Consider the following 42,172-nt stretch of genomic DNA (forward strand, 5'->3'; position numbering starts at 1 on the left):
AATAGCCTGGGCGCGCCGGCGGCGCTGGGCGACGCGGGCGTGAAGCGCGTGATCGCGGTAGCCGACTGGCATCCGAACGTGAACGGCGCCGCCTCCGACGCGTGGTACAAGGCGTTCCGCGCGCGCTATCCGGCCGCGAAGGACGACTACCCGGTGCTGCGCATGTCGATGATGGTGGAGATGCTCGCGCAGGCCATGACGAAGGCAGGCACGGCCGACCCCGCTACGGTCGCGAAGGCGCTGGAAGGCATGCGCTTCGACAATGGCTTTCACCCCATGTGGATGCGCGCCGACGACCACCAGGTGATTCAGCCCCTTTACGTCATGGAGATGGACGAGCAGGGTACGGCCGGCGTGCGCAACGACAACGAGGGTTCCGGCTTTGGCTTTCGCACGGTGCAGACGCTGGCCGCGGCGCGCACTGTGCCCGCCACGGTCTGCCAGATGAAGCGGCCTTGACAGCGTGCCTTACAAGCGGTTTCGCGGCAAATCGGGGCTGTGCTACAATACGCCCCTTGTCGCGAACCTGCGGCAAGACAATCACGCAGTCAGAACCAAGCCACGGCACGGCCTTTCTTCCGTGACCGCTCGTTTGTTTTAAAGGAAAAGCAAAATGTCCGTAGCAGATATCAAGAAGTCCGACGTCGTCGCGCAATTCGCGCGCGGCACCAATGACACGGGTTCGCCCGAAGTCCAGGTTGCGCTCCTGACGTCGCGTATCAACGAACTGACCTCGCACTTCAAGTCGCACGCGAAGGATCACCACAGCCGCCGCGGTCTGCTGCGCATGGTGAGCCGCCGCCGCAAGCTGCTCGACTACCTGAAGGGCAAGGACGCTGACCGTTACCGCGCGCTGATCGAGAAGCTGGGTCTGCGTAAGTAATCGGAAGGTCTTCCGCAAAGATGCCTGTGTCAGTTCCACTGATGCAGGCATTTTGTTTTTGAACGGTGCGCTTCATGCGGCTTTTCAAGCTGTTTTGATGCGATAAACACCGGTCCGTAACACAAGGCAACACCACGTAGCACCAGCAGTACAAGCAGCAGGGCCGGGCCTCGGGGCAGAGCTTTGTGTCATTCCAGCAGATCGTACGCGGCGATGCGTCACAGCCGCATTGCAACCGTTTTGCAACCTCGCGATCCGCTGGAATGGCATAACACTCCTCTTCCTGCGCGGTGTCGGAGCCTGTCTTGCCGCATCGTCCGCGTGTGCGGGCGGCGCATAACAAATGAGTAAGGAGTGAGTGACCATGACCATGTTCAATAAAGTCGTGAAAGAGTTCAAATGGGGCCAGCACAACGTGCGCCTCGAAACGGGTGAGATCGCCCGTCAGGCAAGCGGCGCCGTCATCGTCGACGTCGAAGACACCGTCGTGCTCGCGACCGTCGTCGGCGCGAAGACCGCCAAGCCGGGTCAGGACTTCTTCCCGCTCACCGTCGACTACATCGAAAAGACCTATTCGGCCGGCAAGATCCCGGGCGGCTTCTTCCGCCGCGAAGGCCGTCCGTCGGAAGGCGAAACGCTGATCTCGCGCCTGATCGACCGTCCGCTGCGCCCGCTTTTCCCGGAAGGCTATTACAACGAAGTCCAGGTCGTGATCCACGTCCTGTCGATCAACCCGGAAGTCCCGGCTGACATCCCCGCGCTGATCGGCGCGTCGGCTGCACTGGCGATCTCGGGTCTGCCGTTCAACGGCCCGGTGGGCGCAGCACGCGTGGCCTACATCAACAACGAGTACGTGCTCAACCCGACGCGCGCCCAGATCAAGGAATCGCGCCTCGACCTCGTCGTGGCCGGTACCGAGCGCGCCGTGCTGATGGTGGAATCGGAAGCCGACCAGCTGCCGGAAGACGTGATGCTCGGCGCGGTCGTGTTCGGCCACGAGCAGATGCAAACGGCCATCGACGCGATCCACGAACTGGTGCGCGACGGCGGCAAGCCCGAGTGGGACTGGACGCCGGCGCCGAAGGACGAAGCGCTCATCGCACGCGTCACGGCCATCGCCAACGACAACCTGCTCGCCGCGTACCAACTGCGCGACAAGCAGCAGCGTTCGGCCAAGCTGAAGGAAGTCTACGCAGCGACGTCGGCCAAGCTCGAAGAAGAAGCGGCTGCGGCCGGCACGACGGCGGCCGACAAGGCCACGGTCGGCAACATCGTGTTCGACCTCGAAGCGAAGATCGTCCGCTCGCAGATCCTGAACGGCGAGCCGCGTATCGACGGCCGCGACACGCGCACGGTGCGCCCGATCGAAATCCGCACGGGCGTGCTGCCGCGCACCCACGGTTCGGCGCTCTTCACGCGCGGCGAAACGCAGGCGCTGGTCGTCGCGACGCTCGGCACCAAGGGCGACGAGCAGATCATCGACGCGCTCGAAGGCGAGTACCGCGACCGCTTCATGCTCCACTACAACATGCCCCCGTTCGCGACCGGCGAGACGGGCCGTGTCGGCTCGCCCAAGCGCCGTGAAATCGGCCACGGCCGTCTCGCCAAGCGCGCGCTGGTCGCGTGCCTGCCGAGCGCCGAAGAGTTCGGCTACTCGATCCGCGTCGTTTCGGAAATCACCGAGTCGAACGGTTCGTCGTCGATGGCTTCGGTGTGCGGCGGCTGCCTCGCGCTGATGGACGCCGGCGTGCCGATGAAGGCGCACGTCGCCGGCATCGCGATGGGCCTGATCCTCGAAGGCAACAAGTTCGCCGTGCTGACCGACATCCTCGGCGACGAAGATCACCTCGGCGACATGGACTTCAAGGTGGCGGGAACGGAAGCTGGCGTGACCGCGCTGCAAATGGACATCAAGATCCAGGGCATCACCAAGGAAATCATGCAGGTCGCCCTCGCGCAGGCGAAGGAAGGCCGCATGCACATCCTCGGCAAGATGACCTCGGCCGTGTCGGGTGTGAACACCGAACTGTCGGCGTACGCTCCGCGCATGATCACGATCAAGATCAACCCGGAAAAGATCCGCGACGTGATCGGCAAGGGCGGTTCGGTGATCCGCGCGCTGACGGAAGAAACGGGCACGACCATCGATATCTCCGACGACGGCGTCGTGACCATCGCTTCGACGTCGAGCGAAGGCATGGCCGAAGCGAAGAAGCGCATCGAAAACATCACGGCCGAAATCGAAGTGGGCCAGGTGTACGAAGGCGCGGTCCTCAAGCTGCTGGACTTTGGCGCGATCGTGAACCTGCTGCCCGGCAAGGATGGTCTGCTGCATATCTCCGAGATCGCCAACGAGCGTATCAAGGACATCAACGACTATCTGAAGGAAGGCCAGGTCGTGAAGGTCAAGGTCATCCAGACGGACGAGAAGGGCCGCGTGCGCCTGTCCGCCAAGGCGCTGCTCAACGAGCAAGCGAATGGCGGCGCACCGCAAGGCGAGCCGCAGCAGTAAAGCGGTAAGCTCCAACGGCCGGCAGCGTGCAAAACGCGCCGGCCGTTTTTTATGACAATGAGGGTGAATGGCAGTGCGCATGCGTCAATCCTGTCGCGTGCGCAGCGCCATCCAGACGGGGCGCGAAGCGCTGAGGAGACGCGAGATGAAGGCAGTCGAGATTACGGAATTCGGTGCGCCGGACGTGCTCAAGCTGGCGGAACGGCCAACTCCCGAGCCGAAGGCCGGCGAAGTGCTGATCAAGGTGAGCGCCTCGGGCGTGAACCGTCCCGACGTGTTCCAGCGCAAGGGCTCGTATGCGCCGCCGCCGGGCATTTCCGATCTGCCGGGACTCGAGGTGGCGGGCGAGATCGTCGATGGCTCGATCGACGAGAAGACCAATCCGTTCGGCCTGAAGATCGGTGATCGCGTGTGCGCGCTGATCGCGGGCGGCGGTTACGCCGAATATGCGGTCGCGCCGCTCGGGCAATGCCTGCCGGTGCCGCAGGGGCTCACCGATGTCGAGGCGGCTTCGCTGCCCGAAACGTTCTTCACAGTCTGGAGCAACGTATTCCAGCGCGCCTACCTGGGCCAGGGCGAGGGCGGCGAGAACGAGACGCTGCTCGTGCAGGGCGGCTCGAGCGGCATCGGCGTTACGGCGATCCAGATCGCGCATGCCCTCGGCTTTCGCGTGTTCGCCACCGCGGGCTCGGACGACAAGTGCCGCGCTTGTGAAGCGCTCGGCGCCGACCGCGCCATCAACTACCGCAGCAGCGATTTCGTGGAGGTCGTGAAGGCGCTCACGAACGACCGCGGCGTGGACGTGATTCTCGACATGGTGGCCGGCGGCTACGTGGCGCGCGAGCTGTCCGCGCTGGCGACTGGCGGACGCATCGTGCTCATCGCGACGCTCGGCGGCTCCAAGGCCGAACTCAACATGGGCGAGATCCTGCGCCGCCGGCTCACGGTGACCGGTTCGACGCTGCGTGCGCGCTCCGTCGAGTTCAAGGCCCGGATCGCTCAGGAGCTCAAGGCGAAGGTCTGGCCCCTCATCGAAGAGGGGCGCATCAAACCCGTCGTGTTTCGCGTATTTCCCGCCGCACAGGCCGCTGAGGCCCATGCGTTGATGGAAAGCAGCGAGCATATCGGCAAGATCATGCTCGACTGGAGTAGCGCGGCGTGAGCGCGCGTCGGCAGGAGCGATCCGCTCCTGCTTGATTTTTCGGGATTTTTTTTCGCGTATTTTTTGTGCATCCCGGGCGGGGCGGTTTGACCCGTCTGGTTTTCACGCAGTAAAATTATGTGTTTTGCGTCCGCTTTTAACCGCAACCGGAACAATGACGAAACAACGATCGAAGCTCGTAGTCGGTAACTGGAAGATGCATGGCCGCCTCGCGGCCAACGCGGCACTGCTGGAAGGCGTTGCGCGCGGCGCGCAGGCGCTGCCCCAGGACGTGCACGTGGGTGTGTGCGTGCCGTTCGCGTATCTCGCGCAGGCGCAGGCACTGCTCGGCGGCAGCCGGGTTCAGTGGGGCGCACAGGACGTTTCGGCGCACGAGCAGGGCGCCTATACGGGCGAAGTCGCGGCAGGCATGGTTGCCGACTTCGAGGCCACGTTTGCGATCGTTGGTCACTCGGAACGCCGCGCTTACCACGGCGAAAGTTCCGAATGCGTCGCTGTGAAGGCGCAGCGCGCGCTTGCGGCGGGCCTCACGCCCATCGTCTGCGTGGGTGAAACGCTCGAAGAACGCGAGTCGGGCGCGACCGAGCGCGTGGTCGGCGCACAGATCGACGCCGTGCTGGCCGCGCTGTCGGTCGAAGAGGCCGCGCGTATCGTCGTCGCTTACGAGCCGGTCTGGGCGATCGGCACGGGCAAGAGCGCGAGCTCGGAGCAGGCTCAGCAGGTGCATGCGTTCCTGCGTGCCCGCCTCGCGGCCAAGGGCGCGCAAGTCGCGGACGTGCCGCTGCTCTACGGCGGCAGCGTGAAGCCGGAAAATGCGGCGGAGCTATTCCGTCAGGCCGACATCGACGGCGGCCTGATCGGCGGTGCGTCGCTGAAAGAGGGTGATTTCCTCGCGATCTGCGTGGCCGCTGCGGCGGGCGCCAGCATCGCGAGCTAAAGGCTTGCGCACGAAGCATTCGAACTAAAACGCGTCGTGCGGGCTGCTTATGCGTCTGCTCCGGGAGGGGTGGACGTTCAACCAGGACTCAGGTGAGTGTGATGCTGTATTTGAAAACGTTGATTATCGTCGTCCAGCTTCTGTCGGCGCTCGGGGTGATCGGCCTCGTCTTGCTGCAGCACGGCAAAGGCGCGGACATGGGCGCCGCATTCGGCAGCGGCGCGTCGGGCAGCCTGTTCGGCGCGAGCGGTTCCGCGAACTTCCTTTCGCGTACTACGGCAGTTCTCGCAACGGTGTTTTTCTGCTCCACCCTTGCGTTAACTTACCTGGGGTCGTATCATGCGAAGCCTTCGGCGGGCGTGCTTGGCGCTTCGGTTCCAGCCCCGGTCGTAGCCTCGGCGCCGGCTGCTTCGGCGCCGGTTGCACCTGCTCCTGGCGCATCCGCTCCGGCGGCGGCTTCGCCGGCTGCGGCAGCCTCGCAACCCGGCAACGACGTTCCGAAATAAGTTCGAAAAACCTGTTTTGTGCGTTGAACAACGAACGGAAACAAGTTAGAATCTAAGTCTTGAAGCGATTCGCGGGTTGCAAGATTTTGTTGTCCCGGATTGCATGTAGTGCCGACGTGGTGAAATTGGTAGACACGCTATCTTGAGGGGGTAGTGGCGAAAGCTGTGCGAGTTCGAGTCTCGCCGTCGGCACCAATGTTATCTAAAAAATGCCAGCCGCTTGCTTCAGCTTCGGCTGGCATTTTTGCTTCTTACGTCGTGTTCGTCTTCTGTTCGCAGCGCGAAGTACGTGAAGTGATTCCCGCGGAGCGATGCAAGTTCCAGCGGAACCTCAGAACCAACCGATATAGAGGATAGCCTTGAACCTCGCTGCCTATTTCCCCGTCCTTCTGTTCCTCCTCGTGGGTGTTGGTCTGGGCATAGCGCTAGTGACAATCGGCAAGGTCCTCGGTCCCAACCGGCCAGACAGCGAAAAAAATTCGCCGTACGAGTGCGGCTTCGAAGCCTTCGAAGACGCCCGCATGAAGTTCGACGTACGCTACTACCTGGTCGCCATCCTTTTCATCATCTTCGACCTCGAAACGGCGTTCCTGTTTCCGTGGGGTGTGGCCCTGCGCGACATCGGCTGGCCGGGCTTCCTGTCGATGATGCTGTTTCTGCTCGAATTCCTGCTGGGCTTTGCCTACATCTGGAAGAAGGGTGGTCTCGACTGGGAATAATGGGTTAATCGCCGGATTGCATGGGCGGCACTGCGGGGAAACTGTGGGCTGTCCGTCTGGAGTGGAAAGCACATGAGTATCGAAGGGGTCTTGAAGGAAGGGTTTGTCACCACTACGGCTGACAAGCTGATCAACTGGACGCGCACTGGCTCGCTGTGGCCGATGACGTTCGGTCTGGCGTGTTGCGCGGTCGAGATGATGCACGCGGGCGCGGCCCGTTATGACCTTGACCGTTTCGGCGTAGTGTTTCGTCCGAGCCCGCGTCAGTCGGACGTCATGATCGTCGCCGGCACGCTCTGCAACAAGATGGCGCCGGCGCTGCGCAAGGTCTACGACCAGATGGCCGAGCCGCGCTGGGTCATTTCGATGGGGTCGTGCGCCAACGGCGGCGGCTACTACCACTATTCGTATTCGGTCGTGCGCGGCTGTGATCGCATCGTGCCGGTCGACGTCTATGTGCCGGGATGCCCGCCGACAGCGGAAGCCCTGGTCTACGGGGTGATCCAGTTGCAGGCGAAGATTCGCCGCACCAGCACCATCGCCCGTCAATAAAGGCCGCGAGCCTCCCCACAATATGGCAAGCAAACTCGAGACCCTGAAAGCGAACCTCGAAGCGGCCCTCGGCGCGCGCATCGTCAGCCTCACCGAGGCGCTCGGCGAGCTGACGCTGGTCGTCAAGGCGGGCGAGTCCCTCGCGGTGGCCAAGGAGCTGCGCGACAATCCCTCGCTGCGCTTCGAGCAACTGGTCGACCTGTGCGGCGTCGACTACCAGACCTTCGGCGACGGCGCCTGGGAAGGCCCGCGCTTCGCCGCGGTGTCGCATCTGCTGTCGCTCGCGAACAACTGGCGCGTGCGCCTGCGCGTGTTCGCGCCGGACGACGAAGTGCCTATCGTGCCCTCGCTCGTCGAGATCTGGAATTCGGCCAACTGGTACGAGCGCGAGGCGTTCGACCTGTTCGGCATCGTCTTCGAAGGCCACCCCGACCTGCGCCGCATCCTGACCGACTACGGTTTCATCGGCCATCCGTTCCGCAAGGACTTCCCGGTTTCGGGCTATGTCGAAATGCGTTACGACCCGGAGCAGAAGCGCGTGGTCTATCAGCCCGTCACGATCGAGCCGCGCGAGATCACGCCGCGTGTGATCCGCGAAGATCGCTACGGCGGTCTGAAGAAACACTAAGAGGGTCGCATGTCAGAGATCAAGAACTACACGCTCAACTTCGGCCCGCAGCACCCGGCAGCGCACGGTGTGCTGCGCCTCGTGCTCGAGCTCGACGGCGAAGTGATCCAGCGCGCCGATCCGCACATCGGCCTGCTGCATCGCGCGACCGAAAAACTCGCCGAGAGCAAGACGTTCATTCAGTCGGTGCCGTACATGGACCGTCTCGACTACGTGTCGATGATGGTCAACGAGCACGGCTATGTGCTCGCCATCGAAAAGCTGCTCGGCATTGAAGTGCCGATCCGCGCGAAGTACATCCGCGTGCTGTTCGACGAAGTCACGCGCGTGCTGAACCACCTCATGTGGATCGGCTCGCACGCGCTCGACGTCGGCGCGATGGCGGTGTTCCTCTACGCGTTCCGCGAGCGCGAAGACCTGATGGACGTCTACGAGGCGGTCTCGGGTGCGCGCATGCACGCCGCTTACTACCGTCCGGGCGGCGTGTATCGCGATCTGCCTGACGCAATGCCGCAATACAAGGCGTCGAAGATCCACAACGAGAAGGCGCTCGCCCGCATGAACGAGGCGCGCCAGGGCTCGGTGCTGGACTTCATCGACGACTTCTTCACGCGTTTCCCCGGTTGCGTCGACGAGTACGAAACGCTCCTCACCGACAACCGTATCTGGAAGCAGCGTCTGGTCGGCATCGGCGTGGTGAGCCCCGAGCGCGCCATGCAGCTTGGTCTCACGGGCGCGATGCTGCGCGGTTCGGGCATCGAATGGGATCTGCGCAAGAAGCAGCCGTACGAAGTCTACGACCAGATGGACTTCGACATTCCGGTGGGCGTGAACGGCGACTGCTACGACCGCTATCTCGTGCGCGTCGAGGAAATGCGTCAGTCCACCCGCATTGCGAAACAGTGCATTGAGTGGCTGCGCAAGAATCCCGGCCCCGTGATGATCGACAATCACAAGGTTGCGCCGCCCTCGCGCGTGAACATGAAGTCGAACATGGAAGAGCTGATTCACCACTTCAAGCTCTTCACGGAAGGCTTCCACGTGCCCGAAGGCGAGGCGTACGCTGCCGTCGAACATCCGAAGGGTGAATTCGGCATCTACCTGGTGTCAGATGGCGCGAACAAGCCGTATCGTCTGAAGATCCGTGCGCCGGGCTATGCCCACCTGTCCGCGCTCGATGAAATGGCGCGCGGCCACATGATTGCCGACGCGGTCACGATCATCGGCACGCAGGACATCGTGTTCGGTGAAATCGACCGCTAGGGCGGCGCGCAGTAAGGTGCGCCCGGTCCCGGGCGCACGCAGCATGGAACGCCACGTCTGTCGCAGCGAATGTATGAGAACGCGCGGCAGGTTTTCGTTCGGTAGGAATTGAAAGAGTCGTGTCTGAAAATGATCTCAGCTGAAGGCCTGAAAGAAATCGATCGCGCGTTGACGAAGTACCCCGCCGATCAACGACAGTCCGCCGTGATGGCGGCTTTGGCCGTTGCTCAGGAAGAGCATGGCTGGCTGTCTCCCGAAATCATGCAGTTCGTGGCCGACTACATCGGCATGCCGCCTGTCGCGGTCCAGGAAGTGGCCACGTTCTACACGATGTTCGAGACCACGCCGGTCGGCAAGCACAAGATCACGCTCTGCACGAATCTGCCGTGCCAGCTCGGCCCGGAAGGCGGCTCGGAGAGCGCCGCCGAATACCTGAAGCAGAAGCTCGGAATCGACTTCGGCGAAACCACGCCCGACGGCAAGTTCACCTTGAAAGAAGGTGAATGCATGGGCGCGTGCGGCGATGCACCGGTGATGCTCGTGAACAATCACCGCATGTGCAGCTTCATGAGCCGCGAGAAGATCGACCAGCTGCTCGAGGAGCTTTCGAAATGACTTCGTTGCACGACCGTCACATCAAACCGCTGATTCTCGCGGGCCTCAACGGCGAGAACTGGCATCTCGAAGACTACGTCGCGCGCGGCGGCTACAAGCAGCTGCGCCGTATTCTCGAAGAAAAGATTCCGCCCGAGCAGGTGATCGCCGACGTGAAGGCGAGCGGTCTGCGCGGCCGCGGCGGCGCGGGCTTCCCGACCGGCCTGAAATGGAGCTTCATGCCGCGTCAGTTCCCGGGGCAGAAGTATCTCGTCTGCAACTCGGACGAGGGCGAGCCTGGCACGTTCAAGGACCGCGACATCCTGCGCTGGAATCCGCATAGCGTGATCGAAGGCATGGCCATCGGCGCGTACGCGATGGGCATCACCGTCGGCTACAACTACATCCATGGCGAGATTTTCGAGGTGTATCGCCGCTTCGAGGCTGCGCTGGAAGAAGCGCGCCAGGCGGGCTACCTCGGCGACAACATTCTCGGCACGGACTTCTCGTTCCAGCTGCACGCGCACCATGGCTACGGCGCGTACATCTGCGGCGAGGAAACCGCGCTGCTCGAGTCGCTCGAAGGCAAGAAGGGCCAGCCGCGCTTCAAGCCGCCGTTCCCGGCGAGCTTCGGCGTGTACGGCAAGCCGACCACGATCAACAACACCGAGACCTTCGCAGCCGTCCCGTTCCTGTTGACCGTCGGTCCGCAGACGTACATGGAACTCGGCAAGCCGAACAACGGCGGCACGAAGATCTTCTCGATCTCGGGCGACGTGGAGCGTCCGGGCAACTACGAGATCCCGCTCGGCACCCCGTTCGCGAAGCTCATGGAACTGGCCGGCGGCGTGCGCGGCGGCAAGAAGCTGAAGGCCGTGATTCCGGGCGGCTCGTCGGCGCCGGTCATTCCGGGCGACCTGATGATGCAGACGGACATGGACTATGACTCCATCGCCAAGCAGGGCTCGATGCTCGGCTCGGGCGCCGTCATCGTCATGGACGAAACGCGCTGCATGGTGCGCTCGCTGCTGCGCCTCTCGTACTTCTATTACGAAGAGTCGTGCGGCCAGTGCACGCCGTGCCGCGAAGGCACGGGCTGGCTGTATCGCGTGGTGAACCGTATCGAGCACGGCGAAGGCCGCCAGGAAGACCTGGATCTGCTGAACTCGGTGGCGGGCAACATCATGGGCCGCACGATCTGCGCGCTCGGCGACGCGGCGGCCATGCCGGTGCGCGGCATGCTCAAGCATTACTGGGACGAATTCGAATATCACGTGCACAACAAGCGTTGTCTGGTCGGCGGTCATGCCGGCTCGCACGCGGCCTCGGAGACGGTGGCCGCCTGACAGGCGAAGAGACAGCATGTTGTGCGCGAACCGCGTAGCACGACGCAACGACGCAACGGCGCAGTGACGGGGAATGCTGCTGTGAAATTGAGCGGTAACAGGTTAGGGACGATTAACCATCATGGTTGAACTTGAAATAGACGGCAAGAAGGTGCAGGTGCCCGAGGGCAGCATGGTGATCCAGGCTGCTCAGCGCGTGGACACGTACATCCCGCACTTCTGCTATCACAAGAAGCTCTCCATCGCGGCCAACTGCCGGATGTGTCTCGTCGATGTCGAGAAGATGCCGAAGGCCGTGCCCGCATGCGCGACGCCGGTGTCGCAAGGCATGGTCGTGCGCACCATGTCGGACAAGGCCGTGCAGGGTCAGCAAGCCGTGATGGAATTCCTGCTGATCAACCACCCGCTCGACTGCCCGATCTGCGATCAGGGCGGCGAATGCCAGCTTCAGGATCTGGCCGTCGGTTACGGCAAGTCCGCGTCGCGCTACAGCGAAGAAAAGCGCGTGGTGTTCCACAAGAACGTCGGTCCGCTCATCTCGATGGAAGAGATGTCGCGCTGCATTCACTGCACGCGCTGCGTGCGCTTCGGCGACGAAATCGCCGGCGTGATGGAGCTCGGCATGCTCGGCCGCGGCGAGCATTCGGAAATCACCTCATTCGTCGGCAAGACGGTCGACTCCGAACTCTCGGGCAACATGATCGACCTGTGCCCGGTCGGCGCGCTCACGAGCAAGCCGTTCCGCTTCTCGGCGCGGACGTGGGAACTGTCGCGCCGCAAGTCGGTGAGCCCGCACGACGCAACGGGTGCGAACCTCGTCGTGCAGGTGAAGAACAACCGCGTGATGCGCGTGCTGCCGTTCGAGAACGAATCCATCAACGAATGCTGGATCTCGGACAAGGACCGCTTCTCGTACGAAGGCCTGAACAGCGAAGACCGCCTCACGCGCCCGATGATCAAGCAGGGCGGCGAGTGGATCGAGACCGACTGGCAGACCGCGCTCGAATACGTCGTGAAGGGCATCAAGGGCATATGCGACGAGCATGGCGAGAACCAGCTCGCGCTGCTCGCGAGCCCGCACAGCACCCTCGAAGAACTCTATCTCGCGAAGCAGTTCGCGGACGCGATCGGCACGCCGAACGTCGACTTCCGTCTGCGCCAGAGCGACTTCTCGGCGCCGCTCGAAGGCGCGCCGTGGCTCGGCACGAAGATCGCCGAACTCTCGTATGCCGACTCGGCATTCGTGATCGGTTCGTTCCTGCGCCGCGACCACGCGCTGTTCGCAGCGCGTCTGCGCCAGGCAGCGAAGGGCGGTGCACAGGTCAGCTTCCTGCAGGCCACCGCTGACGGCTCGCTGATCCCGAACGCGCAGCGCATTGTCGCCGCGCCCTCGGCATGGCTGGACGAACTCGCTTCGATCGCAGCGGCTGTCGCCGAAGCGAAGGGCGTTGCGGTGCCGGAAGGTTTCGCGGGCGCACAGGCCACGCACGCCGCGAAGCAGGTTGCCGCGTCGCTTGCGAATGGCGAGCGACGCTACGTGCTGCTCGGCAACGCCGCGGTCCAGCACCCGGAATTCTCGCGCCTGCACGCCGCCGCGCAGTTCATCGCCGAAACGACGGGCGCGACGCTTGGCTTCCTCACGGAAGCGGCCAACACGGTCGGCGCGCATATCGCCGGCGCACTGCCGGGCCGCGACGGCCTGAACGCACGCGAAGCGTTCGAGCAGCCGCGCAAGGGCTATCTGCTCCTGAACGTCGAGCCGGAATTCGATACGGCCAACCCGGCCGCCGCGCGCGCCGCGCTTGCGCAGGCCGAAATGGTCGCCGTGTTCTCGCCGTACAAGACGGGCCTCGACTACGCGGACGTACTGCTGCCCATCGCGCCGTACACGGAAACGTCGGGCACCTTCATCAACGCAGAAGGGACGTCGCAGACCTTCAACGGCGTCGTGCGCCCGCTCGGCGACACGCGTCCGGCATGGAAGGTCCTGCGCGTGCTCGGCACGCTGCTGGGCGCCAAGGGTTTCGAATACGACACCGCCGAAGAAGTGCGCCGCAAGGCGATGGGCGACGGCAGCTTCGAAGGCCGTCTGTCGAACAAGGCCGGCGCCACGATTGCACGCGGCAGCCTCGCGAAGGCCGCGGAAGGCCGCTTCGAGCGTATCGCCGACGTGCCGATCTACCACGCCGATCAAATCGTGCGCCGCGGCGAAGCGCTGCAGCTCACCATGGCTGCCCGCGTGGCGAACGCGATCGGCCTGCCGGCGGCATACTTCGACCAGCTCGGCCTGAAGGAAGGCGACGCCGTGCGCGTGCGCCAGGGCGAGCTGTCGGTGACGGCGCCTGCAACGCGCGATGCGAATCTTGCGCCGACAGTCGTGCGTGTGTCGGCGGCGACGCCGGCCGGAGCGCAACTCGGCAGCCTGTTCGGTGAACTGCTGGTGGAGAAGGCGTAAATGAGCTTGTTCGATACGATCAATGCAGGCGGCAGCCAGCTGCTCGGCGTGGCATGGCCCACCGTCTGGGCGCTGGTGCGCATTCTCGTCGTCGCGGTGGTGATCCTGCTGTGCGTGGCGTACCTGATCCTCTGGGAGCGCAAGCTGATCGGCTGGATGCACGTGCGTCTCGGCCCGAACCGCGTGGGCCCCGCAGGTCTCTTGCAGCCGATCGCCGACGTGCTGAAGCTGCTGCTCAAGGAAGTGATTCAGCCTGCGCAGGCAAGCCGCTGGATCTACATGGTCGCGCCGATCATGGTGGTGGTGCCGGCCTTCGCGGTCTGGGCGGTGATTCCGTTCCAGGCGGGCGCGGTGCTCGGCGATATCAACGCGGGCCTGCTCTACGCGATGGCGATCTCGTCGATCGGCGTGTACGGCGTGATTCTGGCGGGCTGGGCGTCGAACTCGAAGTACGCGTTCCTCGGCGCCATGCGCGCCGCGGCGCAGATGGTTTCATACGAGATTTCGATGGGCTTCGCGCTCGTCGTCGTACTGATGGTGTCGGGCAGCCTGAACCTCTCGGTGATCGTCGAAGGCCAGATGCGCGGCATGTTCGCAAACTGGGGCATTACGTTCCTCTCGTGGAACTGGCTGCCGCTGCTGCCGATGTTCGTCGTCTACTTCATCTCGGGCATTGCCGAAACGAACCGTCACCCGTTCGACGTGGTGGAAGGGGAGTCGGAAATCGTCGCGGGTCACATGATCGATTACTCGGGTATGGCGTTCGCGCTGTTCTTCCTCGCCGAGTACATCAACATGATCGTGATCTCGGCGCTCGCCTCGGTGCTGTTCCTCGGCGGCTGGAGCGCCCCGTTCGCGTTCCTCGACTTCATCCCGGGCGTGTTCTGGCTGGTGCTGAAGGTCTTCTGCCTGCTGTCGGTCTTCATCTGGGCCCGCGCGACGTTCCCGCGCTATCGCTATGACCAGATCATGCGTCTCGGCTGGAAGGTGTTCATTCCGGTGTGCATCGTGTGGCTGATCGTGGTCGGCTTCTGGTACATGTCGCCGTTGAGCATCTGGAAATAAGGGGCGAACACAACCATGAACGCTATCCAAAACTTCTTCAAGACGTTTTTCCTGACCGAGCTGCTCAAGGGGCTCGCGCTGACGGGTCGTTACACCTTCAAGCGCAAGTTCACCGTGCAGTTCCCGGAAGAAAAGACGCCTATCTCGCCGCGTTTTCGGGGTTTGCACGCGCTGCGCCGCTATGAAAATGGCGAAGAGCGCTGCATCGCGTGCAAGCTGTGCGAGGCCGTGTGCCCTGCGCTCGCGATCACGATCGAATCGGAAGTGCGCGAGGACAACACGCGCCGCACGACGCGTTACGACATCGATCTGACCAAGTGCATCTTCTGCGGTTTCTGCGAAGAGAGCTGCCCGGTCGACTCGATCGTCGAAACGCACATTCTCGAGTATCACGGCGAGAAGCGCGGCGATCTGTATTTCACGAAGGATATGCTGCTGGCCGTTGGCGATCGCTATGAAGCGCAGATCGCGGCGAACAAGGCAGCGGATGCACCGTACCGTTGATCTTTCAGTTTGACGCTGCATCGGCCCGCGGTTCGGGCCGGCTGCGGGGAACGCGTGTGCCGAACGCCCGCGCGATACCGCAGCCTGACCGCCGCGGCGCGACGCTCACTGGTCTGGCCGCCAGTCTGCGCCGCGCAATCCGCTTCACGAAGGCCTCAACGATGAACCAGTAATCATGGAATTCACGACCGTCCTGTTCTACATCTTCGCGCTGCTGCTCACGCTGTCAGGGCTGAAGGTGATCACTTCGCGCAATCCTGTCGCGTCTGCGCTCTTCCTCGTGCTCGCGTTCTTCAACGCGGCCGCGATCTGGATGCTGCTCGAGGCCGAATTCCTCGCGATCCTGCTGGTGCTCGTCTACGTGGGCGCGGTGATGGTGCTGTTCCTGTTCGTGGTGATGATGCTGGACATCAACATCGACGTGCTGAGCCGCGACTTCAAGCGCTTCATCCCGGTGGCGACCATCGTGGGCGCGATCATCGTGGTCGAAACCGCGCTGATCCTGTGGCACGGCTTCGGCGCGACGAGCGCGCCGGTGCCCGATACCACGCCGGCTGCCGCCGCCGCGATCTCGAACGCACACCTGATCGGCAAGATCATCTACACCGACTACATCTTCGCCTTCGAAGTCGCCGGCCTCGTGCTGCTGGTGGCGATCGTCGCGGCCATCGCGCTCACGGTGCGCGAGCCGAAGGACTCGAAGCGTCAGGACGTATCGAAGCAGGTCAACGTGCGTCGTCAGGACCGCGTGCGCCTCGTGAAGATGCAGGCCGTCGTGGAAGTGCCGGAGCCCGCGGAACCGGCGCAAGCCGAAGCCGGGGCTGCGCCCGCGGCGGGCGCCGCGCCGGCCGCACCGGCAACGAAGAGCTAAGCGCGAAGGAGCGAACCATGCTGACACTGGCCCATTACCTCGTCCTCGGCGCGATCCTTTTTGCGATCTCGATCGTCGGAATCTTTTTGAATCGGCGCAACGTCATCATCATCCTGATGGCGATTGAGCTGATGCTGTTAGCGGTGAACACGAACTTTGTCGCGTTCTCGCATTACCTCGGTGACGTTCACGGACAGATTTTCGTGTTCTTCGTGCTTACAGTTGCGGCGGCGGAAGCTGCAATTGGTCTGGCTATTCTTGTGACCCTGTTCCGCAGCCTCGACACGATCAATGTCGAGGATCTCGATCAGCTCAAAGGCTAAGGCAGGCTGACTTTATGGCAACGACTCTCAACGAAACTCTTCTGCTGGCGATCCCGCTGGCTCCTCTCGCCGGTTCCCTGATTGCCGGTCTCTTTGGCAAAACGATCGGGCGCGCGGGCGCGCATACGGTGACCATTCTCGGCGTCGCGATTGCGTTCGTGCTGTCGTGCATCACGCTCTTCGACGTGATGGGCGGCGCGAGCTTCAACGCGACGGTCTACGAATGGATGTCGGTTGGCAGCCTGAAGTTCGAAGTCGGCTTCCTCATCGACTCGCTGACTGCGCTCATGATGGTCGTCGTGACCTTCGTGTCGCTGATGGTGCACATCTACACGATCGGCTACATGGCGGAAGAAGAGGGCTACGAGCGCTTCTTCTCGTACATCGCGCTCTTCACGTTCTCGATGCTGATGCTCGTGATGAGCAACAACTTCCTGCAGCTGTTCTTCGGCTGGGAAGCAGTGGGTCTCGTCTCGTACCTGCTGATCGGCTTCTACTTCAAGCGTGAAAGCGCGATCTACGCGAACATGAAGGCGTTCCTCGTGAACCGCGTGGGCGACTTCGGCTTCCTGCTCGGTATTGGCCTGTTGCTCGCGTTCGGCGGCTCGCTGAACTACAACGACATCTTCGCGAAGGGTCATGAAATCGCCGCGCTGACGTTCCCGGGCACCTCGTGGAACCTGCTCACTGTTGCGTGTATCTGCCTCTTCATCGGCGCGATGGGTAAGTCGGCGCAGTTCCCGCTGCACGTCTGGCTCCCGGACTCGATGGAAGGCCCGACGCCGATCTCCGCACTGATTCACGCGGCAACCATGGTGACGGCCGGTATCTTCATGGTCGCGCGCATGTCGCCGCTGTTCGAACTCTCGGAAGCCGCACTGTCGTTCATCGTCGTGATCGGCGCCATTACCGCGCTCTTCATGGGCTTCCTCGGCGTGGTCCAGAACGACATCAAGCGTGTGGTGGCTTACTCCACGCTCTCGCAGCTCGGCTACATGACGGTGGCGCTCGGCGTGTCGGCTTATCCGGTGGCGATCTTCCACCTGATGACCCACGCGTTCTTCAAGGCGCTGCTGTTCCTCGGCGCGGGCTCGGTCATCATCGGCATGCACCACGATCAGGACATGCGCAACATGGGCGGCCTGCGCAAGTACATGCCCATCACGTGGATCACGTCGCTCATCGGTTCGCTCGCGCTGATCGGCACGCCGTTCTTCTCGGGCTTCTACTCGAAGGATTCGATCATCGATGCCGTGAAGCTCTCGCACCTGCCGGGTTCGGGCTTCGCGTACTTCGCGGTGGTCGCGAGCGTGTTCGTCACGGCGCTCTATTCGTTCCGCATGTACTTCCTCGTGTTCCACGGTGAAGAGCGCTTCCGCGGTCCGAAGCATCCGGAATCGCCGATGGCGATCGAAGCAGCCCACGGTCATGGCGATCATGGCCACGACGAACACCACGTGCACGTGCCGCACGAGTCGCCGTGGGTCATCTGGGTGCCGCTCGTTCTGCTCGCGATTCCCTCGGTGATCGCCGGTGCGTTCGCGATCCAGCCGCTGCTCTTCGGTGACTTCTTCTCGCATGGCGTGGCGTTCCAGAACGTCATCTTCGTTGGCGAGAACCACGAAGCGCTCGCGGAGATGGGCAAGGAATTCCAGGGCTGGGCCGCGATGGGCGCGCATGCGTTCTCGGGTCTGCCGGTGTGGCTCGCACTCGCGGGTGTGGTGGTGGCGTGGTTCTTCTACATGAAGCGCCCGGAACTGCCGGCCGTCGTGTCGCGCACTTTCTCGCCGGTCTACAAGCTGCTGGCAAACGCGTATTACCTCGACAAGATCAACGAAATTGTCTTCGCTCGCGGAGCCGTCGCGATCGGTCGCGGTCTGTGGAAGGAGGGCGATGTCGTCGTGATCGACGGCGTCGTAAACGGGAGCGCCAAGTTTATCGGCTGGTTTGCAACTGTCATTCGTTTCCTGCAATCCGGCTATATCTACCACTACGCATTTGCCATGATCATTGGCATGCTTGGCCTCCTTACCCTGTTTGTAACGCTCGGCGGCAAATAAGGCAAAATAAGGCGAGGAAACGCATGCACGCAACTCCGATTCTCAGTATTGCGATATGGATGCCGATCGTATTCGGCATCATCGTTCTTGTAGTGGGTTCCCGTCGGAACCCGAGTGCGGACCGCTGGCTCGCACTCATCGGTTCGGTGCTTAGTTTCCTCGTCACCCTTCCGCTCGTTGCGGGCTTCGATACGAGCACGGCTTCCCTGCAGTTCGAGGAGAAGGCGGTCTGGATCGAGCGGTTCAATATTGCGTATCACCTGGGCGTCGACGGCATCGCGATGTGGTTCGTCGTGCTGACGGCGCTCATCACCGTGATCGTCGTGATCGCGGGCTGGCAGGTCATCACGAAGAATGTTGCGCAGTATTACGCGTCGTTCCTCATCCTGTCGGGCATCATGATCGGCGTTTTCTGCGCCGCCGACGGTCTGCTGTTCTACGTGTTCTTCGAAGCCACGCTCATTCCGATGTACATCATCATCGGCGTGTGGGGCGGCCCGAACCGCGTGTACGCAGCATTCAAGTTCTTTCTTTACACGCTGGCCGGCTCGCTGCTCATGCTGGTCGCGTTGCTGTACCTGTACCGCATTACCGGGACCTTCGACCTCGCCACCTGGCAGGCCGCGAAGATCGCCATGACGCCGCAAATCCTGCTGTTCATCGCGTTCTTCTTCGCGTTCGCCGTCAAGGTGCCGATGTGGCCGGTCCACACGTGGTTGCCGGACGCGCACGTCGAAGCGCCCACGGGCGGCTCGGTCGTGCTGGCCGCGATCATGCTCAAGCTCGGTGCGTACGGTTTCCTGCGTTTCTCGCTGCCGGTCACGCCGGACGCGAGCCACTACCTGGCGCCGGTCATCATCACGCTGTCCCTGATCGCCGTGATCTATATCGGCCTCGTGGCGATGGTGCAGGCGGACATGAAGAAGCTGGTCGCGTACTCGTCGATTGCCCACATGGGCTTCGTCACGCTCGGCTTCTTTATGTTCGGCGAATCGAGCCAGCTCGCGATGGAAGGCGGGATCATCCAGATGATCTCGCACGGTTTCGTCTCGGGCGCCATGTTCCTGTGCATCGGCGTGCTGTATGACCGCATGCACACACGCGATATCGCGGATTACGGCGGTGTGGTCAACACCATGCCGAAGTTCGCGGCGCTGGTCATGCTGTTCGCGATGGCCAACTGCGGTCTGCCGGGCACCTCGGGATTCGTCGGCGAATTCATGGTGATTCTGGCGGCCGTGAAGTACAACTTCTGGATCGCATTCGGGGCGGCGTTCACGCTGATCCTGGGCGCGGCCTATACGTTGTGGATGTACAAGCGGGTGTATTTCGGCGCCGTTGCGAATGACCATGTTCGCGAGCTGAAGGACATTAACGGTCGCGAATACTTCATTCTCGGAGTACTCGCACTGTTTACGCTTTTCATGGGCGTCTACCCGAAGCCCTTTACCGATGTGATGCACGTTTCCGTGGAAAACCTCCTCTCCCACGTCGCAGTGTCGAAACTGCCGCTGTCACAGTAATACCCGAGCGGAGGAACAAAAGATCATGCCAAACGCCCCTATGTACGCTCTGCTGCCCGACGGCCTGGTGATGACCGGCCTCGTCGTCGCGTGGCTCAACGACACGTTCACCGGACCTGAAGGCCGGCGCACGACCTACTTCATCGCGCTGCTGACCACGGTCATAGCCGGTATCTGGTTCGCGGTGGACGCGTTCGATCCGCACGTGTACTACTACTTCACGCGCATGTACGTGGTCGATCCGTTCGCGAGCGCCATGAAGGCGGTGGTCACGCTCGGCTACGCCGTGTCGATCGTGTACTCGCGCAAGTACCTCGAAGACCGCGACATGTTCCGGGGCGAGTTCTTCCTGCTTGGCCTGTTCTCGCTGCTCGGCCAGCTCACGATGATCTCGGGCAACAACTTCCTCACGCTGTACCTCGGCCTCGAGCTGATGTCGCTCTCGCTCTACGCGGTCATCGCACTGCGCCGTAACGCGGCGCAGTCGAACGAAGCGGCCATGAAGTACTACGTGCTGGGTGCGCTCGCTTCGGGCTTCCTGCTCTACGGCATCTCGATGCTGTACGGTGCGACCGGCTCGCTCGAGCTGAACGAAGTGTTCAAGGCCGTGGCTTCGGGCCACATCAACGATATCGTCCTGCTGTTCGGCGTGGTGTTCATCGTCGCCGGCGTGGCGTTCAAGATGGGTGCGGTGCCGTTCCACATGTGGGTGCCCGACGTCTATCAAGGCGCGCCTACGGCCATGACGCTGCTGACCGGCGGCGGCCCGAAGGTCGCGGCATTCGCCTGGGCCGTGCGCTTCCTCGTGATGGGCCTGCTGCCGCTGGCAGTGGACTGGCAGGAGATGCTGATCATCCTCGCGGCACTCTCGATGATCGTCGGCAACATCACGGGTATCGTCCAGCGCAACATCAAGCGCATGCTCGCGTACTCGGCCATCTCGAACATGGGCTTCGTGCTGCTCGGCCTGCTTGCCGGCATCGTCGACAACAAGGCGACGGGCGCGGCCAGCGCATACAGCTCGGCCATGTTCTACAGCATCGTCTATCTGATCACGACGCTCGGCGCGTTCGGCATCGTCATGCTGCTGTCCCGCCGCGATTTCGAAGCGGAAACGATCGACGACTTCAAGGGCCTGAACCAGCGCAACCCGGTGTTCGCGTTCGTGATGATGCTCATGATGTTCTCGCTCGCCGGCATTCCGCCGACCGTCGGCTTCTACGCGAAGCTCGCCGTTCTCGAAGCGACCATGAACGCGGGCCTCACGTGGCTTGCCGTGCTCGCCGTGGTTACGTCGCTGTTCGGCGCGTTCTACTACCTGCGTATCGTCAAGCTGATGTACTTCGACGCACCGCAGGACGAAGCACCGATCGAGAGCCACGCATTGAACCGCGGGCTGCTCACGCTCAACGGCGTGGCGGTGCTCGTGCTGGGCATCATTCCTGGCCCGCTGATGTCGATCTGCCTGCAGGCTGTCACGCATACGCTGCCGCTCTGATGTCGGCAGCGGGCTGGTTCATCGTGCTGTTGGCGCTCGCGGGCGCCAACCTGCCGTTCCTCAACCAGCGATTGTTCGGCGTGGTGCCGCTTCGCGCACCGAAGAAGAGTGCGTGGATTCGCATCGCTGAAATGATCGTGTTGTACTTTGTGGTCGGTACGTTCGGCTTCCTGCTGGAGGCGCGCGCCGGCAATCGTTTTGACCAGGGCTGGCAGTTCTACGCGATCACCTTCAGTCTTTTTGTCGTGTTCGCGTTTCCCGGCTTCACCTGGCAATATCTCGTCAAACGCCGCCCGGCGTGACGCGCGTGGCCGGCCCGCGGCCGGCACGCGCGGTGCGACCCGCAGTCCGGCCGCAGTCTGGCCGGTTTCACTTCAAGCGGCGCGCGCGCGGCTTCCCGAATTTCCTGAGCACCCACGAGGCTGACTATGGCTGAACATCATCAACACGACCCGGCGCTCGCCGAGACGTGCGTGGAAAGCACGACGCTCTACGCCGGTAATTTTCTTACCCTGAAGCGCGACACCGTTGCGCTGCCGGACGGCAAGCATGCGACGCGCGAGTTCGTGCAGCATCCTGGCGCGGTGATGGTCATCCCGCTGTTCGACGACGGCCGCGTGCTGATGGAGCGCCAGTACCGCTATCCGCTCTCGCGTGTGATGACCGAATTCCCGGCAGGCAAGCTCGACCCGCAGGAGGGCGCGCTCGCCTGTGCGATCCGCGAGCTCAAGGAGGAGACGGGCTATACGGCGCGCGAGTATGTCTATCTCGCGCAGATCCATCCCGTGATCTCGTACTCGACCGAGTTCATCGACATTTACCTCGCACGCGGGCTGACCGCGGGCGCGGCGCAACTCGACGACGGCGAGTTTCTCCAAACCTTCACGGCGAGGGTTCCGGAACTGCTCGAATGGGTGCGCACGGGCAAGATCACCGACGTGAAGACAATCATCGGCACGTTCTGGCTCGAAAAGGCGCTGTCGGGCGCGTGGCCGCTCGCGAACGCTGAGCAGGGCTGACACGCTACCCGGCAGCGGATTCCTGAGCAGCGGCGGCCCTTGTGGCCGCCGTTGTCGCTTCTACGCGCACCCCAAGCGCAGGTACACCTGAAGCACCTTCAGCGCGCCCGCCCGCGCGGCGCTACAATCGAACCCCCGGGAAAGTCCCGGTGGCTGGCCGCAGGAATTTTTTCGAACGGTCGTTCACAAATTTACGATTTGCGCTAAACTCATCGCAAGCCTCGATTCCCCATGAAGGTCCTCGATTTACAGTGTCCAGACGGCCATCGGTTTGAAGGCTGGTTCGCCTCGGTTGACGACTTCGAGTCGCAACTGTCCCGCAAGCTGGTCGAATGTCCGATGTGCGGCGCCACCCATGTGACCCGCTTGCCGTCCGCGCCCCGGCTGAACCTGTCCGGCGCGAGCGAAACGCCGAAAGCGTCGCCGCACGAGCAGGCAGCGCAATGGCAGGCGCATGCGATGCGTGTGATCCGCGAGGTCCTCGAGAAGACGGAGAACGTAGGCGACCGTTTCGTCGAGGAGGCGCGGCGCATTCACTACAACGAAGCGCCGTCGCGCAATATCCGTGGAGTCGCTTCCGCGGACGATGCGCAAGCTCTCGTCGAAGAAGGCATCGATGTGATGCCGCTGCCGGTTCCGGCCGCGTTGAAGGGTCCGCTGCAATAACGCCATGCGGGTCTTCGCCGCGGCGCGAGGTTCGCTCGCACCGGCCGCGGCCAGGAGACATTGCGCATGGATCTGGACTACACCCCCGCTGACGACGCATTTCGCGCCGAAATCCGCGCCTGGCTCGAGGCCAATCTGCCTCAAGCGATGCGCGACAAGGTTCTCAACCACAAACGCCTCTCGCGCGACGACATTGCCAACTGGCACAAGCTGCTAGGCAAGAAGGGCTGGTCCGCGCCCGCGTGGCCCGCGCAATGGGGCGGCCCAGGCTGGACCGAAGCGCAACGCCACATCTGGGACGCCGAGTGCGGACGCATCGGCGCGCCGCCGGTGCTGCCCTTCGGCGTGTCGATGGTCGCCCCCGTGCTCATGAAGTACGGCAACGAGGCCCAGAAGCGCCGCTATCTGCCGCGCATCCTTTCCGGTGAAGACTGGTGGTGTCAGGGGTACTCCGAACCGGGCTCGGGATCGGACCTCGCATCGTTGCGTACACGCGCAGTTCGTGAAGGCGATCACTACGTCGTGAACGGGCAGAAGACCTGGACCACGCTCGGCCAGCACGCCGACATGATGTTCTGCCTCGTGCGCACCGATCCTGCGGCCAAGAAGCAGGAAGGCATCTCGTTTCTCCTCATCGACATGAAAACGCCCGGCATCACCGTGCGTCCGATCATCACGCTCGATGAAGACCATGAGGTCAACGAAGTCTTTTTCGAAGACGTGAAGGTGCCGGTCGAAAATCTCGTCGGCGACGAGAACCGCGGCTGGACTTACGCGAAGTATCTGCTCGGCCACGAGCGCACGGGCATCGCGCGCGTGGGCGCGTCGAACCGCGAACTCGCCTTCCTCAAGAGCGTCGCGCTCAGGCAGAAGAAGCATGGCAAACCGCTGCTCGAAGATCCCGTATTCGCGGCGCGCGTGGCCGCCGTCGAGATCGAGCTGATGGCGCTGGAAGTGACCGCCGAGCGCGTGATCGCGAGCGCGGAGGGCGGACGCGGCCCCGGTCCCGAAGCGTCGATGCTCAAGATCAAGGGTACGGAGATCCAGCAGGCGCTGACCGAGCTGATGGTCGACGCGGTCGGCCCGCTTGCAGCGCCGTTCGACCCGGCCTACCTCGAGGGCGAGCACGAACACGCGGCCGGCGGCGACGACGACGCGGCCCCGCTCGCGGCGTACTACTTCAACTATCGCAAGACGTCGATCTACGGCGGGTCGAACGAAATTCAGAAGAACATCATCTCGCAGATGATTCTGGGGATTTGAGGAGCGGCGCCATGAACTTCAATTTCACCGAAGAACAACAGCAACTCGCCGACGCGCTGCGTCGCTATCTCGACAAGAACTACGGCTTCGAAGCACGCCAGGCGATCGTGAAGACACCGGCCGGCGTTTCGGACCAGCACTGGAACGCGTTCGTCGAACTGGGACTGACCGCGCTGCCGGTGCCGGCGGCGCAGGGCGGCTTCGACGGCGCGCCATTCGACATGCTCGTCGTCATGCAGGAGCTGGGCCGCGCGCTCGCGGTCGAGCCGTACTGGGCAACCGCGGTGGGCGTCGAGGCGCTCAAGCTCGCGGGCGGTGCGGCCGAACCGGAAAGCGCAGCGCTGCTCGAACGCGTCGCCTCGGGCGAGATCAAGCTCGCTGCCGCGTTCCACGAGCCGCCGTCGCGCTACGACCTGTTCTCGCTGGAAACACAGGCGAAGGAGACGGGCGACGGCTTCGCGCTCACCGGCACGAAATCGGTCGTGCAGCACGGCGCCCAGGCCGACCACTGGATCGTGCCGGCGCGCTTCGCGGGCGAGGTTGCGCTCTTCGTCGTCGCGCGCGATGCGCACGGTGTCGAGGTGGGCGATTACCGCACGATCGACGGCCAACGCGCTGCGACGCTGACCTTCAACGAAGCGCACGCGCGCCGTCTTGGCGACGAGCATGCCGGCGCGGCGACGTGGGAGAAGATTGCCGACTACGCCACGTTCCTGCTGTGCGCAGAAGCCGTGGGAGCCATGGACGCGCTCAACCACGCCACGGTCGAATACACGAAGACGCGTCAACAGTTCGGTGTGCCGATCGCGCGCTTCCAGGCGCTGCAGCACCGTATGGCAGAGATGCTGATCCACGCCGAGCAGGCCCGCTCGCTGACTTACCTGGCCGCCGCGCGTTACAGTAGCGAGTCGGCCGAAGAGCGGCGCCGCGCGATCTCGGCAGCGAAGGTGCGCGTGGGGCAGGCGGCGCGTTTCATCGGCCAGCAGGCCGTGCAGCTGCACGGCGGCATGGGCGTCACCAACGAAGTGGCGGCCGCGCATCTGTTCAAGCGTCTCGCGATCATCGAAACGACGCTCGGCGATGTCGATCACCACCTCGAACGCTTCGCATCGCTGCCCGGTTTCGCGCAGGCAGCAGCGTAACGCGTGGCGGCAGCAGGCAACAACGGGCAACATCGGCGGAGAAAACGGATGGGCGTGAGTTACGAAGATCTCGAAGTGGGCAAGCGCTATGTGGTCGGTTCGCACACCTTTGGGCGTGACGAGGTGGTGCAATTCGCGGAGCAGTTCGATCCGCAACCATTCCACATGAGCGAGGCGGGCGGCGAGGCGTCGATGTTCGGCGGGCTCGTCGCGAGCGGCTGGCATACCTGCTCGGTCATGATGGGCATGCTCGTGCGCAACTTTCTCAAGGACTCGACCTCGATGGGCTCGCCCGGCGTCGACGAGATTCGCTGGCTCAAGCCCACGCGCGTGGGCGACACGCTGACGATGACGAACGCGATCCTGAGCAAGCGCGTTTCGGCGAGCAAGCCCGATCGCGGTATCGTCGAAACGCAGTGGGAAGGACACAACCAGCACGGCGAACTGATCGTGACCGTGCGTTCGAAGGCACTGTTCGGCCTTCGCCATCCAGGGAGCGTAGCGTGAGCGAAAGCGATGTCATGCAGATTGCCGACGCGGCGGCGTTGCGCGTGCTGATCGGCGCAGGGCCGCTCGTGAGCGGCTGGCGCGAGGTGAGCGAGGCGGACGTGCACGGTTTTGCCGACGCCACGGGCGACCACCAGTGGATCCATATCGACGCCGAACGTGCGCGCCGCGAGTCGCCGTTTGGCGGCCCGATCGCGCACGGCTTTCTCACGCTTTCGCTGATTCCCGTGCTGCTCGGAGGGACGCTGCACATGCGTCAGCGCATGGGCGTGAACTACGGGCTCAACCGCGTGCGCTTCACGCAGCCGGTGCCCGTGGGCGCGAAGGTGCGTGCACGCATCGCGGTGAAAGAAGTGAGCGACGTGGAGGGCGGCGGCGTGCAAGTCGTGTGGGATGTGAGCATCGAGCGCGAAGGCAGCGAGCGGCCCGCATGCGTGGCCGAGTTCATCACGCGGCACTACTTCTAGTTTGATTGCGTGCTCAACGAAAAGGGGCGCTCCGTTGCACGGCGGGCGCCCCTTTGATTTTGCGCGGATTTCCGCGTAATGCGTTAGTGTCTGGCGTACTGCGTCGCGCCGAACAGCATCTCCTTCGCCTTCTCATCCATGAGCGGCTTGCGCGCATTGGCGAGCACTTCCACGCCGCGCTTGACCGCCGGCCGCGCGGCGATCGTTTCGTGCCAGCGCTTCACGTTGGGCAGCGAATCGAGATCGATGCCCTGGTTTTGCCAGGAGCGCGTCCACGGGAATGCGGCGATATCCGCGATGGTGTACTCGTCCCCGGCCAGATACTCGGTCTTTTCCAACTGCGTTTCCATCACGTTGTAGAGCCGCTTCGCCTCGTTCGTGTAGCGATTGACCGCATACTCGATCTTCTCGGGCGCGTAGATGCGGAAGTGGTGTGCCTGGCCGAGCATGGGGCCGAGGCCGCCCATCTGGAACATCACCCATTGCAGCACGTCGTAGCGCGCCGCGAGGTCTTCAGGCATGAAGCGGCCGGTTTTCGCGGCGAGATAGATCAGGATCGCGCCCGACTCGAACAGCGAGAACGGCTGGCCGTCGGCGCGGCGCGGGCCTTCGGAGTCGGTAATGGCGGGAATCTTGTTGTTCGGGCTGATGGCGAGGAATTCGGGCTTGAACTGGTCGCCCGCGCCGATATCGACCGGATGCACCCGGTATTCGAGGCCGGTTTCCTCGAGCATGATATGGACTTTGTGACCGTTCGGCGTGGCCCAGCTGTAGACGTCGATCATCGTGGCTCCTTGGCACCATGAAAGAAGGCGCCGCGAAAGTCTGGATAGTCTTGCGCGACGCCCGATCTGGCGCAAATTAGCATAGATCGGCGTCGCTCGCAGAGGGCGCAAGAGCGCCCCTGCTGCGCTTGTGGACTTACGTGGACTCGCGCGGACTTACGAGCGCGTGACCGGCATTTCCACGCGCGATGCCGCGCCCGCGTCCATATGGCGAGCGAGTTCGAGCTTGGCGATGGCGTTGCGGTGCACTTCGTCGGGGCCGTCCGCGAAGCGCAGCGTGCGCGCCGAAGCGTACGAGTACGCGAGCGGGAAGTCGCCGCTCACGCCCGCCGCGCCGTGCACCTGCATGGCCCAGTCGATCACCTGGCAGGCCATGTTCGGCGCCACCACCTTGATCATGGCGATCTCGCCGCGCGCGCCCTTGTTGCCGACGGTGTCCATCATGTACGCGGTCTTGAGCGTGAGCAGGCGGGCCTGCTCGATCATGCAGCGCGCTTCGGCGATGCGCTCCTGCGTGACCGTTTGCTGGGCGACCGCCTTGCCGAACGCCACGCGGGAGAGGGCGCGTTTCGCCATGAATTCGAGCGCGCGTTCCGCGAGGCCGATGAGACGCATGCAGTGGTGAATGCGGCCCGGTCCGAGCCGCCCTTGCGCGATCTCGAACCCGCGGCCTTCACCGAGCAGAATGTTCGAAGCCGGCACGCGCACGTTTTCGAGCGTGATCTCCATATGGCCGTGCGGCGCGTCGTCGTAGCCGAACACGGTGAGCGGGCGGCGCACGGTGATGCCGGCCGTATCCGACGGCACGAGGATCATCGACTGTTGAGCATGGCGCGGCGCATCGGGGTCGGTCTTGCCCATCAGGATGTAGATCGCGCAGCGCGGGTCGCCCGCGCCCGACGACCACCACTTCGTGCCGTTGATCACGTAGTCGTCGCCGTCGCGCTCGATGCGCGTCTGGATGTTCGTCGCGTCCGACGAGGCCACGTCGGGCTCGGTCATCAGGAAGGCAGAGCGGATCTGCCCTGCCAGCAGCGGCGTGAGCCATTGCTGCTTGTGCGCCTCGCTGCCATAGCGCTCGATGGTTTCCATGTTGCCGGTGTCGGGCGCGCTGCAGTTGAATACTTCAGGCGCCCAGTGCACGCGGCCCATGATCTCGCACAGCGGCGCGTATTCGAGGTTCGTGAGACCCGCGCCGCGTTCGGAGGCGGGCAGGAACAGGTTCCATAGCCCGGCCGCGCGAGCTTTTTCCTTCAACTGCTCGACGATCTCCGTCGGCACCCACGCATTGCCGTTCGCGCGATTGCGCTCGACTTCCTCGTGGAAGATGGCTTCGTTCGGATAGATGTGTTCGTCGAAGAACGCGAGCAGTTTCTCGCGCAGGGCCTGCACTTTCGGGGAGTAATCGAAATTCATCGGTGACCTCGCAATGCGATGCAGTGACAGTGAAAAGTGAGTCGTTCTCGAACGGGGTTTCAGCGCACCTTCTGCGCGTAGCGCCAGGCGAGTTCCGCCATGGGCCTCGCGCGGCGGCCGGCGTCGATGGCCTGCGCGCTCGCGGCTGTGCCGTCCACGACGCGTTTCATGATGCCCTGCAGGATCGCCGCGATCCGGAACATGTTGTACGCAAGATAGAAGTTCCAGTCGCCGCGAATCTCGAGGCCGGTGCGCTCGCAATAGCGCGCAACGTACTGCGCCTCGTCGGGTATGCCGAGCGCCTGCCAGTCGAGGCCGGCAATGCCGCGAAACTGCGCGGGATCGACGTGCCAGGCCATGCAGTGATACGAGAAGTCGGCGAGCGGGTCGCCGAGCGTGGAGAGCTCCCAGTCGAGCACGGCCAGCACGCGCGGCTCGCTCGGATGAAAGATCAGGTTGTCGAGCCGGTAGTCGCCATGCACGACCGATACGCGCGAGCCCGCATCGTCGGGCGTGTGCTGCGGCAGCCATTCGATCAGGTGATGCATGGCGTCGATGCGCTCCGTTTCCGAGGCCTGATACTGGCGGCTCCAGCGATCGATCTGGCGTGCGAAATAATTGCCTGGCTTGCCGTAGTCGGCGAGGCCCACGGCGTTGGGCGTCACGTTGTGGAGCGCGGCGATCACACGATTCATCTCGTCGTAGATCGCGCCGCGCTGCTCGCGCGTCATGCCGGGCAGCGACTGGTCCCAGAGCACGCGCCCCTCGACGAACTCCATCACGTAGAACGCGCGGCCGATCACCGCCTCGTCGTCGCAGAGCGCGAGCATCTTTGCGACCGGGACATCGGTTGCGGCGAGCGCATCCATCACGCGGTATTCGCGTTCGATCGCGTGCGCGGACGGCAGCAGCTTCGCCTTGGGTCCTGGCTTCGCGCGCATCACATAGGTGCGGCCGGGGGTGACGAGCTTGAACGTCGGGTTCGACTGGCCGCCGGCGAACTGCTCGATCGTGAGGGGGCCCTGGAAGCCTTCCACGTGAGCGGCGAGCCAGGCGCTCAGCGCTTCGGTGTCGAAGCGCTGGCGCTCGGCAACCGGGCGCGTGCCTTCGAACGCCGAGTAGTCGGGGCGCGTTTGCGCGTTGTTTTTCGTGTCTCCATCCGGGGTGGCTTGCGCCATATTCGTCTCCCTTCTCCTGATTCTCCTGTGGGTCGCCGCGCGTCAGCCGCGCGGTCTATAGCGCAGGTATTGCGCGTACAGCATCTCCATCGTCGTGTTGCGGGTGTCGCGATGCAGCGGTGAGGGCGGAGCGTAGTTGAGCATGCGCACGACCCAGTCTCGCGGCGCGGCGCCGACATCGAGTGCGTTGATGCAGCCCGTGGCCTGCGCGAGATGGCCGAAGAATGCGCGTCCGCCCGCCGTGATTGCATGCGAGAGAATCGCGCGGTTTACGCCGCCGTGCAGCACGAGCAGCGCCGAGTCCCACGTGAGGTCGGCGCGCAGCGCATCGAGCGGCGGCAGCACGCGGTCGAGCAGCTCGCCGATGGTCTCGCCGCCGAGAAAGCGCGTGTCTTCCGGCACGATGCCGTCGAACACGCGCAGAAAGGCGTTTTCGACTTCAGCGGGAGGAATGGCGGCGAGACGGCCGCCGCGAATCTCCTCCCACGCGCTCTGCACTTCGAGTTCGATCGACTGACCGCTTGCCGCGAGCACGCGCTGCGCGGTCTCGACCGTGCGGCGCAGTCCGCTCACGATCACGCGGTCGAAACGCACCCCCTGCAAGGCGAACGCTGCGCCGGCGGCGGTGGCCTGGGCGCGGCCGTTCTCGTTGAGCGACACGGTGTCCGGGTCGATTGCGCGACCGGTCTCGTCGAAGTAGGTGACGTCGCCGTGACGCATCACGTAGAGGCGCCGGCGCGCGGGCAACGGGTACTCGGTCATGGGTGTGTCGCTCGTGCGGATTGAAGCCGGTTCACTTGTAGACAGGGGCGCGTTTTTCGAGGAACGCAGTAATGCCTTCGAGGCCGTCGCGGTGATGCAGCGACGCGACGAAACTGTCGCGCTCCGCAGCGAGCTGTGCTTCGAGCGGCTGCGCGTCGGCGACGTTCGTCAAACCCTTGATGCGCGCCACCGAATTCGGCGAGATCTTCGCGAGTTCGTCGGCCCAGGCAAGCGCCGTATCGAGCGCCGATTGCGGCTTCGAGAGCCGGTTCACGACGCCCAGTTCCGCGAGACGCGCCGCGCCGATCGGCTTGCCTTCCACCATCAGCTCGAACGCGAGGGCGCGCGGCAGCGAGCGCGCGAGGAACCACGAACCGCCACCATCGGGCGTCAGGCCTACGCGCGAATAGGCCATGACGAACTTCGCATCGTCGGCGGCGACGAGCAGGTCGGCGGCGAGTGCGAGCGAGAAGCCCGCGCCGGCGGCCGCGCCTTCCACGGCCGCGATGATCGGCTTGCTCGACTGGCGCATCGCGGTGACCCACGCAGCGAGCATGTCGATGCTGGCGGCCTGCACCGACGGGTCCTTCGCGCGGTTTTCGAGCAGGCGGTTGAGGTTGCCGCCCGCACAGAAGAAGTTGTCGGCGCCCGTGAGGACGATTGCGCGCAATGACGAATCGCGCTCGGCGGTGTCGAAGGCTTCGACGGCAGCGGCGTACATGTCGGGATGCAGCGCGTTGCGTGCGCCGGGGTTCGACAGCGTGAGGACGAGTGTCGATTCGTGGCCTCGCGGGCGGGTGCTGAGGAGTTCGGCGCTCATTGCGGTGCCTCGTTCGATGCGTTGATGTCTGCTGCGTCTGCTTGCGTCAGCGAAAGGCCGAGCTGCGCGCGGCGCGCGAGCCACGGCGACGGGCGATAGCGCGGATCGCCGAGCACGGTGTGGATGTTGCGCAGGATCGTGAGGATCGTGCGCGCGCCCAGCGCGTCGCCGAGCGCGAGCGGGCCGCGCGGGTAGCCGAGACCCAGCGTGACCGCGAGGTCGATGTCACGGGGCGTGGCGATTTGTTTTTGCGCGATGTCGCAACCGATGTTGACGATCGTCGCGACGATACGCTGCGCGACAAAGCCCGTCGAATCGCGGATCACGGTGACCGGCACGCCGTCGGCGGCGAAGAGCGCGTGGCCCGCGTCGCGGGCTTCGCGCGTGGTGGCGGGCGTCGTCATCAGCGTGCGGCGCTTCGCGGTGTCGAGCGGGAACAGCGTGTCGACGGCGACGACGCGGCTCGCGTCGAGCTGCTCGTCGAGCGCGGAGGTCGTGGCGTCGAGGCCGAGCGGCGCGACGACGATCAGCGAACCGGCTGCCGGCGTATCGCTTTCGTCGACGGCCACACCCGCTTTTACTGCGAGCGCGAGCACGGCGTCACGCGCGGCGGCGTTGCGGCGGCTCACCCAGACGCGCGCAGGCAGCGCCGTGGGCGCTGCGGGCTCGTCGGGCGCCTGCTGCTTGCCATCGACATAGCGATAGAAGCCTTCACCGGCTTTGCGGCCAACGAGGCCGCCTGCGAGCCGCACACCCGTGATGGGGGAGGGCGTGAAGCGCGGCTCCTCATAGAACTGGTGATAGATCGACTCCATCACCGGATGCGAGACATCGAGGGCGGTGAGGTCGAGCAACTCGAACGGTCCGAGGCGAAAGCCAGCCTGTTCGCGCATGATGCGATCGATCTCGACGAAGCTCGCTACGCCTTCGCCCGCCACGCGCAGGCCTTCGGTATTCATGCCGCGGCCCGCGTGATTGACGATGAAGCCGGGCATGTCCTTCGCGCGCACTGGCGTGTGGCCCATGCGGCGCGCGAGCGCCATGAGCGCGTCGCCAGCGGCGGGATCGCTGCGCAGGCCGTCGATCACTTCGACCACCTTCATGAGCGGCACGGGGTTGAAGAAGTGATAGCCCGCCACACGCGATGCATCGCTGCACGCGGCAGCGATGGCGGTAATGGAAAGCGAAGAGGTGTTCGAAACGAGCAGGCAACGCTCGCTCACCACGCTTTCGAGCTCGCGAAAGAGCGTGCGCTTGGCCTCGAGATTCTCGACGATCGCCTCGATCACGAGATCGCAGACCGCGAGTTCATCGATCGTATGCGCGCCGCTCACGCGTTCGAGCGCGGCGTTGGCGGCAGCCTCATCGAGCTTGCCTTTTGCCGCGAGTTTCGCGAAGGTGTCGGCGAGATAATCGCGCGCGGCGGCGACCGCCTGCGGGTTCGTGTCGTAGAGGCGCACCGCGAGGCCTGCCTGCGCAGCGATCTGGGCGATGCCGCGGCCCATCGCGCCGGTGCCGACGATGCCGATTGTCTCAATGTTGAAATGATGTGAAGTCATTGGAAGCCTGGCTCCATGATTGGCCTAGAATAGCACGGTCGTACAATTTTATGAAAACGGTTCGGCAGTTCCGAAAAGGGAGCTGCCTCTCTGAAGGAGGCAACGAGGATGATCAAGCTGCACGGTTTCGCGCTTTCGAATTACTACAACAAGGTCAAGCTTCTGCTGCTCGAGCACGGCATCGCGTTCGAGGAGCTGCCGAACAAGCTGCCGCTCGAAGAGGCGCAGCTCGCGCAGTCGCCGGCCGGCAAGGTGCCTTATATCGAAACGGAGCAGGGCTTTTTGTGCGAGTCGGAAGTGATCGTCGAGTATCTGGCAGCGCGCTTTCCAGAGAAGCACATTTTCGCGGCGGATCCGTGGCAGGCAGCGAAGGAGCGCGAACTCATCGTTTTCATCGAAACGCATCTGGAGTTGAACGCGCGTGAGCTGTATGGCGAGGCGTTCTTCGGCAGCAAGGTGACGGACGAGGTCAAAGCGACCATGGAAAAGCGGCTGCGCCGTTACGTGGCGGCCTTCAGGCGGATCGCGAAGTTCGCGCCTTACGTGGCGGGCGAGCAGTTCGGCGTGGCCGATGCGGCGGCGTTCGTGAGCCTGCCGCTCGTGGGCCGCGCGACGCAGGCCGTCTACGGTAGCGATTTCCTCGCCGACGTGGGTATCGACTGGAAAACGTATATCAAGCTGATCGGTGAACGCCCGACGGCGCAGCGCGTCAACGCGGACCGCAAGGCGTATATCGAGGCGAACTCGTAAGCGTTGCGGCGTTTTGCACGTTGTTGCGCGCGATGATCGGGAACGCACTGCCGTTCGTGGATTCATCGCGCGCGCACGACATCAGAGCCGCGCAAGCCGCTCGAGCGCGGTCGCGAGCGTGCTTTCCTGCTTGGCGAAGCAAAAGCGCACGACGCCCGATTCGTGCGCCTCGTGATAGAACGCCGACACCGGAATGGCGGCCACGCCGATCTCCGCAGTGAGCCACTTCGAGAATTCCGCTTCGGGCAGATCGCTGATCGCCGAATAGTCCACGCACTGGAAGTAGGTGCCTTCGCACGGCAGCAGCTTGAAGCGCGTGTTGGCGAGTCCGGCGCGGAAGAAGTCGCGCTTCTTCTGGTAGAACGCGGGCAGTTCCAGATACGGCTTCGGATCACGCAGATACTGCGCCAGGCCGAACTGCATCGGCGTGTTCACGGTGAAGACGTTGAACTGGTGCACCTTGCGGAACTCGGCCGTGAGCGGCGCGGGCGCGGCGACATAGCCCACCTTCCATCCCGTCACGTGATAGGTCTTGCCGAAGCTCGACACGATGAAGCTGCGCGCGGCCAGCTCCGGATAGCGCGCCACGCTTTCGTGCGGCTGGCCGTCGTAGACCATGTGCTCGTAGACCTCGTCGGAGAGGATCAGCACGTTGGTGCCGCGCACGATCTCCTCGAGCTTTTGCATGTCCTCGGCGCGCCACACCGTGCCCGTGGGGTTGTGCGGCGTATTGATGAGGATGAGGCGCGTTTTCGGCGTGATGGCCGCGGCGAGGCGGTCGAACGCAATCGCGTAGTCGGGCGCTTCGAGCGTCACGAACACGGGCTTGCCGCCCGCCAGTTCGATCGACGGCAAATAGCTGTCGTAGGTCGGCTCGACCACGATCACTTCGTCGCCCGCGTGCACGGTCGCGAGAATCGCCGTGAGGAGCGCTTGCGTGGCGCCGGCCGTCACCGTGATCTCGCTATTGGCGTCGTAGCGGCGGCCGTACACGTGCTCGATCTTGTCCGCGATCGCTTCGCGTAGCGCGGCGATGCCTGCCATCGGCGGGTACTGGTTGTGACCCTCGCGCATGGCTTGCGAGACGGCGTCGACGATGCGCCCGTCGCAATCGAAGTCGGGAAAGCCCTGGCCCAGGTTGACCGCGCCCTTTTCGGCGGCGAGCGCGCTCATCACGGTGAAGATCGTCGTGCCGACGTTCGGCAGACGCGACGGAAAAGAGGGCGTGAGCAGGGTGTCCTGCGAATTCTGCGTGGGATGCGGTGCGTTCATGTCGCGGGCGGGAGTCGGGCGTTGGGTTGGGTCAAAGTCCGATTGTAGGCAAATCGGCACCGCTGCGGTGGTCAGGCCGGGCGCGCACGCCGTGATGCAGGGGCATCAGGCCTGCGCTGCTTGAGCAGCGCTTTGCACGCATTCGGCGACGAAGGCGTCGGGCGTTGCGATGCGAAAGCCAAAGTCGCGCGCCACGCGCTTCGCGAGCTTGAGCACCGCGCGGTCCTTCGAGACGAGCCACCGTGCGCCGCTTGCGCGCGCCAGTTCGAGAAACTTCTGGTCGTCGCGGTCGCGGCATTGGGGCAGGGGCCGCGCGTCGGCGGCAAGCCCGGGCAGCTCGATCAGTTCGACGAGGCCGGCCAGCGCCGCGAGCGCGTCCGCTTTCGCGACGCCGCGGCCAGCGAACTGCGGATAGTCGAGCACGTGGGCCAACTCGGCCTGGCAACGCGCGTCGATCAGCGCCTGGATCGCGCCGCGCTCGAGCGCCGCGCGAATGGGGCGCGTGTGCGCGTCGTCGAACACGAGGATATCGAGCCAGACATTCGAGTCGAGAACCACGGGGAGCGCGCGAGCGGCGGCGGGCGAGAGGGATGCTGCGGTTGGGGGCGTGAGGCCGGTCATTCGTGAATTCGCTACAATCGGGCTTTCGCCTTTGAACATCGGCACATCGTGCCTGCAAGCCTCTATGATAATCGTTCTGTCGCCGGCCAAATCGCTCGACTATGACACGCCGGCGCACATCGAAGCCCACACTATCCCCGATTTCGTCGACGACGCAGCCGAGCTGATCGCGGGCTTGCGCCGCCTCTCGCCGCAGCAGATCGGTTCGCTCATGAGCATTTCCGACCCGCTCGCGCGCCTGAATTTCCAGCGCTACGCCGACTGGTCGAAGCAGTTCAGCCAGACCAACGCGAAGCAGGCCGTGCTCGCGTTCAACGGCGATGTCTACGAAGGCTTCGACGCGAAGTCGCTCTCGTCGGCGGATCTCGACTATGCGCAACAGCATGTGCGTGTGCTCTCCGGGCTCTATGGCCTGCTGCGTCCGCTCGACCTGCTGCAGCCTTATCGCCTGGAAATGGGCACGCGTTTCGAAAATGCGCGCGGCAAGGATCTCTACGCGTTTTGGGGCGAGCGCATCACGCACGCGATCAATGCGCAGATCGAGCACGACCAGGCGAAAGCGGCGAAGGGTGCGCGCGTGCTGGTGAACTGCGCGTCGAACGAGTACTTCAAGGCCGTAAAGCCGAAGAAGCTCGCCGCGCCTGTGATCACGCCGGTATTCGAAGACTGGAAGGGTGGGCGCTACAAGATCATCAGCTTCCACGCGAAGCGCGCGCGCGGCTTGATGGCGCGTTATGCCGTCGAGAACCGCGTGGCGGAGCCCGAGGCGCTCAAGGCGTTCGACGTGGAAGGCTACGCGTTCGATGCGGATGCATCGAACGATTCGACCTATGTATTTCGTCGGCGCATCGCCGAGTAAATGAACAAGCAAGCGGGAAGGAAAACACCATGACGATTGCCATCTCCAGCCATTTCGATGCGGGCGCGATCGAGGTCCTGTCGTGCGAGCGCGCCGACGACATCCGTCTGCGCGTGCGAGCGGATAACCAGTCCGAGTTCGCGCAATGGTTCTACTTCCGCCTCTCGGGCGCGCGCGGCGAACGTTGCGTGATGACGTTCGAGAACGCGTCGGCCTGCGCATTTCCCGAGGGCTGGCGCGATTACCAGGCCGCGGCGAGCTACGACCGCGTGAACTGGTTCCGCGTGCCGACCTCGTATGACGGGAAGGAACTCGTCATCGACCACACGCCCGACTTCGACAGCATCTACTACGCGTACTTCGAGCCGTATAGCGAAGAGCGTCACTCGGAGTTCCTCGGCGCGCTTCAGCAACTGCCGCACGCCACACTGACGGAACTCGGCCAGAGCGTCGAGGGCCGCCCCATGTCGCTGCTCTCGCTTGGCATGCCGGGCGACACCGCGCCCGACGGCAAGCCCAAGAAGACGGTCTGGATCATCGCGCGCCAGCATCCGGGTGAGAGCATGGCCGAGTGGTTCGTCGAAGGGTTGGTCAAGCGGCTCGCCGGTTGGGGCGACTGGGCTGGCGATCCGGTCGCGCGCAAGCTTTACGACCGCGCCGTGTTCCATATCGTGCCGAACATGAATCCGGACGGCAGCGTGCACGGGAATTTGCGTACCAACGCCGTGGGCGCGAACCTGAACCGCGAGTGGATGGCGCCGGACGCGCAGCGTAGTCCCGAAGTGCTGGTCGTGCGCGATGCGATCGAAGCCACGGGCGTCGATCTCTTCTTCGACATCCACGGCGACGAGACGCTGCCCTATGTGTTCGTGGCGGGCTCGGAAATGCTGCCTGGCTTTACCGATCAGCAACGCGCGGAGCAGAAGGCGTTCATCGAGGCGTTCAAGGTGGCGAGCCCCGACTTCCAGGATCAGCACGGCTACGAGGCGAGCCGCTACCGCGAAGATGCGCTCAAACTCGCGTCGAAGTACATCGGCCATCGCTACGGCTGCCTGTCGCTCACGCTCGAGATGCCGTTCAAGGACAACGCCAATCTGCCCGACGAACGCGTAGGTTGGAACGGTGAGCGTAGCGCCGCGCTTGGCGCTGCGATGCTGCAGGCCATCCTGCATCACGTGGAGGCGTTTGCGTAACACGCGTCTTCGCCGCGCAGACATCAAGAAAAGGGGGAAACGGCCAGGCCGTTTCCCCCTTTTTCGCGTCGAGAACACCGACGGGTTCAGTTGGCCGTCGTCTTCTTCTTTGAAGTCGCTTTTTTCGCAATGGATTTTGTCGTCGTCGATTTGCTGGACGACTTCGTGCTGCTCGTCGACGTTTTGTGGCTCGACTTGTTCGCAGGCGTTTTTTTCGAACCGTTGCCAGTGGCCTTCCTGGTCGAATGCTTGCCCTTTCCATGGGCGCCGCTCGACGCCGTGCCGCGCTCGCTGCGTGCGTGCGCCGGCGGGACCGGATCGTTCCAGCTGAACGCGAGCATCTGCTGCCCGACATAGCCGCAGCGAAACTTCAGGTCATAGGGCGAGTTGCCGCTTTCTTTGGGAATGCCGATGCCGTCGACTGTCACGATCGTATCGACCTTTACGCGCTGCTTGCCTTCGTCGAACGAGTCGTTCCACGGCGTCACGCTCGCATGCGCGCTGTCGAACGAACTGGGCGGAAACTCGACGTGATCGAGCGCTTGCGATGTGCTTGCGACGAAGTCGCCGTGCGCCGCGCAGTCCGCGACTAGCGGGTCCGCGTGCATCTGGGTGACGAACTGCTTGACGAGATCGTTGTGTTGATCGAGTTGATCGGCCTGCGCGGCTGGCGCGGCGATGAGCATGAGGCTCGCGGCGCACGCCGCCAGTTGACCGGCTACGAACAACAGCCGGCGAGATGCATGGTTGCAGTCCATCTGCTTGCTAGGGATGAGGGATGAGACGTCAGGCACCGTAAGATGCAGCCCAGCCAGCTTGAGTTCAATCCGGAAACAATTATTTTCTTCTGTCAGAGCAGTGGGATCGGCGCAAGCGCTGCTGCGTATGCGCTTGCGGCCGAGCGCGACGTGCGGTCGCGCCGTCGCCACGTTGCTGGCGGTGGGGCGTCTGGCTGAGGCAGCGTTCAGGTTCGCGGGCCGCCCAGGCGATAGCGACGCACGTCGTACGTGGTGACCCAGGCCGGCCGGTAGACGGCGATCAGCGCCGTTGCCATACCTGTGAACCAGGCTTCGCCCGAAGCGAGTAGAAATACGCTGAATGCATAGCCTGCGGGCACGGTGATCGCCGATCCGCCGTTGAGCGCCACATGGGTGCCGAGCGCGAGATAGGCCGCCGCCGAAACGGCGATGGCTGGCGACACGAAACCCTGGCCGACGATGAACATGAAGAGGTTGCGCGGCAGCCACGCGGTGCAGGCGCGCTGCAGTAGCGCCGAAATCGCGACAGGGAAGGCGCCGAATATCAGGAAGGTGAGGGCGACGCCTTCCCAGGGGGCGTCGAAGACCAGTGCGGCGAGCCCGACGACGACGCCCATGGCGACGAGCGCGAGCCCCCAGTCGAATAGCGTGACCACGAGTGTGGCGCCGAGCAGGTGCAGCACGGTGCCGTCTTCGAGCCACGCATTACTTGCCCACAGCACGGAGATTGCGACGACGATCGCAAGCCACACGTGCTGGAGCGTGGCGTCCTGCAGACGCTTGAAGGGGTTCTTCCATAGCGCGAGCGCGAGCAGCCCCACGGTGACAACCCAGGCACCGATAGCAACCCAGAACGGAAGCGGCGTAAATAGGAACCCCATGTGCTTCATATTACTCGTTGGAAGGCGAGCCGTGTGCGCGAGCGAGCACCAGGGCTTCCTCCTCCGTGCTCTCACTGGCCTCGCCGACGTCGACGGGGCGCATCTGCTGCGCCGCGGCGAGGTCGCCATAGGGCGTCACTGGCTCCGCCGCGATGGGTAGGGGAGCCGCACTGTCGCCTGACAGCAACGGATAGCGATGCGCAAGAGCGTCGCGTGCGCGCAATGGCACCGGACCGTGCTCGCCGTGCCTGGGCTTCGCCGCCCGCTCGCATTCTGCGCGCAGCACTTGCAGCTGGTTCGCGAGCAATCCGTTGTAGATCGCGACGGCTGCCGCGCGATTGGGCGCGCCGAGCTGCTGAAAGATGCTTGTCAGATGGACTTTCACCGTGCCCTCGCTGATGCCGAGCGCTCTCGCGATCATCTTGTTCGTATTGCCCATATGGACGCAGCGAAGGATCTGCTCCTGTCGTGGTGACAGGTCCACCTTCGGACGTACCTTGCGGGCCTGTGCGGCGGCCTGGGCATCGCGCCGGGGCGGCAGCGGCCATGGCGTGCATGGACCGAGCACGTCGGCCGGCAGATGATCGCCACCAAGCATGATGAGTTCCAGAAACTTCACAATCAGGACGGAGTCCGTTGTGCGCCGGATGACGCCGCGGGCGCCTTCGTTGATGAGCGCGCGCACAGTCGTGGGCGTCTCGGCGCTGTCAACCAGTATGGCGACGGGCAAGCTGCGGTGCCGCATGACAAAGTGGCGCAGTTCGCCGGCACGGATGTCGTCGTGCCAGTCGATCACGATCAGGTTGGGGGTGAACCGTTGCAAGGCGCGCTCAGCGCTGCGCCAGTCCGGCGCATCATTGAAGCGTGCGCGACGGTCGATTTGTCTTAACAGCGCCTTGAGTCCTTCGCGCCTTTCGGCGTCCGGATTGAGTACAACGAACCGCATGGATATGCCCTCCTTTCGTAACGGCCTCTCGCAATATTGTGAAATGCGCACCGCTTCTACTCGGCGGTGAACCAGACCAGCAGCACCATGATGACAAAAAGGTTGCGCGCTGGCGGCCTGTCCAAAAGGCATAAGACATAGGGCAAAAAAAAGTCCCGCACACAGGCGGGACCGGGTAGGAATTTGGGCGTTGTCCTAGTGGAAATGTGGCTGTACGGGCTCAGCATCTTCTGGCATCTCGGCGTGGACGATCTCGCCGAGTGGATCCGCATAGAGCGGCACGCCGCAGTCATCGCAGTATTCCGGCTCGAAGCGGCCAGCGTGACGACGGATATCGGTGATGCCCGATTCCTTCAGCAGCGCAACGATCTCTTCGAGCGGACCGCTGCTGACACTCTCCTCGGTCGGCTCTTCGTCGATGTCGGCGTCGCCGTTCTCGCGGCCATAGAGCGGCCAGACCACGCCGTACAGCACGTCATTGCTGCCGCGCTTCGTGAAGCCGATGCGGTATTCGTCGATACGGCGCTCGCCGAACCCGGCGACGACGGCGCGCAAGTCCTGCGCGCCCGCGCCGATCGTGTCGAGCAGATAGCGCACGGCGGTGCGGATCGTGTGCGGGCGCACGCGCTCATCCGCGTCACGGCAGGCAGAGTAGTAGGCGTCCGGCAGCAGGCATTCGAACTCGCATCCTGGCATGACGACGGCAAGGTTGGCGCCGCCCTGGGTAGCCCATTGTTCCAGGCATTGACCGCGCTCGATGCGCGAGCCGTGTTCCTCTTCTTGCCAGCGGAAGAGCGGGGCGCCAACGGGCGCGGCGACGACGGCGAGCAGGAAACGCGGATCGGCGAGGATCGGCGACGTTTCCGGCAGTTCGCCCGAGCTGATTTTCGCCGGCGCGCCGCTCAATGCCGCCTGGGTAAGCTGTTGTGCGAGGCGCCAGGTTTCGACATGGTGGCGCGGCAACTGGTCGATGCTATAGAGATAGGGGGCCATCGCCACGCGCGTGCCGTTCGCCAGCACATGGGCCTGAAGATGGGTGCGCAGGGCGTCGGCGCCGTCGGCCTTCAGCGGGCCCGAAGGGATGACATAGCGCGTCCAGGCCAGCACCGGCGCGGCGACGAGCAGCGCCTCGTATTGCGCGCCGTCGTGTTCGACGATGAACGACTCGCTGTGCGTCTCAGCCATGTCGGCGAGCGCGCCGTAGGCGTCCGGATGATTCTGCTGCAGATGATCGAGCGCGGCGTCGAGTGTGGTCTGATTGCCGTTGCGCACGACCTTCGCTAGCAGCGTGTCGAGCTTTGCCTCCCAGAAGCGGTCTTCGGTGCGGCTGCCCGAGGCGAACAGGGCGAGCGAGAGGCCGACGAGTTTGTCGGCGTCAGGAGGAAGGCGTTTGGCGATTCGCGAGCGCATAAATCTGTGAGTTTGGGTGCAGAGAACCCCATATTCTAGTCGGTTCCGTGCGCGCCATCGGATTGGGCAGCAGGAGCGCACCGAATGGGCCCCGGTGCGATGCAGGATCGTCGTTGCTGCACAGCCGGAAGGCATCGACCGGAAGCACTATGACGACTGCTCTATGGAGCAGGCGAGCCGTGGTCAGCCCGACTTTACTAGCCGGTCAAAAAACCGCTTGCAAGATGTCATCTGCGTGACTAGAATTCCGGTCTTTCGCGCTTTCGATGAAGGCGCGGGGAGACGGGAAGCCTGGGGCGAAAGCCTTGTGGCGACTGGGTCTGCGGGTGATTCGAAGTTGAGCGGCAGGTTGAACGAAGTAAAAAAACCGGTTGACAGATCGCCAGACAGTCTTCATAATCTCGTTTCTCTGCTGCTGACGCAGCAACGCAGAAAGAAGCCGGTAGTTGAGCAGTTTTAACGGCGCTTTCGCGATCGATCTTTAAAAATTTACAGCC

The 42,172-nt window shown here is 63.7% G+C and carries 43 protein-coding genes and 1 tRNA gene (1 of these 44 cut by a window edge); 31 read left to right on the forward strand and 13 right to left on the reverse strand.

Annotated features, from left to right (window positions below):
- The 28 genes from AB4Y43_RS24135 to AB4Y43_RS24270 form a co-directional block, all read left to right on the forward strand.
- Positions 1 to 459 carry the 3' end of a branched-chain amino acid ABC transporter substrate-binding protein gene (locus tag AB4Y43_RS24135; protein WP_368728952.1) on the forward strand. The gene continues 834 nt to the left of window position 1, outside the view, so only the last 459 of its 1,293 coding nucleotides appear in the window; its start codon lies beyond the left edge, outside the window; it ends in the stop codon at positions 457 to 459.
- A 154-nt stretch (positions 460 to 613) separates the two neighbouring features.
- A complete protein-coding gene (gene rpsO / locus AB4Y43_RS24140) occupies positions 614 to 883 on the forward strand; it encodes a 30S ribosomal protein S15 (RefSeq protein ID WP_042271770.1) in 270 nt (89 codons plus the stop codon).
- Between the two features lie 364 nt (positions 884 to 1,247).
- Positions 1,248 to 3,395, forward strand: coding sequence for a polyribonucleotide nucleotidyltransferase (pnp, locus tag AB4Y43_RS24145; protein WP_069265284.1), 2,148 nt, complete (start codon positions 1,248 to 1,250; stop codon positions 3,393 to 3,395).
- 145 nt (positions 3,396 to 3,540) lie between these two features.
- A complete protein-coding gene (locus AB4Y43_RS24150) occupies positions 3,541 to 4,557 on the forward strand; it encodes an NAD(P)H-quinone oxidoreductase (RefSeq protein WP_342947958.1) in 1,017 nt (338 codons plus the stop codon).
- A 154-nt stretch (positions 4,558 to 4,711) separates the two neighbouring features.
- Complete coding sequence (gene tpiA, locus AB4Y43_RS24155; RefSeq protein ID WP_069265283.1) at positions 4,712 to 5,494, forward strand: triose-phosphate isomerase; 783 nt, start codon at positions 4,712 to 4,714, stop codon at positions 5,492 to 5,494.
- A gap of 101 nt (positions 5,495 to 5,595) precedes the next feature.
- Entirely contained in the window at positions 5,596 to 6,000 is a 405-nt protein-coding gene (gene secG / locus AB4Y43_RS24160; RefSeq protein WP_069265282.1) for a preprotein translocase subunit SecG, read from the forward strand.
- Positions 6,001 to 6,110: 110 nt separating this feature from the next.
- A tRNA-Leu gene (locus tag AB4Y43_RS24165) sits at positions 6,111 to 6,195 on the forward strand.
- 164 nt (positions 6,196 to 6,359) lie between these two features.
- On the forward strand, positions 6,360 to 6,719 hold the full coding sequence (locus AB4Y43_RS24170; RefSeq protein WP_028205678.1) for an NADH-quinone oxidoreductase subunit A: 360 nt from the start codon (positions 6,360 to 6,362) through the stop codon (positions 6,717 to 6,719).
- A 72-nt stretch (positions 6,720 to 6,791) separates the two neighbouring features.
- Positions 6,792 to 7,271 carry an NADH-quinone oxidoreductase subunit B family protein gene (locus AB4Y43_RS24175; RefSeq protein ID WP_027819582.1) on the forward strand — a complete coding sequence of 160 codons (480 nt, stop codon included), beginning with the start codon at positions 6,792 to 6,794 and terminating at the stop codon, positions 7,269 to 7,271.
- Between the two features lie 22 nt (positions 7,272 to 7,293).
- Positions 7,294 to 7,899, forward strand: coding sequence for an NADH-quinone oxidoreductase subunit C (locus AB4Y43_RS24180; RefSeq protein WP_069265281.1), 606 nt, complete (start codon positions 7,294 to 7,296; stop codon positions 7,897 to 7,899).
- A 9-nt stretch (positions 7,900 to 7,908) separates the two neighbouring features.
- A complete protein-coding gene (locus tag AB4Y43_RS24185; RefSeq protein WP_133182092.1) occupies positions 7,909 to 9,162 on the forward strand; it encodes an NADH-quinone oxidoreductase subunit D in 1,254 nt (417 codons plus the stop codon).
- A 129-nt stretch (positions 9,163 to 9,291) separates the two neighbouring features.
- Positions 9,292 to 9,777, forward strand: a complete 486-nt coding sequence (gene nuoE / locus AB4Y43_RS24190; RefSeq protein WP_069265279.1) for an NADH-quinone oxidoreductase subunit NuoE — start codon at positions 9,292 to 9,294, stop codon at positions 9,775 to 9,777.
- On the forward strand, positions 9,774 to 11,102 hold the full coding sequence (nuoF, locus tag AB4Y43_RS24195) for an NADH-quinone oxidoreductase subunit NuoF (protein ID WP_133182095.1): 1,329 nt from the start codon (positions 9,774 to 9,776) through the stop codon (positions 11,100 to 11,102). Before nuoE ends, nuoF begins: the two co-directional genes overlap by 4 nt.
- A 121-nt stretch (positions 11,103 to 11,223) precedes the next feature.
- On the forward strand, positions 11,224 to 13,557 hold the full coding sequence (gene nuoG / locus AB4Y43_RS24200; RefSeq protein ID WP_368606353.1) for an NADH-quinone oxidoreductase subunit NuoG: 2,334 nt from the start codon (positions 11,224 to 11,226) through the stop codon (positions 13,555 to 13,557).
- The gene (gene nuoH, locus AB4Y43_RS24205) at positions 13,558 to 14,622 is read left to right on the forward strand and encodes an NADH-quinone oxidoreductase subunit NuoH (protein WP_042271744.1); all 1,065 of its coding nucleotides are present in this window, start codon (positions 13,558 to 13,560) and stop codon (positions 14,620 to 14,622) included. It abuts the gene before it with no gap.
- A gap of 15 nt (positions 14,623 to 14,637) precedes the next feature.
- The gene (gene nuoI / locus AB4Y43_RS24210) at positions 14,638 to 15,126 is read left to right on the forward strand and encodes an NADH-quinone oxidoreductase subunit NuoI (protein WP_069265275.1); all 489 of its coding nucleotides are present in this window, start codon (positions 14,638 to 14,640) and stop codon (positions 15,124 to 15,126) included.
- A 175-nt stretch (positions 15,127 to 15,301) separates the two neighbouring features.
- Positions 15,302 to 15,997 (forward strand): NADH-quinone oxidoreductase subunit J, encoded by a 696-nt coding sequence (locus tag AB4Y43_RS24215; protein WP_069265274.1) that lies wholly within the window; start codon positions 15,302 to 15,304, stop codon positions 15,995 to 15,997.
- Between the two features lie 17 nt (positions 15,998 to 16,014).
- Entirely contained in the window at positions 16,015 to 16,320 is a 306-nt protein-coding gene (nuoK, locus tag AB4Y43_RS24220; protein WP_006052894.1) for an NADH-quinone oxidoreductase subunit NuoK, read from the forward strand.
- 14 nt (positions 16,321 to 16,334) lie between these two features.
- Positions 16,335 to 18,380, forward strand: a complete 2,046-nt coding sequence (gene nuoL / locus AB4Y43_RS24225; RefSeq protein WP_069265273.1) for an NADH-quinone oxidoreductase subunit L — start codon at positions 16,335 to 16,337, stop codon at positions 18,378 to 18,380.
- 23 nt (positions 18,381 to 18,403) lie between these two features.
- A complete protein-coding gene (locus AB4Y43_RS24230; protein WP_069265272.1) occupies positions 18,404 to 19,903 on the forward strand; it encodes an NADH-quinone oxidoreductase subunit M in 1,500 nt (499 codons plus the stop codon).
- 25 nt (positions 19,904 to 19,928) lie between these two features.
- Positions 19,929 to 21,401, forward strand: a complete 1,473-nt coding sequence (gene nuoN, locus AB4Y43_RS24235; protein ID WP_254320013.1) for an NADH-quinone oxidoreductase subunit NuoN — start codon at positions 19,929 to 19,931, stop codon at positions 21,399 to 21,401.
- Positions 21,401 to 21,703, forward strand: a complete 303-nt coding sequence (locus AB4Y43_RS24240) for a DUF2818 family protein (protein WP_028205666.1) — start codon at positions 21,401 to 21,403, stop codon at positions 21,701 to 21,703. The genes nuoN and AB4Y43_RS24240 overlap by 1 nt, the downstream gene beginning before the upstream one ends.
- A 126-nt stretch (positions 21,704 to 21,829) precedes the next feature.
- A complete protein-coding gene (locus AB4Y43_RS24245; protein ID WP_368617025.1) occupies positions 21,830 to 22,420 on the forward strand; it encodes an NUDIX domain-containing protein in 591 nt (196 codons plus the stop codon).
- 231 nt (positions 22,421 to 22,651) lie between these two features.
- Positions 22,652 to 23,086 (forward strand): DUF1178 family protein, encoded by a 435-nt coding sequence (locus AB4Y43_RS24250; RefSeq protein WP_069265269.1) that lies wholly within the window; start codon positions 22,652 to 22,654, stop codon positions 23,084 to 23,086.
- A 66-nt stretch (positions 23,087 to 23,152) separates the two neighbouring features.
- A complete protein-coding gene (locus tag AB4Y43_RS24255) occupies positions 23,153 to 24,349 on the forward strand; it encodes an acyl-CoA dehydrogenase family protein (protein ID WP_368617026.1) in 1,197 nt (398 codons plus the stop codon).
- An 11-nt stretch (positions 24,350 to 24,360) separates the two neighbouring features.
- Positions 24,361 to 25,491, forward strand: a complete 1,131-nt coding sequence (locus AB4Y43_RS24260) for an acyl-CoA dehydrogenase family protein (protein WP_368617027.1) — start codon at positions 24,361 to 24,363, stop codon at positions 25,489 to 25,491.
- Positions 25,492 to 25,539: 48 nt separating this feature from the next.
- A complete protein-coding gene (locus AB4Y43_RS24265) occupies positions 25,540 to 25,998 on the forward strand; it encodes a MaoC family dehydratase (RefSeq protein ID WP_069265266.1) in 459 nt (152 codons plus the stop codon).
- 14 nt (positions 25,999 to 26,012) lie between these two features.
- Entirely contained in the window at positions 26,013 to 26,465 is a 453-nt protein-coding gene (locus tag AB4Y43_RS24270; RefSeq protein ID WP_368617054.1) for a MaoC family dehydratase, read from the forward strand.
- Between the two features lie 83 nt (positions 26,466 to 26,548).
- Here the strand turns inward: AB4Y43_RS24270 and AB4Y43_RS24275 are convergent, their stop codons facing one another.
- From AB4Y43_RS24275 to AB4Y43_RS24300, 6 genes are all read right to left on the reverse strand, one after another.
- On the reverse strand, positions 26,549 to 27,250 hold the full coding sequence (locus AB4Y43_RS24275; RefSeq protein WP_069265265.1) for a glutathione binding-like protein: 702 nt from the start codon (positions 27,248 to 27,250) through the stop codon (positions 26,549 to 26,551).
- 156 nt (positions 27,251 to 27,406) lie between these two features.
- Complete coding sequence (locus AB4Y43_RS24280; RefSeq protein WP_069265264.1) at positions 27,407 to 28,666, reverse strand: acyl-CoA dehydrogenase; 1,260 nt, start codon at positions 28,664 to 28,666, stop codon at positions 27,407 to 27,409.
- Positions 28,667 to 28,725: 59 nt separating this feature from the next.
- Positions 28,726 to 29,844 carry a phosphotransferase gene (locus tag AB4Y43_RS24285; protein WP_368617030.1) on the reverse strand — a complete coding sequence of 373 codons (1,119 nt, stop codon included), beginning with the start codon at positions 29,842 to 29,844 and terminating at the stop codon, positions 28,726 to 28,728.
- Between the two features lie 42 nt (positions 29,845 to 29,886).
- Positions 29,887 to 30,606: a histidine phosphatase family protein gene (locus tag AB4Y43_RS24290; RefSeq protein WP_368617031.1), complete on the reverse strand. Its 720-nt coding sequence runs from the start codon at positions 30,604 to 30,606 to the stop codon at positions 29,887 to 29,889.
- Between the two features lie 31 nt (positions 30,607 to 30,637).
- Complete coding sequence (locus tag AB4Y43_RS24295) at positions 30,638 to 31,426, reverse strand: oxepin-CoA hydrolase, alternative type (RefSeq protein ID WP_368617032.1); 789 nt, start codon at positions 31,424 to 31,426, stop codon at positions 30,638 to 30,640.
- Positions 31,423 to 32,985 carry a 3-hydroxyacyl-CoA dehydrogenase gene (locus AB4Y43_RS24300; protein ID WP_368617033.1) on the reverse strand — a complete coding sequence of 521 codons (1,563 nt, stop codon included), beginning with the start codon at positions 32,983 to 32,985 and terminating at the stop codon, positions 31,423 to 31,425. Before AB4Y43_RS24300 ends, AB4Y43_RS24295 begins: the two co-directional genes overlap by 4 nt.
- 108 nt (positions 32,986 to 33,093) lie before the next feature.
- Here AB4Y43_RS24300 and AB4Y43_RS24305 point away from each other — a divergent pair, with 108 nt between their 5' ends.
- Entirely contained in the window at positions 33,094 to 33,735 is a 642-nt protein-coding gene (locus AB4Y43_RS24305) for a glutathione S-transferase (RefSeq protein ID WP_342947965.1), read from the forward strand.
- An 81-nt stretch (positions 33,736 to 33,816) separates the two neighbouring features.
- Here the strand turns inward: AB4Y43_RS24305 and AB4Y43_RS24310 are convergent, their stop codons facing one another.
- Together AB4Y43_RS24310 and AB4Y43_RS24315 are read right to left on the reverse strand one after the other, a co-directional pair.
- Positions 33,817 to 35,007 (reverse strand): pyridoxal phosphate-dependent aminotransferase, encoded by a 1,191-nt coding sequence (locus AB4Y43_RS24310; protein ID WP_368606359.1) that lies wholly within the window; start codon positions 35,005 to 35,007, stop codon positions 33,817 to 33,819.
- A 105-nt stretch (positions 35,008 to 35,112) separates the two neighbouring features.
- Positions 35,113 to 35,628 (reverse strand): putative toxin-antitoxin system toxin component, PIN family, encoded by a 516-nt coding sequence (locus tag AB4Y43_RS24315; RefSeq protein ID WP_368617034.1) that lies wholly within the window; start codon positions 35,626 to 35,628, stop codon positions 35,113 to 35,115.
- 64 nt (positions 35,629 to 35,692) lie between these two features.
- Between AB4Y43_RS24315 and yaaA the strand changes: the two genes are divergently transcribed.
- Positions 35,693 to 36,487, forward strand: a complete 795-nt coding sequence (gene yaaA, locus AB4Y43_RS24320) for a peroxide stress protein YaaA (protein ID WP_368728953.1) — start codon at positions 35,693 to 35,695, stop codon at positions 36,485 to 36,487.
- A 29-nt stretch (positions 36,488 to 36,516) separates the two neighbouring features.
- Positions 36,517 to 37,680, forward strand: a complete 1,164-nt coding sequence (locus AB4Y43_RS24325; protein ID WP_069265255.1) for a M14-type cytosolic carboxypeptidase — start codon at positions 36,517 to 36,519, stop codon at positions 37,678 to 37,680.
- An 86-nt stretch (positions 37,681 to 37,766) separates the two neighbouring features.
- Here the strand turns inward: AB4Y43_RS24325 and AB4Y43_RS24330 are convergent, their stop codons facing one another.
- The 5 genes from AB4Y43_RS24330 to AB4Y43_RS24350 all read right to left on the reverse strand — a co-directional run.
- Positions 37,767 to 38,438, reverse strand: coding sequence for a BspC domain-containing protein (locus tag AB4Y43_RS24330; RefSeq protein ID WP_342947969.1), 672 nt, complete (start codon positions 38,436 to 38,438; stop codon positions 37,767 to 37,769).
- Between the two features lie 206 nt (positions 38,439 to 38,644).
- Positions 38,645 to 39,319 carry an energy-coupling factor ABC transporter permease gene (locus AB4Y43_RS24335; RefSeq protein ID WP_069265487.1) on the reverse strand — a complete coding sequence of 225 codons (675 nt, stop codon included), beginning with the start codon at positions 39,317 to 39,319 and terminating at the stop codon, positions 38,645 to 38,647.
- A 10-nt stretch (positions 39,320 to 39,329) separates the two neighbouring features.
- A complete protein-coding gene (locus AB4Y43_RS24340; RefSeq protein ID WP_069265253.1) occupies positions 39,330 to 40,265 on the reverse strand; it encodes a response regulator transcription factor in 936 nt (311 codons plus the stop codon).
- 195 nt (positions 40,266 to 40,460) lie between these two features.
- Positions 40,461 to 41,675: a DUF2863 family protein gene (locus AB4Y43_RS24345; RefSeq protein ID WP_133182136.1), complete on the reverse strand. Its 1,215-nt coding sequence runs from the start codon at positions 41,673 to 41,675 to the stop codon at positions 40,461 to 40,463.
- Between the two features lie 239 nt (positions 41,676 to 41,914).
- A partial coding sequence (locus AB4Y43_RS24350) for a hypothetical protein (protein WP_368728954.1) occupies positions 41,915 to 42,172 on the reverse strand: 258 nt, incomplete at its 5' end.

Origin of the sequence: Paraburkholderia sp. BR10872, assembly GCF_040965835.1 — a bacterium.
Classification (GTDB): Bacteria; Pseudomonadota; Gammaproteobacteria; order Burkholderiales; family Burkholderiaceae; genus Paraburkholderia; species Paraburkholderia nodosa_A.

Bases quoted from the DNA above. Each gene is read 5' to 3' on its own strand.
- rpsO (WP_042271770.1), top strand. From the start codon at position 614: ATGTCCGTAGCAGATATCAAGAAGTCCGACGTCGTCGCGCAATTCGCG.
- pnp (WP_069265284.1), top strand. From the start codon at position 1,248: ATGACCATGTTCAATAAAGTCGTGAAAGAGTTCAAATGGGGCCAGCAC.
- AB4Y43_RS24150 (WP_342947958.1), top strand. From the start codon at position 3,541: ATGAAGGCAGTCGAGATTACGGAATTCGGTGCGCCGGACGTGCTCAAG.
- tpiA (WP_069265283.1), top strand. From the start codon at position 4,712: ATGACGAAACAACGATCGAAGCTCGTAGTCGGTAACTGGAAGATGCAT.
- secG (WP_069265282.1), top strand. From the start codon at position 5,596: ATGCTGTATTTGAAAACGTTGATTATCGTCGTCCAGCTTCTGTCGGCG.
- AB4Y43_RS24175 (WP_027819582.1), top strand. From the start codon at position 6,792: ATGAGTATCGAAGGGGTCTTGAAGGAAGGGTTTGTCACCACTACGGCT.
- AB4Y43_RS24180 (WP_069265281.1), top strand. From the start codon at position 7,294: ATGGCAAGCAAACTCGAGACCCTGAAAGCGAACCTCGAAGCGGCCCTC.
- AB4Y43_RS24185 (WP_133182092.1), top strand. From the start codon at position 7,909: ATGTCAGAGATCAAGAACTACACGCTCAACTTCGGCCCGCAGCACCCG.
- nuoE (WP_069265279.1), top strand. From the start codon at position 9,292: ATGATCTCAGCTGAAGGCCTGAAAGAAATCGATCGCGCGTTGACGAAG.
- nuoF (WP_133182095.1), top strand. From the start codon at position 9,774: ATGACTTCGTTGCACGACCGTCACATCAAACCGCTGATTCTCGCGGGC.
- nuoG (WP_368606353.1), top strand. From the start codon at position 11,224: ATGGTTGAACTTGAAATAGACGGCAAGAAGGTGCAGGTGCCCGAGGGC.
- nuoH (WP_042271744.1), top strand. From the start codon at position 13,558: ATGAGCTTGTTCGATACGATCAATGCAGGCGGCAGCCAGCTGCTCGGC.
- nuoI (WP_069265275.1), top strand. From the start codon at position 14,638: ATGAACGCTATCCAAAACTTCTTCAAGACGTTTTTCCTGACCGAGCTG.
- AB4Y43_RS24215 (WP_069265274.1), top strand. From the start codon at position 15,302: ATGGAATTCACGACCGTCCTGTTCTACATCTTCGCGCTGCTGCTCACG.
- nuoK (WP_006052894.1), top strand. From the start codon at position 16,015: ATGCTGACACTGGCCCATTACCTCGTCCTCGGCGCGATCCTTTTTGCG.
- nuoL (WP_069265273.1), top strand. From the start codon at position 16,335: ATGGCAACGACTCTCAACGAAACTCTTCTGCTGGCGATCCCGCTGGCT.
- AB4Y43_RS24230 (WP_069265272.1), top strand. From the start codon at position 18,404: ATGCACGCAACTCCGATTCTCAGTATTGCGATATGGATGCCGATCGTA.
- nuoN (WP_254320013.1), top strand. From the start codon at position 19,929: ATGCCAAACGCCCCTATGTACGCTCTGCTGCCCGACGGCCTGGTGATG.
- AB4Y43_RS24240 (WP_028205666.1), top strand. From the start codon at position 21,401: ATGTCGGCAGCGGGCTGGTTCATCGTGCTGTTGGCGCTCGCGGGCGCC.
- AB4Y43_RS24245 (WP_368617025.1), top strand. From the start codon at position 21,830: ATGGCTGAACATCATCAACACGACCCGGCGCTCGCCGAGACGTGCGTG.
- AB4Y43_RS24250 (WP_069265269.1), top strand. From the start codon at position 22,652: ATGAAGGTCCTCGATTTACAGTGTCCAGACGGCCATCGGTTTGAAGGC.
- AB4Y43_RS24255 (WP_368617026.1), top strand. From the start codon at position 23,153: ATGGATCTGGACTACACCCCCGCTGACGACGCATTTCGCGCCGAAATC.
- AB4Y43_RS24260 (WP_368617027.1), top strand. From the start codon at position 24,361: ATGAACTTCAATTTCACCGAAGAACAACAGCAACTCGCCGACGCGCTG.
- AB4Y43_RS24265 (WP_069265266.1), top strand. From the start codon at position 25,540: ATGGGCGTGAGTTACGAAGATCTCGAAGTGGGCAAGCGCTATGTGGTC.
- AB4Y43_RS24270 (WP_368617054.1), top strand. From the start codon at position 26,013: ATGCAGATTGCCGACGCGGCGGCGTTGCGCGTGCTGATCGGCGCAGGG.
- AB4Y43_RS24275 (WP_069265265.1), bottom strand. From the start codon at position 27,250: ATGATCGACGTCTACAGCTGGGCCACGCCGAACGGTCACAAAGTCCAT.
- AB4Y43_RS24280 (WP_069265264.1), bottom strand. From the start codon at position 28,666: ATGAATTTCGATTACTCCCCGAAAGTGCAGGCCCTGCGCGAGAAACTG.
- AB4Y43_RS24285 (WP_368617030.1), bottom strand. From the start codon at position 29,844: ATGGCGCAAGCCACCCCGGATGGAGACACGAAAAACAACGCGCAAACG.
- AB4Y43_RS24290 (WP_368617031.1), bottom strand. From the start codon at position 30,606: ATGACCGAGTACCCGTTGCCCGCGCGCCGGCGCCTCTACGTGATGCGT.
- AB4Y43_RS24295 (WP_368617032.1), bottom strand. From the start codon at position 31,426: ATGAGCGCCGAACTCCTCAGCACCCGCCCGCGAGGCCACGAATCGACA.
- AB4Y43_RS24300 (WP_368617033.1), bottom strand. From the start codon at position 32,985: ATGACTTCACATCATTTCAACATTGAGACAATCGGCATCGTCGGCACC.
- AB4Y43_RS24305 (WP_342947965.1), top strand. From the start codon at position 33,094: ATGATCAAGCTGCACGGTTTCGCGCTTTCGAATTACTACAACAAGGTC.
- AB4Y43_RS24310 (WP_368606359.1), bottom strand. From the start codon at position 35,007: ATGAACGCACCGCATCCCACGCAGAATTCGCAGGACACCCTGCTCACG.
- AB4Y43_RS24315 (WP_368617034.1), bottom strand. From the start codon at position 35,628: ATGACCGGCCTCACGCCCCCAACCGCAGCATCCCTCTCGCCCGCCGCC.
- yaaA (WP_368728953.1), top strand. From the start codon at position 35,693: ATGATAATCGTTCTGTCGCCGGCCAAATCGCTCGACTATGACACGCCG.
- AB4Y43_RS24325 (WP_069265255.1), top strand. From the start codon at position 36,517: ATGACGATTGCCATCTCCAGCCATTTCGATGCGGGCGCGATCGAGGTC.
- AB4Y43_RS24330 (WP_342947969.1), bottom strand. From the start codon at position 38,438: ATGGACTGCAACCATGCATCTCGCCGGCTGTTGTTCGTAGCCGGTCAA.
- AB4Y43_RS24335 (WP_069265487.1), bottom strand. From the start codon at position 39,319: ATGGGGTTCCTATTTACGCCGCTTCCGTTCTGGGTTGCTATCGGTGCC.
- AB4Y43_RS24340 (WP_069265253.1), bottom strand. From the start codon at position 40,265: ATGCGGTTCGTTGTACTCAATCCGGACGCCGAAAGGCGCGAAGGACTC.
- AB4Y43_RS24345 (WP_133182136.1), bottom strand. From the start codon at position 41,675: ATGCGCTCGCGAATCGCCAAACGCCTTCCTCCTGACGCCGACAAACTC.